This is a genomic window from Bacillus sp. FJAT-29790, assembly GCF_019039215.1.
Taxonomy (GTDB): domain Bacteria; phylum Bacillota; class Bacilli; order Bacillales; family Cytobacillaceae; genus Cytobacillus.
The window spans coordinates 1,464,450-1,522,120 of record NZ_JAHNZZ010000001.1; the positions used below are offsets into that span (position 1 = coordinate 1,464,450).

General features: G+C 39.1%; 52 protein-coding genes and 1 pseudogene. 12 read left to right on the top strand and 41 right to left on the bottom strand.

The window, feature by feature from the left end; all coding sequences use genetic code 11:
• Nucleotides 1-51: 51 nt before the first annotated feature.
• The 11 genes from BGM26_RS06830 to ltaS all read right to left on the bottom strand — a co-directional run bounded on the left by BGM26_RS06830 (nt 52) and on the right by ltaS (nt 12,661).
• Entirely contained in the window at nt 52-1,374 is a 1,323-nt protein-coding gene (locus tag BGM26_RS06830) for an MFS transporter (RefSeq protein WP_217038977.1), read from the bottom strand.
• Between the two features lie 16 nt (nt 1,375-1,390).
• On the bottom strand, nt 1,391-2,341 hold the full coding sequence (locus BGM26_RS06835) for a hydroxymethylglutaryl-CoA lyase (RefSeq protein ID WP_217038978.1): 951 nt from the start codon (nt 2,339-2,341) through the stop codon (nt 1,391-1,393).
• On the bottom strand, nt 2,342-3,544 hold the full coding sequence (locus BGM26_RS06840; protein WP_217038979.1) for a CaiB/BaiF CoA transferase family protein: 1,203 nt from the start codon (nt 3,542-3,544) through the stop codon (nt 2,342-2,344).
• 47 nt (nt 3,545-3,591) lie between these two features.
• Nucleotides 3,592-4,584 carry a zinc-dependent alcohol dehydrogenase gene (locus BGM26_RS06845; protein ID WP_217038980.1) on the bottom strand — a complete coding sequence of 331 codons (993 nt, stop codon included), beginning with the start codon at nt 4,582-4,584 and terminating at the stop codon, nt 3,592-3,594.
• 244 nt (nt 4,585-4,828) lie between these two features.
• Complete coding sequence (locus BGM26_RS06850; protein WP_217038982.1) at nt 4,829-5,842, bottom strand: LacI family DNA-binding transcriptional regulator; 1,014 nt, start codon at nt 5,840-5,842, stop codon at nt 4,829-4,831.
• A gap of 576 nt (nt 5,843-6,418) precedes the next feature.
• Nucleotides 6,419-7,297: an L-serine ammonia-lyase, iron-sulfur-dependent, subunit alpha gene (gene sdaAA / locus BGM26_RS06855; protein ID WP_217040685.1), complete on the bottom strand. Its 879-nt coding sequence runs from the start codon at nt 7,295-7,297 to the stop codon at nt 6,419-6,421.
• A gap of 93 nt (nt 7,298-7,390) precedes the next feature.
• The gene (gene sdaAB, locus BGM26_RS06860; protein WP_217038983.1) at nt 7,391-8,053 is read right to left on the bottom strand and encodes an L-serine ammonia-lyase, iron-sulfur-dependent subunit beta; all 663 of its coding nucleotides are present in this window, start codon (nt 8,051-8,053) and stop codon (nt 7,391-7,393) included.
• A gap of 199 nt (nt 8,054-8,252) precedes the next feature.
• Nucleotides 8,253-8,927, bottom strand: a complete 675-nt coding sequence (locus BGM26_RS06865; protein WP_254119098.1) for a helix-turn-helix transcriptional regulator — start codon at nt 8,925-8,927, stop codon at nt 8,253-8,255.
• Between the two features lie 274 nt (nt 8,928-9,201).
• Nucleotides 9,202-9,435 (bottom strand): group-specific protein, encoded by a 234-nt coding sequence (locus BGM26_RS06870; protein WP_217038984.1) that lies wholly within the window; start codon nt 9,433-9,435, stop codon nt 9,202-9,204.
• A gap of 252 nt (nt 9,436-9,687) precedes the next feature.
• A complete protein-coding gene (locus BGM26_RS06875; protein WP_217038985.1) occupies nt 9,688-10,542 on the bottom strand; it encodes a DUF2935 domain-containing protein in 855 nt (284 codons plus the stop codon).
• Between the two features lie 151 nt (nt 10,543-10,693).
• Nucleotides 10,694-12,661: a lipoteichoic acid synthase gene (gene ltaS / locus BGM26_RS06880; protein ID WP_217038986.1), complete on the bottom strand. Its 1,968-nt coding sequence runs from the start codon at nt 12,659-12,661 to the stop codon at nt 10,694-10,696.
• Nucleotides 12,662-12,960: 299 nt separating this feature from the next.
• Here ltaS and BGM26_RS06885 point away from each other — a divergent pair, with 299 nt between their 5' ends.
• Together BGM26_RS06885 and BGM26_RS06890 are read left to right on the top strand one after the other, a co-directional pair.
• Nucleotides 12,961-13,146, top strand: a complete 186-nt coding sequence (locus BGM26_RS06885; RefSeq protein WP_217038987.1) for a hypothetical protein — start codon at nt 12,961-12,963, stop codon at nt 13,144-13,146.
• A 193-nt stretch (nt 13,147-13,339) separates the two neighbouring features.
• Complete coding sequence (locus BGM26_RS06890; protein ID WP_217038989.1) at nt 13,340-13,963, top strand: hypothetical protein; 624 nt, start codon at nt 13,340-13,342, stop codon at nt 13,961-13,963.
• 56 nt (nt 13,964-14,019) lie between these two features.
• Here BGM26_RS06890 and selB read toward each other — a convergent pair whose 3' ends face one another.
• The 8 genes from selB to BGM26_RS06930 form a co-directional block, all read right to left on the bottom strand.
• Nucleotides 14,020-15,900, bottom strand: a complete 1,881-nt coding sequence (selB, locus tag BGM26_RS06895) for a selenocysteine-specific translation elongation factor (RefSeq protein WP_217038991.1) — start codon at nt 15,898-15,900, stop codon at nt 14,020-14,022.
• Between the two features lie 259 nt (nt 15,901-16,159).
• Nucleotides 16,160-16,843: a Dph6-related ATP pyrophosphatase gene (locus BGM26_RS06900; protein ID WP_217038992.1), complete on the bottom strand. Its 684-nt coding sequence runs from the start codon at nt 16,841-16,843 to the stop codon at nt 16,160-16,162.
• 157 nt (nt 16,844-17,000) lie between these two features.
• Nucleotides 17,001-20,135, bottom strand: coding sequence for an AAA family ATPase (locus tag BGM26_RS06905; protein WP_217038993.1), 3,135 nt, complete (start codon nt 20,133-20,135; stop codon nt 17,001-17,003).
• Nucleotides 20,132-21,277, bottom strand: a complete 1,146-nt coding sequence (locus BGM26_RS06910; protein ID WP_217038994.1) for an exonuclease SbcCD subunit D — start codon at nt 21,275-21,277, stop codon at nt 20,132-20,134. The genes BGM26_RS06905 and BGM26_RS06910 overlap by 4 nt, the downstream gene beginning before the upstream one ends.
• 257 nt (nt 21,278-21,534) lie before the next feature.
• The gene (locus tag BGM26_RS06915; protein ID WP_217038996.1) at nt 21,535-21,735 is read right to left on the bottom strand and encodes a cold-shock protein; all 201 of its coding nucleotides are present in this window, start codon (nt 21,733-21,735) and stop codon (nt 21,535-21,537) included.
• A gap of 192 nt (nt 21,736-21,927) precedes the next feature.
• Nucleotides 21,928-22,071 carry a YvrJ family protein gene (locus BGM26_RS06920; protein ID WP_217038997.1) on the bottom strand — a complete coding sequence of 48 codons (144 nt, stop codon included), beginning with the start codon at nt 22,069-22,071 and terminating at the stop codon, nt 21,928-21,930.
• Nucleotides 22,072-22,185: 114 nt separating this feature from the next.
• Nucleotides 22,186-22,404 (bottom strand): DUF2922 domain-containing protein, encoded by a 219-nt coding sequence (locus tag BGM26_RS06925; protein ID WP_217038998.1) that lies wholly within the window; start codon nt 22,402-22,404, stop codon nt 22,186-22,188.
• A 105-nt stretch (nt 22,405-22,509) separates the two neighbouring features.
• Complete coding sequence (locus BGM26_RS06930) at nt 22,510-22,728, bottom strand: DUF1659 domain-containing protein (RefSeq protein WP_217038999.1); 219 nt, start codon at nt 22,726-22,728, stop codon at nt 22,510-22,512.
• Between the two features lie 188 nt (nt 22,729-22,916).
• Here BGM26_RS06930 and BGM26_RS06935 point away from each other — a divergent pair, with 188 nt between their 5' ends.
• On the top strand, nt 22,917-23,195 hold the full coding sequence (locus BGM26_RS06935) for a phage holin family protein (RefSeq protein ID WP_217039000.1): 279 nt from the start codon (nt 22,917-22,919) through the stop codon (nt 23,193-23,195).
• Between the two features lie 52 nt (nt 23,196-23,247).
• On the opposite strand, the gene BGM26_RS21905 is transcribed toward BGM26_RS06935, so the two are convergent.
• The gene (locus tag BGM26_RS21905) at nt 23,248-24,195 is read right to left on the bottom strand and encodes a methyl-accepting chemotaxis protein (protein ID WP_483297797.1); all 948 of its coding nucleotides are present in this window, start codon (nt 24,193-24,195) and stop codon (nt 23,248-23,250) included.
• Nucleotides 24,190-24,939, bottom strand: a pseudogene (locus BGM26_RS21910) (CHASE3 domain-containing protein); the annotation flags it as partial. The pseudogene BGM26_RS21910 and the gene BGM26_RS21905, both read right to left, overlap by 6 nt.
• A 669-nt stretch (nt 24,940-25,608) precedes the next feature.
• On the opposite strand from BGM26_RS21910, the gene BGM26_RS06945 reads away from it, so the two are divergent.
• The 3 genes from BGM26_RS06945 to BGM26_RS06955 all read left to right on the top strand — a co-directional run bounded on the left by BGM26_RS06945 (nt 25,609) and on the right by BGM26_RS06955 (nt 29,637).
• The gene (locus tag BGM26_RS06945) at nt 25,609-26,739 is read left to right on the top strand and encodes a CdaR family transcriptional regulator (protein ID WP_217039003.1); all 1,131 of its coding nucleotides are present in this window, start codon (nt 25,609-25,611) and stop codon (nt 26,737-26,739) included.
• 163 nt (nt 26,740-26,902) lie between these two features.
• Complete coding sequence (glcD, locus tag BGM26_RS06950) at nt 26,903-28,315, top strand: glycolate oxidase subunit GlcD (protein ID WP_217039004.1); 1,413 nt, start codon at nt 26,903-26,905, stop codon at nt 28,313-28,315.
• A complete protein-coding gene (locus BGM26_RS06955; RefSeq protein WP_217039006.1) occupies nt 28,312-29,637 on the top strand; it encodes a (Fe-S)-binding protein in 1,326 nt (441 codons plus the stop codon). Before glcD ends, BGM26_RS06955 begins: the two co-directional genes overlap by 4 nt.
• A 240-nt stretch (nt 29,638-29,877) precedes the next feature.
• On the opposite strand, the gene BGM26_RS06960 is transcribed toward BGM26_RS06955, so the two are convergent.
• The 8 genes from BGM26_RS06960 to BGM26_RS06995 form a co-directional block, all read right to left on the bottom strand.
• Nucleotides 29,878-30,204 carry a Zn-ribbon domain-containing OB-fold protein gene (locus BGM26_RS06960; RefSeq protein ID WP_217039007.1) on the bottom strand — a complete coding sequence of 109 codons (327 nt, stop codon included), beginning with the start codon at nt 30,202-30,204 and terminating at the stop codon, nt 29,878-29,880.
• A complete protein-coding gene (locus BGM26_RS06965; RefSeq protein ID WP_217039009.1) occupies nt 30,204-31,343 on the bottom strand; it encodes a thiolase C-terminal domain-containing protein in 1,140 nt (379 codons plus the stop codon). The genes BGM26_RS06960 and BGM26_RS06965 overlap by 1 nt, the downstream gene beginning before the upstream one ends.
• Nucleotides 31,340-32,821, bottom strand: coding sequence for a class I adenylate-forming enzyme family protein (locus BGM26_RS06970; RefSeq protein ID WP_217039011.1), 1,482 nt, complete (start codon nt 32,819-32,821; stop codon nt 31,340-31,342). Before BGM26_RS06970 ends, BGM26_RS06965 begins: the two co-directional genes overlap by 4 nt.
• 2 nt (nt 32,822-32,823) lie before the next feature.
• Nucleotides 32,824-33,300 (bottom strand): PPC domain-containing DNA-binding protein, encoded by a 477-nt coding sequence (locus BGM26_RS06975; protein ID WP_217039013.1) that lies wholly within the window; start codon nt 33,298-33,300, stop codon nt 32,824-32,826.
• A gap of 94 nt (nt 33,301-33,394) precedes the next feature.
• Nucleotides 33,395-34,861: a MocR-like pyridoxine biosynthesis transcription factor PdxR gene (gene pdxR, locus BGM26_RS06980; RefSeq protein ID WP_217039014.1), complete on the bottom strand. Its 1,467-nt coding sequence runs from the start codon at nt 34,859-34,861 to the stop codon at nt 33,395-33,397.
• An 11-nt stretch (nt 34,862-34,872) separates the two neighbouring features.
• The gene (locus tag BGM26_RS06985) at nt 34,873-36,159 is read right to left on the bottom strand and encodes a TRAP transporter large permease (RefSeq protein ID WP_217039015.1); all 1,287 of its coding nucleotides are present in this window, start codon (nt 36,157-36,159) and stop codon (nt 34,873-34,875) included.
• The gene (locus tag BGM26_RS06990) at nt 36,156-36,635 is read right to left on the bottom strand and encodes a TRAP transporter small permease (protein ID WP_217039016.1); all 480 of its coding nucleotides are present in this window, start codon (nt 36,633-36,635) and stop codon (nt 36,156-36,158) included. The genes BGM26_RS06985 and BGM26_RS06990 overlap by 4 nt, the downstream gene beginning before the upstream one ends.
• Before the next feature lie 86 nt (nt 36,636-36,721).
• Nucleotides 36,722-37,765, bottom strand: coding sequence for a DctP family TRAP transporter solute-binding subunit (locus BGM26_RS06995; protein ID WP_217039017.1), 1,044 nt, complete (start codon nt 37,763-37,765; stop codon nt 36,722-36,724).
• 545 nt (nt 37,766-38,310) lie between these two features.
• Between BGM26_RS06995 and BGM26_RS07000 the strand changes: the two genes are divergently transcribed.
• Both BGM26_RS07000 and BGM26_RS07005 read left to right on the top strand, forming a co-directional pair.
• Nucleotides 38,311-39,072, top strand: a complete 762-nt coding sequence (locus BGM26_RS07000) for an SDR family NAD(P)-dependent oxidoreductase (protein ID WP_217039018.1) — start codon at nt 38,311-38,313, stop codon at nt 39,070-39,072.
• A 259-nt stretch (nt 39,073-39,331) separates the two neighbouring features.
• Complete coding sequence (locus BGM26_RS07005) at nt 39,332-40,291, top strand: bile acid:sodium symporter family protein (RefSeq protein ID WP_217039019.1); 960 nt, start codon at nt 39,332-39,334, stop codon at nt 40,289-40,291.
• Nucleotides 40,292-40,500: 209 nt separating this feature from the next.
• Here the strand turns inward: BGM26_RS07005 and BGM26_RS07010 are convergent, their stop codons facing one another.
• Together BGM26_RS07010 and BGM26_RS07015 are read right to left on the bottom strand one after the other, a co-directional pair.
• On the bottom strand, nt 40,501-41,106 hold the full coding sequence (locus BGM26_RS07010; RefSeq protein WP_217039020.1) for a hypothetical protein: 606 nt from the start codon (nt 41,104-41,106) through the stop codon (nt 40,501-40,503).
• A 296-nt stretch (nt 41,107-41,402) separates the two neighbouring features.
• Complete coding sequence (locus tag BGM26_RS07015) at nt 41,403-43,070, bottom strand: multicopper oxidase family protein (protein ID WP_367949275.1); 1,668 nt, start codon at nt 43,068-43,070, stop codon at nt 41,403-41,405.
• Between the two features lie 211 nt (nt 43,071-43,281).
• Between BGM26_RS07015 and BGM26_RS07020 the strand changes: the two genes are divergently transcribed.
• Nucleotides 43,282-44,340 (top strand): DUF3900 domain-containing protein, encoded by a 1,059-nt coding sequence (locus BGM26_RS07020; protein WP_217039021.1) that lies wholly within the window; start codon nt 43,282-43,284, stop codon nt 44,338-44,340.
• 212 nt (nt 44,341-44,552) lie between these two features.
• Here BGM26_RS07020 and BGM26_RS07025 read toward each other — a convergent pair whose 3' ends face one another.
• Complete coding sequence (locus BGM26_RS07025) at nt 44,553-44,765, bottom strand: cold-shock protein (RefSeq protein WP_217039022.1); 213 nt, start codon at nt 44,763-44,765, stop codon at nt 44,553-44,555.
• A 575-nt stretch (nt 44,766-45,340) separates the two neighbouring features.
• Between BGM26_RS07025 and BGM26_RS07030 the strand changes: the two genes are divergently transcribed.
• Nucleotides 45,341-45,652 (top strand): DUF6509 family protein, encoded by a 312-nt coding sequence (locus BGM26_RS07030; RefSeq protein ID WP_217039023.1) that lies wholly within the window; start codon nt 45,341-45,343, stop codon nt 45,650-45,652.
• A 10-nt stretch (nt 45,653-45,662) separates the two neighbouring features.
• On the opposite strand, the gene BGM26_RS07035 is transcribed toward BGM26_RS07030, so the two are convergent.
• The 4 genes from BGM26_RS07035 to BGM26_RS07050 form a co-directional block, all read right to left on the bottom strand.
• Nucleotides 45,663-46,070 carry a cytosolic protein gene (locus tag BGM26_RS07035; protein ID WP_217039024.1) on the bottom strand — a complete coding sequence of 136 codons (408 nt, stop codon included), beginning with the start codon at nt 46,068-46,070 and terminating at the stop codon, nt 45,663-45,665.
• Nucleotides 46,071-46,336: 266 nt separating this feature from the next.
• A complete protein-coding gene (locus tag BGM26_RS07040) occupies nt 46,337-46,537 on the bottom strand; it encodes a cold-shock protein (protein WP_217039025.1) in 201 nt (66 codons plus the stop codon).
• A 168-nt stretch (nt 46,538-46,705) separates the two neighbouring features.
• Nucleotides 46,706-48,157 (bottom strand): degradosome RNA helicase CshA, encoded by a 1,452-nt coding sequence (gene cshA / locus BGM26_RS07045; RefSeq protein WP_217039026.1) that lies wholly within the window; start codon nt 48,155-48,157, stop codon nt 46,706-46,708.
• 310 nt (nt 48,158-48,467) lie between these two features.
• Nucleotides 48,468-48,668, bottom strand: a complete 201-nt coding sequence (locus BGM26_RS07050; protein ID WP_217039027.1) for a cold-shock protein — start codon at nt 48,666-48,668, stop codon at nt 48,468-48,470.
• Between the two features lie 977 nt (nt 48,669-49,645).
• Here BGM26_RS07050 and BGM26_RS07055 point away from each other — a divergent pair.
• Nucleotides 49,646-50,032 carry a DUF2500 domain-containing protein gene (locus tag BGM26_RS07055; protein ID WP_217039028.1) on the top strand — a complete coding sequence of 129 codons (387 nt, stop codon included), beginning with the start codon at nt 49,646-49,648 and terminating at the stop codon, nt 50,030-50,032.
• A gap of 78 nt (nt 50,033-50,110) precedes the next feature.
• Nucleotides 50,111-50,905: a nucleotidyltransferase domain-containing protein gene (locus BGM26_RS07060; RefSeq protein WP_217039029.1), complete on the top strand. Its 795-nt coding sequence runs from the start codon at nt 50,111-50,113 to the stop codon at nt 50,903-50,905.
• A 95-nt stretch (nt 50,906-51,000) separates the two neighbouring features.
• Here BGM26_RS07060 and BGM26_RS07065 read toward each other — a convergent pair whose 3' ends face one another.
• From BGM26_RS07065 to ku, 5 genes are all read right to left on the bottom strand, one after another.
• Nucleotides 51,001-52,665 (bottom strand): glycerol-3-phosphate dehydrogenase/oxidase, encoded by a 1,665-nt coding sequence (locus tag BGM26_RS07065; protein WP_217040688.1) that lies wholly within the window; start codon nt 52,663-52,665, stop codon nt 51,001-51,003.
• Between the two features lie 201 nt (nt 52,666-52,866).
• Entirely contained in the window at nt 52,867-54,357 is a 1,491-nt protein-coding gene (gene glpK, locus BGM26_RS07070) for a glycerol kinase GlpK (protein WP_217039030.1), read from the bottom strand.
• 155 nt (nt 54,358-54,512) lie between these two features.
• Nucleotides 54,513-55,337 carry an MIP/aquaporin family protein gene (locus BGM26_RS07075; protein ID WP_217039031.1) on the bottom strand — a complete coding sequence of 275 codons (825 nt, stop codon included), beginning with the start codon at nt 55,335-55,337 and terminating at the stop codon, nt 54,513-54,515.
• A gap of 207 nt (nt 55,338-55,544) precedes the next feature.
• Nucleotides 55,545-56,093 carry a glycerol-3-phosphate responsive antiterminator gene (locus BGM26_RS07080; RefSeq protein ID WP_217039034.1) on the bottom strand — a complete coding sequence of 183 codons (549 nt, stop codon included), beginning with the start codon at nt 56,091-56,093 and terminating at the stop codon, nt 55,545-55,547.
• Between the two features lie 386 nt (nt 56,094-56,479).
• On the bottom strand, nt 56,480-57,316 hold the full coding sequence (gene ku / locus BGM26_RS07085) for a non-homologous end joining protein Ku (RefSeq protein ID WP_217039036.1): 837 nt from the start codon (nt 57,314-57,316) through the stop codon (nt 56,480-56,482).
• Between the last annotated feature and the right edge of the window lie 355 nt (nt 57,317-57,671).

Sequence of the window (57,671 nt, forward strand, 5' to 3'; positions counted from 1 at the left end):
ATAAAATCACAATAATAAGGCACAATGTTTACGAAAACAGCCTACCAAAAATCAGAATTTTAATTCGATACGTTTTATTTTTCCAACAATGAAGATATAAGATAATGCGCCCATTAATGCAACCACTCCGACATATAAGATCCCTCCTGTATAGGAACCGGTAGCGGTAACAATAAAACCGATGATCATCGGTGTAAGAATGCCAGCAACATTGCCAAAGAAACTAAATACTCCGCCTGCTACTCCCATTAATTCACGTGGTGCAACCTCAGCTAGCATTGCCCACGATGTATTCGACATCCCTTGTGCAAAAAAAGCAATCGACATAATCGCAATCACTAATGTTGCAGACGAAGTATAATTAGCTAGAACAATGCTGCTCGTAAGGAATAAACCGATAATAACAGGCATCTTCCGTGCTATATTGATGGATACTCCACGCCTAAGTAACCAGTCAGACCAAATTCCGCCAAAAAGCACACCGAAAAACGCTGCCATATAGGGGATTGAAGCAACAATTCCAACCTTCAGAAACGGCATACTTTTTTCTTCTGCCAAATAAGTAGGAAACCAGGTAAGGAAAAAGAACAGCGTAGATGCAATCGAAAACTGACCAATACAAAGACCTAACAACTGTCTGTATTTTAATAATTCCAAAAAGTTGGACCATGTAATTTTCTTGCCTTCACTTACATGATCGGCTAGACCTCCACCTTCACGAATATAATCAAGCTCTTCTTGATTCATTTTTTTATTATCTTTAGGATCTTGATAGATTTTAAACCAAGCTATCGAGAATACTAAACCGATTAACCCTGCAACGATAAATACGGAGCGCCAGCCAAAAGTCGTCATTAACCAAAAAAGCACCGGCGTTGCAAATGCTAATCCCATATACTGACCAGCTGAAAAAACACTTGATGCAAAGGCGCGTTCCCTCTGTGGAAACCAAGTTGCAGCAATTCGATTATTTGCCGGAAAAGCTGGGGACTCCGTAATCCCGAGAAGCAAACGAGAACCGAAAAGAAAGGCGAAGCCGTTCGCAAATGCCTGAAGTCCTGTAGCAATTGACCATGCGATCAAAGAGATTCCATATGTCAGCCTTGACCCAAATTTATCGACAATTAAACCTCCAGGAATTTGCATGGCCGCATATGTCCAGCTAAAGGCAGAAAAAATTAATCCAAGCAAGGCCGGACTTAAATCAAAATAAGATTGAATGGCTGGAGCAACAATCGAAATGCTTGCCCGATCCATATAATTAATAGCTGTAATGATAAATAATAGGAATAAAATTGTATAGCGAACACGAGTTGGTTTTCTTGGCTGTTTTACTTGTTCAATGATCGCCAGTTGCTCTAGTTGTGCTCCCATTCTTATCCTCCCTTGGCTAGCTCTCTAATTTCACCTGAGACTTAGGCTTCATATGTAGCTGTGAGCATGGACCGGCTTGAAGCATATAGCTCCCTCCATCATGGCCAATGGTCTGCTTAACATCCTTTGCCACGTGAATAATCGATTCGAGGTCGATCCCTGTCTCAATCCCCATCTCAAATAATGCATGAACGAGATCCTCGGTTGCAATATTACCTGAAGCTCCCGGTGCATAAGGACACCCGCCTAATCCAGCTATGGAACTATCGAAATGAACGACTCCTTGTTGGAGTGCCGCCACAACGTTTGCTAATGCCATTCCCCGTGTATTATGAAGATGCATCGAAAAGGTCATATTTGGAAAGCGTTCTTTTAAATCACCTAACAAGCGGTAAACTTGTTTCGGATTGCCCATCCCAGTTGTATCTGCTAATGACACTTCATTAATGCCCATCTGTGTGTAACGATCTAATATTAATTCGATTCGGCTTAACGGCACATCCCCTTCGTAAGGGCAGCCGAATGCGACTGAAATCGAGCCCCCGACTTTCACGCCTTTTATTTCGGCCAGCTCTGTAATCGATTCCAATTTATTTAGTGCGTCTTCTACGGTACTATTTGCATTTGAAAGACTATGAGAGTCAGTTGCCGAAAGCATTAGCTTTAATTTTTTTATGCCAGCATCAATTGCCCGCTCTGCTCCCTTTACATTTGGCACTAAAGCTCGAAAATACATTCCAGTTAAATCTTGAGATTTTCTCACTACCTCTTCTGCATCTTTTAACTGGGGAATGGCCCTTGGATGAACAAAGGATGTGATCTCCATCGACTTTACGCCTGTTTTGGCAAGCTCTCTAATTATACGCAGCTTTTGTTCGGTAGGAATCCACTCCGGTTCAGCCTGAAATCCATCACGAGGAGCAACCTCGCAAATCGTTACTTTTGAAGGCAATAATAGTTCTGTCATTTAGATGACTCCCCTCTCTTTTAGCGAAGCCAATTCTTCCGCTGATATGCCTAACCCGCCCAAAACTTCTTCATTATGTTCGCCTAATTCAGGCGCCCGGTGACGGATCGCCCCAGGTGTTTTCGAAAATTTCGGCACAACGCCTGGCACTTTGATTGTGCCTAACCTTGGATGTTCCACTTCAACAATGTTTTCTCTTGCTTTATATTGTGGATCATTAAAAATATCTTCAATTGTGTAGATCGGGCTTACAGGAACGCCAAATGAGTCCAACTTTTCTGTTAATTCTTTTTGAGTATAACCTTTTATCCAATTCGAGACAATAACCTGTACGTCTTGGTCATGTTTTAACCGTTCAGCATTCGTGTAATAGCGAGGATCTTCCAACATATCCGTACGCTGCATCGCTTCAGCTAATCGATTGAAGGTAGAATCTGTACTGCATACTAAAACAACAAACTTGCCATCCTTTGTTTCATATGTACCAGCGGGACTCGAATGACCTGCTAGTCCTGGACTTCTTTCCCTTACGACCCCATTTTGATCATACTCAGCTACTAAAAACTCGAGCATACGGAAAATAGATTCATATAGGCCCATCTCTACCTCTTGTCCTTCTTCGTCAGTCGTTTCACGGTGATATAATGCGCTTACAGTCGCAAAGGCAACATAAACACCGGTAATATAGTCGAGTAACGAATAAGACGGACTGACTGGTGGACGATCGGCAAAACCTTGGATTGCTGTATGCCCGCTAAATGCGGTACCTGGTGTGCCAAAGCCAGCTTTTTCTTTATATGGACCTGTTTGTCCATAACCTGAAACTCTAGTCATGATTAACTGCGGATTGATTTTCTTTAATTCTTCATATCCTAAACCCCATTTTTCCAGCGTACCCGGTCGGAAGTTCTCTATTAATATATCGACATTTTTGATTAATTTTAAAAAAATTGCTTTCCCTTCTGTTGTTCGAATATCGAGCGTGACGGATTTCTTGTTACGCGCGAGACCTGGCCATCTTAAAGCTTCTTTCCCTTTCCATGGTCCAACTGTACGCAAAGTATCGCCTTTTCCAGGCAATTCGATCTTCGTCACTTCAGCACCTAAATCCGCAAGTAGGGTTGCGCCAAAAGGAGCTGCAATCATTGTTGAAATGTCTAATATTTTTACCCCTGTTAGTGGTCCGAAGTTTAGCTTGGACATACGTTCACCACTCCTTTGAATGTTTTTTCACGCAATTATTTCTTAAATTAAGCTCCCTTAAAATTTAATACAATTTTTCCATATCTCCCTGAGCAGGCATCCTCGTACGCCTGCGCGTAATCACGATAATGGAAGATTTTTGAAATAATTGGTTCGACATTAAAATCCTGTTTGGATAAATAATCAATACTCTTTAAAAAATCGCCAGGCATGTTATAGATGATGGATCCGTAAATAGATATTTCTTTTCTGACCACTTGGCTGACCGGGATCGAAGCTTCCCGCGCTAAACCGATAAGGAGCATTGTCCCGCCTGGCTTCACCAATTTAACTCCTTGCTCAAAAGAGGCCCGAACACCAGCAGCTTCGATGACAACATCGTACATTCCCTCATTAACCTCTTCCGAATTAGCTACTTGAATATTTCGATAATTCTCCTTAACCTTGTCAAGTTTCTCTTGATTAATATCGATTCCTGTTATTTGTGCTCCTAGGTAATTTGCTAGCGCGATTGCTAACAAGCCTTCTGTCCCACATCCAATGACAGCAATAGATGTCTCACTAGTAATGTTTACTTTTTCTAGCGCGTGGACAATCACCGATAAAGGTTCGATTAGAATGGCCTTTTCGTTCGCAAGGACATCTGGAACAGGTATAACATATTTGGAAGAGATTATAAATTCTTCAGCAAATCCGCCATTCGCATTCACACCTAATGACTCTTTATTGGAACAAATATTCGTTTTCCCTTTTTGGCAAAACTCGCATTCTCCACAAAAAGAATTTGGCATGATCACAACCCTTAAACCTACTTCATATTGCACTTTTTCACCCGCTGCAACGATCGTTCCGATCAATTCATGGCCGGGCTGAACCGGGTAAATGGCATGTGGTAAATCGCCTCTATACACACTTAAGTCCGAACCGCAAATTCCTCCATAGATTAATTTAATTTTTACCTCGTCCTCTTTAAGTGGCATGGCCGACGAAATTTCTCTTAATTCTAATTCACCTGGTTTCTTCAAATATAACCCCAACATCCTATTTCCTCCATGATGTACTTACGTTTTCTATTTTAATTAGATCGGTCAAAAACTATTAGATCGATCTAAGTAACCGCTGTCATAAGTACGTAAAATTGCAAAGCTATTCGATTTACATTAGAGAGAGGCCTCCACGTAAAAATGTCCATTTACACCATTTCTGGGCCACTCTCTAGTCTATTTGGGTAATCATTTCCTTGTTTCGTAGTTTATTAGAATAATATTACGAATACTTAAGGAGTTAAGTGCTTTTTCGAACAACAAGTTCAGGCTGTAAAATAATCCGACGCTGTTCGCGGTCATTATCGACGATTCGTTCATGCAGGAGCTTGGCTGCCTGTTTACCAATTTCTTCTGGAAATGAAGAAACCGTTGTTAATGGCGGTGTATAGATCGCTGATTCCTCCACATTATCAAAACCGACGATCGCCATATCTTGACCTGGTTCTAATCCGGCATCTCTTAAGCCCTGCAACACACCTTTAGCCACGAAATCGTTAAAACAATAAGCAGCTGTTGGCGGGTTCGGATGACGCAGTACTTCATGGATTGCCCGAATTCCGCCTTCGCGGGATACGGCGGCTTCAATCACTAGTGACTCATCAACCTCTAACCTCGCTTTTTGAAGAGCCGTACAATATCCTTGTTTACGCTCCCTCCAAGCGGATGATTCAGAAGAACCGCCCAAAAATGCAATTCTACGATGCCCTTTTTCTATTAAATGGTCAACAGCTAATTGAGAACCCCCGATATAATCGATCCCCACATAGTCCAAGTTTAGTTCCTCTATTTCTCTAACAGCTAACACAATTGGAATATTTAAATTTTCGATTCGCTCAATCGTTTCTTTTGAACTGCCGGACACGGGACATAATATGACTCCCCCAACCCGATGCTCCAACATAGTTGAAAGAAGTTGATCTTGCTTCCGATCTAAATCAAAAGTTGTCCCTAAGAAAACGGTATATCCTTGCTCTTCTAGAGCATAATGGACACCTGTAAGCAAATCAGAGTAAAAATGGTTTGCTATGTCAGTAATAATTAATCCGACAGTAGATGATTTCTGTGAGCGCAAGTTGGCGGCAACGCGATCATACACATAGCCTAACTCTTTCATAGATTGTAAAACTTTGTTTCGAGTTTTTTCGGAAATACTCGGACTATTCCGCACGATCAGTGAAGCTGTAGCACGCGAAACGCCTGCATGCTTCGCGACATCTTGTAACGTAACACGAGTACTTTTATTTTGCTTCATCTCAAAATCCCCCACCATTTTAAAGCTGATATGATATTTTTTAATGTATTTGTTTATCCGTAGCTTTATTATGGTAGCTTTATATACTGATGTCAAATACCATTCCCATTAATAGGGAAATTTTAAAAAAGAATATGACAATGCAGAATTGAGATTGGATAAGTTTTATTAGATCGATCTAACTCTTAAAATTAGTCTACTTTATTTCCTTTGAATTATCAATCTATTTTTAATATTATTTTTATCACTTGTTTTAGCTTTTGGCGTATTAATCGCAATACTATCTCAAGGCAAAAAGAAATAGACCTCCCTTGAGACCTAACTAGCCTTAAAGATGGTCTATCGCAAACCTTTCGAGCCAATCATTGTAAAGTGGACGACAATTGCACGTGACCGTGGATGTTACCAGCAGTCACGGTCCCTTATTATTATAAATTTTTACACCATTCTTTCTAAAATTAAGCGATTCGTAGATTTCTTATCCAATCATGAATTCTGCACTCGCTTAACGTAATTGATCTTTCTAAATAGAAAAAAACAAACCCCTAAATCCACTAATGAATCCGGGGTTTTTAGTTATTTATTTGTTTTTCCAAAAATCTCCGCTTCAAGTCTTCTTCCTGTAGGTGTAGCAGCCAGACCGCCTTCTGCTGTTTCTCGTAAAGCTGACGGCATGGATTGGCCGATTAAAAACATCGCATTGATTACTTCATCGCATGGAATCCGGCTCTTTATTCCAGCGAGGGCCATATCGGCCGCTGTCATCGCGTTGGACGCACCCATTGCATTCCGTTTTACACATGGAACTTCAACTAACCCAGCAACAGGATCACAAACAAGTCCGAGCATATTTTTCAATGTAATAGCCATCGCTTCCGCTGCTTGACTTGGTGTTCCGCCTGCAAGCTCAACAATTGATGCTGCTGCCATTCCGCTCGCGGACCCAACCTCTGCTTGACATCCGCCCGCAGCGCCAGAAATCGAAGCATTGTTCGCAACAACAAACCCAAAGGCTGCTGATGTGAACAAGAACTCGATCATTTCCATCCGCGTTGGGTTTAATACTTCCTTAACAGCAAATAATGTGCCAGGTACAACGCCTGCAGATCCTGCAGTTGGCGTTGCACAAATCGTACCCATCGCTGCGTTTACTTCATTTGTTGCTACTGCTTTACTAACTGCATCAAGCAGGATGTTTCCTGATAATGATTTACCGCTTTTAATATATTTTTGAAGTAGGACTGCATCCCCGCCCGTTAAGCCGGAGACGGAAGTCACGCCGTTTAGCCCGCGTTCCACAGCTTGTTCCATGATTGTTAAATTAAAATCCATTTTAGCTATTATCTCGTCTCTAGATAAACCTGTCACTTCGATTTCTTGCTGAATCATTATTTCTGCTATTTTCACTTGCTTGCTTTCTGCAAGTGCCACAAGTTCAGCTACATTTCTAAACAACAATTTAATCCCTCCTGGTGCTAAGCTTCTTTTATGATAAGATATGCCAGAATAATTTATTTGAGTAAGTGAGATGTCTATCCAACACTTTACTTATTCGACCATTCGAATAATCTGAGTGACATTTGGAAGCTTTTCAATCTCGGCAATCACATTTTGGTCGATTTTCTGATCAACTTCAATGACCATCAATGCCATTTGACCTTTTTCTTTTCGCGAAACTTCCATATGGCCAATATTGATTTCATATTTGGCAAAAATATTTGTAACGGCAGAAATCACTCCGAACTGGTCATTATGCACAACCAAGATTGCCGGGTGCTCGCCTGATAATTTTAATTTAAACGAATTAAGCTCCGTAATTTCAATCGTACCGCCGCCAATCGAAATCCCGACAACTTCTAATTCCTTTTTATCATCGTAAATGTTAATTCTAACCGTATTTGGATGGTCAGTGACCGTATTTTCGATTGTAAATATAATTTCCATTCCTGCATCTTCTGCCAACTTGAGTGAAGATGGGATGCGCTCATCATACGTATCAAAATCCAAAAGGCCTCCAACAATCGCGACATCCGTTCCATGGCCTTTATACGTCTTAGCAAACGAGCCATATAAGGAGATAACTGCTTTTTTAGGCTGACTTCCAAATAGAGTTCTGGCAACCCGGCCAATCCGAGCAGCACCTGCCGTATGGGAACTAGAAGGTCCAATCATCACTGGACCGATAATATCAAATGCAGATCTATATTTCATGTTATTAACCCCTTTAATATTTTCATAAACACCTTGATAATATGGGAAAAACAATAAAAAATGAGTGCTTTTTAGAAAATAACTATAGTAAAAATATTTTCGGCACACGAGATTCAGAAAGGAAATGGATCCACATTCGCACGTATTTTTATCAAAAACATTAAACTGAGACACTTAATATTTATAGTGCTTTTTATGACTATTTCCGTTCAACCAGTTCTTCTGTCTGAAACTCGTTGATTGTGCGGATTTTTTGCAAATAATTGTATATGGTAAACTTAGAGACACCTAGCACAGAAGCAACATAATCAGTCGCTCCTTTTATGAGAAAAGTTCCTTTTTCCTCAAGCTGGCGAACACATTCGACCTTTTCTTCCAGACTCATTATGGATGGTGCTTTCTTAAAGCCATTCAATACTTGGTCGACCATTTCCTGCGTTATATCTTGTACAGATGTAAAAAAGCTTTCTGATTTTGTTCCTTGATCATCGAAGTTAATAAACTCTTCAATCTCCCCGCCAAATTGCATTAATAGACTTATATCATAATTTATGCATAATGCACCAATCGCGTTGCCTTTATCGTCTCGAATAAAAATATTTGCCGCTTTGATGATGTTCCCTTTTTTGGACTGCGTCTTATAAATTGGAATATCTTCAATATGCTTCTTCTTTTTCGCCAATTCATTGAGCACTAGGTCCGTAATCGGTGAACCGATTTCTCTTCCTGTCACACTTCCGGCAATATGGATAAGTGATTTCTTCAAGTCTGCGAAATCGTGCACAGCTACTTCACACCTGGACCCGAACATTTTGACGAGCATATCGGCCGTGCGAATCGCTAAGTCAAATATCGGCTGATGAAGACTCTTCAAATCGGATACACCCCTCAACCATGTAATCGCTTACTTCTATTATTAATTATTTTATTCTATAAACCCATCATATCACAAAATTTAAATAGTTAAAATAATTTTTTAACAACTACAAAATTATTGTAATCTCATTTGAATTAAGGACGTTTTCCGTAAGCTTTAATATTATTTAACAGCGCCTAAGTAATAAATAACTTGAGGGAAAACCACTTAGAAATGAGCCAAAATTAAAAAAAGATACCAAAGCTTGTGAATAGCTTGGTATCTTCCCTGCTTAAAGATTGTTTAGGACCAAATACAATCTGTTCGCTCGTTCTGCTTTCTCTTCCTCTGAAGAAAGGTCGTATTTTTTTAACAGGTGAAATACTTCATTTAATATATCCTGCGTATGCTCTTTCTTAAAAAAAGACTGAAATAGTGGAGCCATATCACCTGGTAAAAATTCACGCTGTTGCTCAAATTTTTGCTTAACATCTTCGTGTGAATGATCTAGTTTACATTCGCTCATTTCGTTTTCCTCCTAATTTTATGTAATGTATTCATTTTACTATTTTGGAAAGCAATAATCTAACTTTCCTATGCAAATATTGAATTCGTATCTTTTTCATGCATTTCAAGCATTAGAGGTAGAATTTCTTTGTCAAATTCTATAAATAGGTCGCAAATCTCAATTAATACAAAAGAGAACTGAATGTGTAAATCCAGTTCTCTTTTCATCTAAAAATGTATGAAGCGTATGAAATCTACTCATTTTTATCAATTATGCGTTTCTTGGCTGAGCCTTTCCCCCTGTGAGATGCGCTTCAAACATATCAATGATTGCAAGAAATCTTTCGGCTTCTCGGAAAACATGGTCTGCTAATAGAGGGTGGATAATGCTTTTAATTTTGCATTCCTCGATCAAATCTCGTGCTGTTTTCTTAAAGTCTTTAAGGGAAGCGACAGACACCCGATTCTGATCAAGGAATTGATCTAGCATTGGAACTGTTTGAGACTGTGGTTTCATCGATTCTAGATCTCTAGCTTGAAAAACTAATTGATCAAAATCATTGCTGAAATTTTGAGCCATATCCACGAGTTTTCTTTCTGATGGATCAAGAAGATGTCCGATAAATTGGGCATGATCGGCCATGATCCTTAAGAAGAAGACATTCTCTTTAATAATTGCATCAGGAAGTGCTTTCAATTTCCCTTCATTTAATTCGATTAATCGTTTTCTAAAATAATTAGCTTCCCTGCTTGTATGATCCACTAGGAGCGGAAAATTGTTTGCGCCTGGCATTTTGCAAGTAAGTATTAATCCTAACACTTTCCGCTTGAAGGCAAAAATATTCGTTGCAGCATGTTGAACTTCTGTATTAAACCGCCTTATTTGTTCAGGATCAGTTTGAGCTGTAAATGCATGAGCTCGTTGCTCAATTTTTTCAAACGTATGATAAAATTGATTTGCCTCTGCAATTAATTGTGTATCGTCACATCTAAACCCTAATCGAAGGAATAACGAATGTTCCTTCATGATCCTCGACCAAAAACGAATTTCATCTAAAGAACGTGTAACAAACATTACTGGTGTTATTCGAATATTAGAATCTATTGTATTTTCATTCCAATTCATCCTTATCACCCTTTCATATTAAAGTTCACCTATAAGAGGGTATTACCATGGCTTCAAGTATATACATTGTCCATCAAATTAAATTGTACGGGGTCGCTTGGATTTAAAGGCACAAAAAAGAGTGAAGAATCTCTTCTCCACTCACTCATTATCATTTTTGTATGCCTGGTTTGATGCCTTCTTTCTTAATCGGTACCTCAGACTTTATATACTGATAATCATCACGATTAATCGGTTCATAGCCCTCAGGTTGATAGAAACGCAATAAATCTTTGTAGACAATGTGGTCAGACATTTGTAACTTCTGTTTCACTTGTTCAGCTAAAGGCAAACAGCCATCTCCTTCGATTAATTCACCAGTCGAAGTTGAATAACACTTCTCTTCAAGCTGGGTAAATTCAGGAGAAATGAAATCACCATTCCGGAACGGTACGATTTCACTGTGGTCTTTAGATAATAAGTCAGAGCCAACCTCTAGATAATCTTTCGTATCAATACCTAAAAGATGCAACACCGTTGGACGGACATCGACCTGGCCGCCGAATTGGTGTACGGCCCCGCCTTCAACCCCAGGAACATGAATAAATACCGGAACTCTTTGGAGCTGCGCATATTCAAATGGTGTAATTTCTTTCCCCATGATTTCCGACATTGCTTCATTATGATTCTCAGAAATTCCGTAGTGATCACCATATAAAACAACGACAGTATTATCGTATAATCCCGATTTTTTAAGATCATTAAAGAATTGTTCTAATGCCTGGTCCATATAATTAGCTGATTGAAAATATTGATTAACGACATTATCTTTCGTTTCTGCAGCTGGAAAATCGGTATCCCCTTCATCCATTTTAAATGGAAAATGGTTGGATAAGGAAATGAACTTTGAATAGAACGGCTGTGGCAAGCTTTCTAACAAAGGCATCGATTCTTTAAAAAATGGTTTATCCTTCATGCCATAATTTTTCGTATTTTCTTCACTCATATTATAATATTCAGCGTCGAAAAACTTATCGTATCCTAGCGAGCGATACATCTCGTTACGGTTCCAGAAAGTTTTATAATTCCCATGAAAAGCAGCGGAAGTATAGCCGTGTGTTTTAAGAATTGCGGGTGACGCCTGATACGTATTCTGTGCTTTCGTTACATATACAGACCCCTGTGCCATTGGAAATAACGAATTATCCATAATAAATTCAGCATCCGATGTTTTACCCTGCCCAGTTTGGTTAATAATATTATCAAAATAAAATGTTTTTCCATCATGTGCTAATGAATTTAAAAACGGTGTTACCTCTTGTCCGTTTAGCTTGTAATCAATAATAAAGGTTTGCAGTGATTCCATTGATACATAAATCACATTCATGCCTTTTGCCTTCCCGAAGTAAATCGGATTGGGAGAGGCGTAGTTTGCTTTAATATAGTTCTCAACTTCGGTAATATCATTGGAATCTGCTAGCGCTCTTTGGCTAGCTGATCTGGCATTTTGAATCGCATCATAAACAGAGAAATTGTAAGCTCCAAGATATTTGACGAGGTAGTTTCGGTCAAATGAACGAGTTAGAAGCTGTGGGCGATCAATTTCTGCAAGCCCCAGGTTAATCAAAAAAGTCAACACAGCTGCGGCAATGACGTATTTAGCAGGCTTCCGGCTAAATGCTGTATTAGGCTGATACCACTTTTTCACAATAAAGAAAATGAGCAGAATCGTGTCAGTAAAGTAAAAAATATCAAAAGGCGACATTAATGAAAGAGCACTGTCTCCCAACTGCCCTGCATTTGTTTTCGTCTGCATGATAACCGGAACTGTAATAAAATCATTGAAAAACCGGTAATAAACAATGTTTGCATACAATAAAAACGACAATAAAAAATTCATCGCAATTAATACGACAGATTGGATCCGACCTTTAAAAATTAGCGCAAGTCCTAAAACGAGCAAGGCTGTGCTAAGCGGGTTTATAAATAGCAGGAATTGTTGCATTTTGTTATCAATTCCTAAATTAAATTCTATTTGATAAGCAGTATATGTTTTAAGCCAAAAAAGAATAATTGCAATCAAGAAAAACGTAGGATTCTCTTTTACCAATTCTTTCGATGAGATAAAAAGTTTTTTCATATTTCACACCTCTTACAGATAAAATTAGAAAAACTTAGCAATCGCTAAGTTTATGTACATTATATTTTACACCATACAGAATATTTCTCGGCAGATGAACGATGTAAATTAATATATCATAGTTGAAACCGAAATAAAACAAAAAACCACTACATATATTTCGTATTATTTCCTCAAAATCCAACATTATTTGAGGAAGGCATTGTAATGCTTTTAACATTTTTATTTTAAATTATTAGACAATTGAGCAAGCAAACCCCACCCTCGTTTCATAAATTATATGGAAGGAGGGATTCAATATGTACCAATTAGCATTACTATATTTGGCTTGTATTATAGCTGGCTTTGGGTTGACTCATATCCCAACATCAGTTGTCATTACTAGCGGTATTGCTTCTTTTTTTGGTATCATCGGCGGATTAGTGATGATCATCTTTGCTGTAGCTCTTCTATATCTCGGCTTCAAAGCAATGTTCGGGAAGTAGTTGGCAAATTGAGACCGTTTGACGGTCTCTTTTCTATTTTCCTTATTCTTTTCGTCCTACATTTCCGCATAATATTTCCACTTTAGACAAAAACTTTTAGCAACTTCTGCTTTTTTACAAGAATCAATTTTGCTTTTGCAACTTCAAACATTCGTTTTCGTCTAAATTATAAACAAGTAAAGGAGTCAAATAAATGAAGAAATGGTTCCTTCTCATCATCAGTTCCTTATGGCTGGCAGGATGCATGACTAAAGAACCTCAAACTCCACAAAAACCAATGCAGCTGCAGCCACAAGCTGAAACAGCAAAAATAAAAGATTACTTCCCCCTTGAAAATAAAAATTATTTCTTCAAAGGCGAAGGGAACGAGTTTGCCGTGTATAATGAAATGTTTTATCAAAAAGAGGGAGATTATCTTCCTTCCATTGTCGAGAATGGCGGAACACGTATATTTAAAGTATATCAGTTAACAGATGATGAAATATTCGTTGTATACGAAGAGCCCGAATTTTATGATGAAATGATTCCAGCGCTTGACTCTGTTAAAAGTAAATTTGTGCCTATTTCACAACTGAAACAACCATTTGAAGTCGGGAACTCTTTTGGAGATTGGAAGATCGTTGATGTCCATGCGAAGCTTTCCTTACCTATCGGCGAGCTAGAAGATGTGATAATAACTGAGAAAAAAAATGAGGATAATAGCTTAGTTAGAAATTACTGGGTGCCTGGTTATGGCAAAGTTAAGGAAGAATTTCTCATGACAGATAAAAATGGGCAAGAATTCACAATTACTTCTTTACTAGAAAAGATCAAATAGCACACATAAGGTGAAAGCTAGCTAAGTAGTAAGCTTTCACCTTTTCCTGTCAGGAACTACTGCCAAACTCTTTTATTATCCACCCTTATCGTTTCACCTGATGCGTCAAGACGTTCCAAAAACGGAATCATATATTTACGGGAAAGATCGAGAATCTCCTTCGCTTCTCCGACCTCAAACTCAGCATCAGTGCCATTCCTTAATCTTTCCACTGCATCCCTAAAGTGCTCGCCATGCCAGAAATATTGGTCATCAAGGGGCATGATCTCGCCTTGATCAACCAATAACCTTTTTAGATCTAGCACAAGATCGTTCGGTATCCCCGCTTTTGTCAAATAATCACTTAAATACTTGACTTTTAATCCATCACTTTTCAATTCGTGCAGCATGCTTTCAGTCCTTTTTTCCCAACTTTTTGGAACTTGCGGATGAAAATCACCATGATGAATAAATTGCTCCTTCTTGCCAAATACAAAGGTTTGCATTCCCTGTTCCAGCACGTATTCAAGGAGCCGCTTCGGATATACGGCTTGCATTGTCTGTAAGAGCTCGGCCTTATTCATCCCTAACTTCATCGGGTTCGCATGATGAAAGACTTTTAAACGATCATACATTTCCTCTTCGATCAATTCTTTTAATGATAAAAGAGTGTATTCTTTCCTATTATAAAGGAGGAACGCCTCGTTCTTTAGGATGGATTGCAATTCATTTTCTTCTAGGGAAGTTCTTGTCACTAATTCGGAGATCGTCAAACTTTTTTCCTCCAAAAGCGCCGCTGCTACTCGTTCTTTCGGTGTGCCTTCTTTTTTCCTTTCCAATTCTTCCACTGTTTGATGACCAAACCGGTATTTTTCACCGCGCGGATCAATAACCCATCCCCCGCCAATCGTTTCCTGGGGACTTGGACGTCTTAAAATAAAGCGATCACCACGCTTCGTAACAACCGCCTCTTCCAGCCGAATTTGACAAAGAATCTCATCGCTTTCATCCTTTAATTCATTTCGATCAAAAAACACGATACGACCCATGACTTCTGCCGTTCCGAGATGACATTTGATCGGCATCCGCTGTTTCACCATATAGTCCAAATCTCCCGCAATTCTTAAGGCAACATCAATCGTGCTTGTTACAATAAAATGCTCGGAAGAAACAAGCACATCCCCGCGTTCTACATCATCTTTCGTTATCCCTGATAAGTTAATCGCTGTCCGCTGTCCGGCGAATGCCCTCGTGGCCGGTTTATGGTGTACTTGCAGCTGTCGGGCGCGGGTTTCCAATCCTTTTGGCATAATGAATAATGATTGTCCCTCTTCCACCGAACCTTCGTAAACCGTTCCCCTAACAACCGTACCCTGACCCTTGATTGTAAAAACCTGATCGATTGGAAGCCGAAAAGCACCTTTTACATCCCTTGTTTGCTGCTCCTTAAGTGTAACTGTAATCAATTTTTTTAGATCATCAATTCCTTTAAGCGACAAACTATCCGCTAACACAAAGGGAGAATGTTCAAAAACCGTGCCTTTTAATTCTTCTAAAATGTCATCTTTCACAAGTTCGATAAATTCTTCATCTACCCGATCAATTTTTGTAATCGCCACGATCCCGGTGCGAATACCTAAAAGACCTAAGATATGAAGGTGCTCCCTTGTCTGAGGCATAACGCCTTCATCGGCTGCCACAACGAGGACGACTAAATCAATCCCAGCTACTCCCGCAATCATTTGTCTAATAAAACGTTCATGCCCAGGAACATCCACAACGGAGATTTGAATCTCATCGTCCTCATATAAAGGGGCAAAGCCAAGTTCAATCGAAATTTGCCGTTCATTTTCTTCCTTGAGCCTATCCGTATCAACATTTGTCAATGCCTTCGTAAGCGTTGTTTTCCCATGATCAATATGGCCAGCCATTCCAATCGTAAAATATCTTTTATTCAACGTTGCCACCTACTCCTGTCACGCTTTCATTCCTACTTTATCCGGAAAGCAAATATAATTCAATAATCTAAAGATGTTTGCTATAACCTAACTTTCTCCTTCATTAATGAGGAATATGAAAAGTGCTTTGATTAAGGCTGTTTTTATTTAATTAATAAGATGATTTCATACAGGCTACGAGGCCTCAATCTAATTAATAATGAAGTAATAGATCGGGATTTCGAATGAAAAGCAATAAAATTTCGAAAAAGAGCCTTGATTAAACGTCCTTTACGATGAGCTGAGATTGCTTAAACTCCAGCTTTTTGGTTGTTTCAAGCTCTATTATTTCCGGTTGTTGGAGAAGGATTTTTTGTTTAAATAAGGGCCCGTCATACACAAAAGTATGGTACTCACCTGATTCACCCATTGGACATATATCCTTCTCCTTAACATCTTGTAGAAATGTTGAATCGAGCTGCCGGCCGAGCCATGTTTCATCCAAGACATCTTCACGCACTCGGATCACTGTCGCTTTATAACCAGATCCAATAAATGTTTCTAATGCAGAAAAGGAATTTTCCTTTTTTGTCCAAAGTGGATAAATGGCTTCGAGATCCGCATCCACTGCAAGCTTCTCTCCCCATTCCCGATGGCCCTCTAAATACAAATCGCCGAATGCGACCCCATCAAGAAGATATTTTTCTTTATATATTTTTAAGGCATTCATAAAGCTTTCGGTATAATCCTTAAACGTGCATGAGATCAATTCAACAGGAATTCCTAGAGCCTCCCCTTGCATCTTCACCATTTCCGTCTTTTCCCCGTGCCCAAATGTTCTCCCTAGCTCGCTCGGAATCGTTGTAACTAGGCAGACTACGTCGACCCCTTGTTTTGTCAAAACATCTAGGGCAAGACAACCATCTTTTCCACCGCTCCACGATAATGCCACTCTCTTCTTCATTTTAACCATCCTCTATTTTCACTTATTTCCATATCATCGTTTATATCAATGTTCTTGTAAAAGAAGGATCGATTCTTGCATTCGATCCTTTCCATCTTTACCCTTAATGCTATATTTGGTAGACTCATTTTCTTAAAAAGAAGAATTTCGTCTATAATTATGTTAAAAACTGAAATTCTGTCATGCTCCCGGTTTGCGTAGCAATTACTTCAAGACGGGCATCGATTCTTTCTTTTAGCTCAGGGACATGCGAGATAATCCCGACTAATCTGCCGCTGCTTTGGATATCAATCAATGCTTCGATTGCCTGATCTAATGATTCCGGATCGAGCGTTCCAAACCCTTCGTCGATAAACATCGTTTCTAGGGAAACGCCCCCGGCATATTGCTGTACAACATCAGCAAGTCCTAATGCAAGTGCAAGAGCCGCTTTAAAGCTTTCTCCGCCAGACAATGTTTTGACATGCCTTTCCTGGCCAGTATATTGGTCAAAAACTAGCAGCTCCAATCCGCTTTGGGCATTACCCTTAGAACGGTCAGTTTTCCGGAGCAATTCATATCGTCCACCTGTCATTTTACTGAGCCTGCCGTTAGCTTCCCTTAAAATATCATCTAGAAAAGCAGCGAGGACAAACCGTTCAAACGTAATTCGATACGTATTTTGCCCCTTGGCAATTTCGTATAAATCCCCAATTACTTTGTATCGTTCTTCAAGGGCTTTGATCTCTTTATTAATGTTTGTGATATTTTTGGCTGTTTCTTCATTATCCCTTTTCTTAATAAATAGATTTGTATACTCTGTCTGAAGGAGACTAATTTGTCCTTCCACTTCTTTAAAGGAGTGACTAAGCTTGTCCAAATCCGGCTCATCTATGTCTTTTAACAACTGAGAAAGTTCCTCAAAACGATCACTGACAGAACGGATTTCTTCACGGTAGTCCCTTAAAGATTTTTCTTTTAAGCGGACTTCTTGCTCCGTCTTTTTTGCTTCATTATATTCGCCATATGTTTCAAAGCCTTGTTTCTTCATTCTTAGTACAAAGGCTTCCCTTTCACTTGAAAGCTGCTCACTTAATTTTTCAGCTTGTTTCTCGATCGTTTCACATTTGGCTGTTTCTGTTAAATATTTCCCTTTCGTATGTTGATAGCTTTGCTGGGCTGCTTCCAATCTTTTCAGAAGTTCTTCCTGTTTATTCACAGCATGCTGAAGGCGTTTTTCGAATATATCCACTGCCCGAATTTCTTCGGGAATATGTTCCATCATTCTTGTTAAGTTCGTTTTCTGTTCCGTATAAAGAATCGTTGCTTCATTGATTTGCTTAACAATTCCCTTAAGATGGACAGAATGATTCTCTTTGTCTTTTTCAGCGCTTTCTAGTTCCTTCAAACATACGCCGTGCCTCTTCTTCCTGTTCTCCAGCTCACCTTGTATGTTTGCCAGTTCATTACGTTCGGATAATATCGTCCTTTTGATTATTGGAAGATTTTCAGGTGTCAAATCTGGACGGTGCTGCTGAATTTCTTGGATAAGTTCCTCAACTGCTTCGCTCAAATGTAGGACCGTTGATTGCGCTTCATAAAAAGCCGATTCCGCTGCAGCCTTTTCCTTCTCAATTGCGGCCATTTGCTGTTTAGCTGCCTTTAAGTCCTTTTCATCAGGAATGGCATCCATTGAAATAGCTGGCATTGGATGATGCTCAGATCCACAGACCGGACAGGCATCGCCGTCCTTAAGTTTATTCGCCAAAATGCTAGCTTGTCCATGCAACCAATTCTGTTCTAATTGCTCGACAGTTATTTTTGCATCTGCTAGCCTAGCAATTGAATTCTCAAAATATCCTTTTCTCTCATCGAGATGGATCCTTGCTTTATCATAACGAGAACTCTGTTCTTCGTACTTATTCAACCGCTCTATTTCTTTATCTATTTTCTCCAGCTTGTGGGCATTTTCAACAAAAATCAGCTGATCCCTTTCAATCCTTTGTTTCTCATCTAATAAGGATTGAATGTTTTGTTCTGTTTTTTCTAGCGATTCTTCGATTTGATTTTTCTGTATATTCTTTGATTGAAGCTCTCTTTCTTTCGTGAGAACCTCCTTCTCAACCATTGCGAAAGAGTAAATATCCTCCTTCATATTCTGTAAGCGACTAATTTGTTCTCCGGTTGCTTTTCTTTCATTCTCCCGGTTTTTTTCATTTTCCCATGCCGTTTCCTGCTCTTTTAGCCGATCGGCAAGTGTGGCGCTGTTTGCCCGTAGCGACCCAAGGGCATGATTAGCTGAATCCAATTCTTTCTTCAAATGATGGCATAGCTCTTCTTGCTGGGCAAGGAGAGCCGCTTTTTGAGAAAGATCGATTTGCTTTTCTATTTGTACGAATTGTTCTTTCTTCCCTTCAAGCTCCGCTTTCCGCAGACTTAAATCATCCTTCGCTTTAAGCTGCTTCACGATCGCCTCAGCTTCATATAGCTTCTGTTGAAGCCCATCTCTTTGCTCCTGTTTTTCCTTTAATTTGTTCGTTACCTTTTCAAGTTCCGCAATCATCAAGCTAATTTCAGTTTGTAAAAGAGGCATGATGATGGTGTCATTTACACCTTCGGACTCCAAATACCCTTTTAATTCCTCATTAAAAACAGGATGAATTTGCTGAATCGCCTGGTTTCGGCTTGCAAGCTGTTTTTCTACCGTCCTCTTTAGCTCTGCAGCGTCTTCCTTAAGCTTTTCTTCAATTCGTTTATACAATTGCGTATGAAATAGGCGTTGCAAAATGACTTCCTTGTCTTTACTTTCTGATGTAAGAAGCTTCCGGAACTCCCCTTGGGGAATCATTAAGATTTGTCTAAATTGATTACTATCAATAATCATTATTTCCTTTATTTTTTCATCCACATCGCGCACATTGGCAGCAAGTAGCTGTTTATTCCCATTTTCATCAAAAACATATAATTCAGCTTTCGCTCCTACCGTTGTATATCCACCGCCCCGCTCCTTTTTCTTTTCTTGCTGAGGGGACCTAGAAATGAAATACGTTTTGTTTCTTAATGTAAATTCAAGTGAAACCTCTGTCAAATTTTCATCTTTAGCGAATTGGCTTCTAAGGTCGGGTCCGTTTCGATCCTCGCCACTCGCTTTTCCATAAATCGCAAAACTTATTCCATCAAAGATTGTCGTTTTCCCTGCACCTGTTTTTCCCGAAATGACAAACATCGTTCTACTTCCAAGCATTGTAAAATCAATTCGCTCCGTTCCGGCATAGGGACCAAATGCCTGCATAGTTAATTTTAATGGCCTCATTTCTGAACCTCCTCTTTTAAGGCTTTTTCAATGACTTCGGCCATCACAGCACTTTTTTCATCCGTAAAGGCTGAAGTCGTCATTTCTTCGTAAAAATGCTGAAATAACTCGAGGTCGGATTTTTTTTCTTCTTTAATCGTTGTAAAAGAATGCTTTTTCTTCATATCAGCCATGGCTATTTTTCGTTCCAGATGGAGGACATTGGGGTAAATTTGCCGGAGTTTATTGATTGGATCAATTAAGGCTCCCTCATCATGAAGAATAATTTTTAAGTAGTCATGCTGAACTTGCTTTTCGTAAAAGCTGGGGTCCATTAATTCATCGAGATATCCTTCCAATTCTCGTAAATCCTTTTTTGGGGTAAGTGACCGGATTCGTAAATCAAATTGGCCCTTATCATTGATTTCAATGATCGAAACCGATTTCTCCTGCTTCGCTTCAGAGAAGGAATACTTTAGGAGTGAACCTGAATATCGGACTTTATCATGTTTAATCGCATCCGGGCTATGCAAATGACCGAGAGCTGTATAGGAGAATGGAGCAAACAACTCAGCACCAACACAGCCAGATCCACCAACAGATAATGTTCGTTCTGAATCGCTTGTTTTCCCGCCAAGAACAAAGGCATGTCCAACAAAAACATTTGGTTCATTCGGATTCAATGATTCTTCGATTTTGCCGATGACTGCTTTCATTGCATCCTGGTGTGAATGAATCGTATCATCACCTAACAAATGACGGACCATTCCCGGCTCAGCATACGGCACAAGGTAAAAATTCACTCCGTTTATATGTACGGGATGAAACCCAGCTTCCAGTTTCCCTGATAAAAAGAATTGACTTTGCTTATACCATGAGCTTCCGAACGAGAGCCTCTCCGCACTATCATGATTCCCTCCAATTGCAACGACAGGTGTTTTTAGTTCAACATTAATCTTGAAAAGAATTTCGTTCAGCAATTCAACGGCTTCTGTTGGCGGAACAGAACGGTCATATAAATCTCCCGCAATCACTACTGCATCCGGCTTTTCTTCTTCCACAAGATCAACAAATTGATTCAGAAAAAAGCGCTGATCCTCAGTCATATAGATCCCATGAACTAACTTCCCTAAATGCCAATCGGCTGTATGAATAAATTTCATTGCTCTCATCCTCATTTCTTCTATTATCCTATTATATAATGATTTAATTATAGCAAAATAAATAATCGAAAGTTGCCAGCATAATTGGCCTATAAAAGAAATTGCTCACTCTTTTTCCATTTAATTAGATAAAATAAACCAACTACAAACATTTGTTCTTATTCTATCAGAAAACTTTGGAAACTTCTATCTATTTTTTGCAAAAAATAAAAAACAGCTCTGCCATAGACAGAGCTGCTCGAATATTGGTATTTCTATTATTTTTTAGTTACGTTTGCTGCTTGTGGTCCACGAGCACCTTCAACAACTTCGAAAGATACTTCTTGACCTTCATCTAATGATTTGAAACCTTCAGTTTGGATGGCAGAGTAATGTACGAATACGTCGTTTCCGTCTTCAGCTTCAATGAATCCGAAACCCTTTTCAGCATTAAACCATTTAACTTTACCGTTTTTCATGTGAAAATATCCTCCTATTGGCCCTAACAAGCCATGTGTTAATTCACCATTTACAACGTTTATCGCATGACTCATCCAAACAATAGTATTCTCTGGAAAACGAGACTTGCAAAATAGAATACGATGCATAAGGCTAATTTAAATTTAACATTATTAGAAAAAAAAGTCAACAAATAGGCGTTGTAAACGCTTTTATTCCGATTCCTTTAATTTTTCTGGCAGACTCTGTATTGAATTGACCACTACATCAAGCTTCGCTTCTATTCTATGCAGCAAAAATAGCGTGACGACAATAGGAAAGCCAAGTTCACTGATTAGGGGGATTAATTCTTCCATCACCCGCACTCCTTTCAATTGGATTTGGAAAAGAGAGATGCCGAATTTTTTCGAAAAAATCATTCTTAAAGAACGAAATGAGCCGGATCTAAAAGCGAACCGGCTCATCGAACATTATGCTAATTCATATTCTGTTACATTGCGATCAATGACTCTAGCTCCTTTTGCTGCCGCAAAACTTCCATTATTGGTTTGAAAAACATTTGCAGCAACAATTTCTTCCATTGCCTGTTTAACGGCAGTTGGATTAATCGGTTCCTTCGGGTTTTCGATGGATAGCTGCGATAACTTCCCTGTTTCTGTTAAAAATGTCAACTCCAATGATTTCGCCAATCGATTCACCTCCAAAAAATATTCATTTTTTTAGCTAGCATGATTACTAGCTTCGGACCCGCTACACTTTCTTTGTCTAGCTTCGAGCGCCCTCCGCTTTTCTTATTACCCAAAAATATCAAAGCTATCATTGCGAACAACTGTTACAACTGGGTCGCTACAAAGGGTCGCAATCGCCTGTGCTACCTGAAACAGCTGATCTGCTGTTGCTGATCGCTTAATATTCCCAAATGTTTTCGTTTTGCAAACAGGTTGACCTTTTTCATTCACTCCCGTTTCAAAACTAAGGCGAAGCTTCGTATCAATCATCATAGCTTGTGCCATTTCGATCACCTCCTTTCAACCTCTATATATAAAGGAGTGTTAAAAGCGGACATGATCTTTTTGAAAATCCCTGCCGAATAATTTCTTCGCATTTGATGTGAATTTTATTTATTAATAGGAAATGGGACTATGCGAAATAAAGTCTTCATTCATAAAATGGAAGTAACTGTCATTCAGGAGGTGAAACCGTGAATTTATTGGATTATTTAAATCAAAATTATCTCATGCTTGTTCCTGCACTTTGGGTGCTTGGCTTTGCCTTGAAACAAACGCCAGCGGTTCCTAATTGGACTATTATTTGGGTACTCCTCCTTGTCTCTATAGCATTCGCCTGCTTAGCTTTCGGACTTTCGATCGAAGCATTAATAAATGGAATTATCGCTGCTGGGGTAGCTGTTCTAGGGCATCAAATGATAAAGCAAACATTGCTTGGAAATGGTTCAGGGAAAAAGCACAAGGGGGATTAAGTCCCTTATAGAAAATAGAAAAAAGTACTAGCCGGAACTAGTACTTTTTTTGTTATATTTTAAATCGCGAAACTACCATTTGCATCTCCTCAGATAGCATTGCAAGGGTTGTCGCAGACGATGAAACTTCTTCCATCGTGGCGAGTTGTTCTTCTGTGGCCGCGGAAGCCTCTTGTGTGGCAGCAACACTTTTTTCAGAAATAGCTGTTGTTTTCATAATCGCAGTAAATATTTGATCCCCGAGTGAAGTCAGCTTTTCTAATGATGATGACACATCCTCTACTTTCCCTGACACATCAATCATCGAGTGAGCGATTTGTGAAAAAGCCATACTTGCTTCTTTCGTATCCTCAAGCCCTTCTTTCACTTGCATGTTGCCATCTTCCATCGCTAGCACTGCATTCTTTGTCTCTTCTTGTATGAAGTGTACCATCTGCTGGATTTGATCTGCGGAACGCTTGGATTCTTCTGCCAGTTTTCGTACCTCATCAGCTACAACCGCAAATCCCTTTCCATGTTCTCCTGCCCTAGCTGCTTCAATTGCTGCATTTAAAGACAATAGATTGGTTTGGTCTGCAATATCCGTAATAATGCCAACGAAATTGCTAATTTCTTCCGAACGACTCTCAAGTGCGTTAATAAACTGTGATGCGTTCTCAACAGATCGGTTAATCTCATTCATCTGGTTCACAACATTATCAACGGATTGTGCACCTTGCTCTGTAAGTGTATTTGCTTCCAATGTGACTTCCCGCATTTTTTCACTGTTGTTTATGATTTGGAAAATACCTTCAGCCATTTCGCCAACAGAATCCGCCGCCTCTTGGAAACAAAGAAGCTGTTGTTCGATTCCTCCTGCATTTCGCTGGGATATATGGGCAACTTGTTCGGAAGCAAGTGTACTTTGCTCTGCACTAGCTGCGAGCTCCTCACTGCTATTAGCAACCTTTGTCGAAGTATCTCTAACTTGCCCCACGATTCCCCTTAGATCATTAACCATTTTATTTAATGATTGAATCAGTGATCCAATTTCATCGCGATTCTTGACTTTCATTTCCTTAAGGTCTAATTCCCCTTCAGCTACTCTATCTATCGCATAAGCCGCCATTGCGATCGGCTTGGTTATCATTCTACTTATGTAGTAAGCAACGGCCATTGCAATAATGAACGCAATAATACTAAATATTAAAACAAAAAACTTAGTTGAATTTACTGTTTGTGAAGTTGATTTCGTACCTACATTTAATTGGTTTTCCTGGAATTTTACGAGTTCCTCTGCTTTTTTATTAAATTCATGTCCAATTTCTTTTGAAGATGTTTTGACAAGCTCCATATAGGCTTTTTCATTTTCTTCTATTTTATATTTAATTTCTTTTTCAGCTATTTCCTCGAACTGGCTATGTAAATTAATTAGCTCTTCAATTAGTTTTTGCGAATGTTCATTTTCTGAATCTCCACCCAAATCTTCTAACTGATGGGCTAATCTTTTTCTAGCAACTTCATATTCACTAAGATAAACGGAATCCCCAGTTAGTAAATACCCATGAATTCCATTCGATTCGTTGACCAGATCTTCCTTTATACTTTTGACAAGTACAAGCTTTGTTACTCTATCATCTATAAGATTGGAATAACGCTTATTTACTTGATCCATTCCATAATTAGCGATTCCACTGACGATTGCAAATAACAATAATACGGATAAAAATCCGAAAAGCAACTTTTTACCTACACTGAATCTCATGCATTTTCCTCTTTTCACACTATAATTATGAGTTTATTAATATAATTTACCATATTTTCTCTAGAGAAGTTAGTTATATTTTACTATAATTTAACTATATAGATAAAATCCTCTAAATCCCCACTTAAGATTATTTAATCCAAATATAATTCAATAGGCCAAAACAAGAGATGTATTCATTCATGAAAAAAGTTAATTTTCTTACAAACAATTTTCCAGCTATCAAGGTCAACGAAGTTCCCATCCTTTTTACTTTATACATCTCGTTAAATCACCATACCTACTACAAAAAAAACCGTTAATCATAATTAAACGATTAACGGTAAATGGTAGATCAGAGATCTTAGGGAGGAGATCTTCCATATTATATTATGGTGCTTCAGCTAAGTGGCTTGGACATATTCCCTCCGCATTTTTACTATTTTTTATAAAATAGGCTTTGTTAAACAGTGTTGTTGATAGACACGCGGGTTCGATTTACCTTCCGAGAAGCGGTTAAAGACAATGCTCCTGCGCCAAAGCGTAATCGAGAAAGAATTGTTCAGCTCGTCGAAAGACAGCACGAAGTAAATCCATGAAGGTTGTTGTTTTTTAAATTCGTACCCCTCCCCCTTTTCACATCTTAAAAATGCTAGAATGAACATAATTGTACATTCGGGGGTCTTTACGATGCTTTTACCTTCACTTGCCAAAAAAATAATCCAAGAGGTTCGCAGACTGATTGATGAGGATGTTATTATTGTTGATATTTCAGGGACCATCATTTCTAGCACTGACGATAACCGGCTAGGGAGCTTTCATGAAGGCGCTCTTTTATCAAGCCGTGAACGCAGAAATATTGTTATTACAAAGGACATGGAAAAAACATTAAAAGGCGTAAAAGCAGGAATCAATTTACCTGTCTTTTTCCAGCATAAGGTGATTGGCGTAATTGGAATAACCGGGGAGCCATCAAAGGTTGCACATTATGGAGAAATTTTAAAAAAAATGACAGAGCTCCTCATACAGGAGAGCTATTATGCGGAACAAATCGAGTGGAATTCGAGGGCACTTGAAGCTTTTGTCTTTGATTGGTTACAGGCGAAAGATTGGTCGACTGAATTTTACGATCGTGCAGCAATCATCGGAATCGATCTTTCCGTTGATCGCCAAGTTGTACTAGGAAGTATAGAAAACTCGCCGAACATAGCTGAGAGAGAGATATGGAATCAATTACAACAAAGAAATCATAAAAGGAATAAGAATATTTATATAAGATGGGGTAACGACCGGTTTATGCTCTTATTAACTGGTCACACGATAAATACTATCCTCTATGAACTTCAGCAAATCAAAGCTCAATTAGAGGCTGATTTTTCCGTCCAAGTTTCTCTTGGGGTAGGAAAAAGAGCCGGCGCCAAGCAACTCCGAAAGTCATTTAATCAAGCGGAACGCGCTTTATTAGTGGCCAAACGGGAGAAAAAAATTATTTTTGATGATGATTTAAAAATGGAGATGCTTCTACAAGAGATTAATGAAGAAACAAGAAGTGAGTTTGTTAACAGAACCATTGCATTTCTTATATCTGACGGTGATTTATTGCACACTCTTCGTGTTTTTATCGAGGAGAACCAATCCATAAAAAATACGGCAAATGCACTGCATATTCATGTAAATACCCTCCATTATCGGCTGAAAAAAATCGAGGAAATGACAAATCTGAATCCACGCTCCTTCGAGGATCTGTCGACACTCCATATCGCCTTGCTTCTATTGGATGAACATCCAAAAAACAAAGAAATAAACGCTCCATCTTCATAGCTTTCACCATAGCGGAATCCTCCGCTTTTTTTTATGCTTATTTTAAGGAATTAATGAATTGAAATACATACCATTCCTTTATGTATATATTCGAAGGTTCATTAAATTGAAAACATGCATGTTGAAATGAAAAATGTAAGCGATTTTTTTAGGAGGCTGAAAAATGATAAATAATGAAATCCGGCAAAAATTAATTCACATCGTCGGTCCTGAGAATTTTGATGATTCGAAGGCAGGTCGACTCGTCTATTCTTATGATGCAACCCCACAATTCCAATCGATGCCAGACGCGGTTATCGCCCCTCGTAATACAGAAGAGATTTCTAAAGTTGTTAGATTATGTAACGAGTTTAAAATTCCGATTGTACCACGGGGCTCTGGAACAAATCTATGTGCTGGAACATGTCCGACTGAAGGAGGAATCGTTCTTCTATTTAAACACTTAAATAAAATTTTAGAGATTGATGAAGAAAATCTTACTATCACTGTGCAGCCTGGTGTCATCACGCTTGATATAACGAATGCCGCTGAAGCAAAAGGTTTATTCTACCCGCCAGATCCGGGTTCAATGAAAATCTCAACAATTGGCGGCAATATCAATGAAAATGCAGGCGGTCTGCGTGGATTAAAATACGGGGTAACAAGGGATTACGTCATTGCATTAGAAATCGTGTTATCGAATGGCGATATTATCCGTACAGGTGGAAAGCTTGCTAAGGACGTCGCTGGGTATGATTTGACACGTTTATTTGTTGGATCAGAGGGAACGATTGGAATCATAACAGAAGCGACACTTAAATTGATTCCAATGCCCGAGACGAAAAAAACAATTCTCGCACTCTATCAAGATCTTGAAGCTGCTGCAAGGACGGTCTCAAAAATCATCGCAAATAAAATCATCCCGACAACGTTAGAGTTTCTTGATCAGCCGACACTTGAAGCCGTTGAAGCGTTTGCGCAAATTGGCCTTCCAACTGATGCGAAAGCGATTCTACTCGTTGAACAAGATGGTCCATTAGACGTAGTGACGAAAGATATCGACAGCATCATCGAAATTTGCAAGTCGGAAAACGCTGTATCTGTTGAGGCAGCAAAATCAGAAGAAGAAGCTGAAGCACTTCGGACAGCACGACGCTCGGCGTTATCCGCCCTAGCCCGTCTAAAGCCAACGACCATTCTCGAGGATGCAACGGTTCCCCGATCAGAGATTGCTAAAATGGTCAAAGCGATCAATGAAATTGCTGAAAAATACAAGCTTTGGATTTGCACGTTCGGACATGCGGGTGACGGTAACTTACACCCTACTTGTTTAACCGATTCGCGAGATCATGAAGAAATTGAACGTGTTGAAAAAGCGTTCGAAGAGATTTTTGCAAAAGCGATTGAATTAGGCGGTACGATTACAGGTGAACATGGAGTTGGCGTCATGAAAGCACCATACTTAGAAATGAAGCTTGGTCATGCAGGAGTTGCTGCAATGAAAGCAATAAAAACAAGTCTTGATCCAAACAACATCATGAATCCTGGAAAAATATTTGCCAAAGATTCCCGAAAACGTGTGGTGGTTACAAAATGACAACATTAAAAGAACAGCAACAAATTCAGGCAGAATTCCAATCGCGTATGGATGAAGATGAACTCTTAAATTGCATGCGCTGTGGATTTTGTTTGCCAACCTGTCCGACATATATTGAATCTGGATTTCAAGAATCCCATTCCCCCCGCGGGCGAATCGCATTAATGAAGGCTGTCGTCGATGGCCTTATTGAACCAGATGAAGATGTGGAACGTTCTCTTAACATGTGCTTGGGATGCCGGGCATGTGAACCCGTTTGCCCTTCAGGTGTGAATTATGGCCACCTTCTTGAAGAAGCACGAGATATTATTAATCAAAATAAAAAGCATTCATTATCCGCAAGAGTTGTTCGGAAAACGGTTTTCAAAGGGTTGTTTCCCTACCAAAATCGGATGCGTACACTTACGAGCCTTTTAGGCATATACCAACGATCAGGGATGCAGAATATTGTTCACAAGAGCGGGATGATGAAGCTATTTCCAGAAAATTTAGCAACAATGGAAAAAGTTCTGCCACAAGTGCCTACCCGGAAAGAAATGTTAAATCGTCCAGAACATTTAAATGCAATTGGGACAAGACAGAAAAAGGTCGCGTTTTTCTCAGGCTGCTTAATGGATACGATGTTTATGAAAACGAATGATGCGACAATGAAGCTGCTGCAACTAGCAGGATGTGAAATTGTTATTCCAAAATCACAAGCGTGCTGTGGGGCGTTACATGGGCATAGTGGTGAAAAAGAAGACGCGAAAGCATTAGCAAAAAGAAACATTGTTGCCTTTGAGGAAGCTGAAGTAGATTTTATCATTACTAACGCTGGTGGCTGCGGTGCTTTCCTCGTTGATTATGATCATCTATTAAAAGATGACCCTCAATGGGCTACACGCGCAAAAGCATTTGCCATGAAACTAAAGGACATTTCTGCAATTTTAGTAGAACTCGATTTTCATAAAAAAGAGCTCTCTCTCCCTGCCCAGGTGATTACGTATCAAGATTCATGTCACCTGCGAAATGTCATGAAAACGGCTTCAGAGCCGCGAATGCTCCTTCAAGCCATTCAAGGGACAACCTATAGCGAAATGAAAAATGCTGATAGCTGCTGTGGCTCAGCAGGTATTTATAACATCGTTGAATCGGAAATGTCGATGAAAATTTTAGATTCGAAAATGGATACTGTAAAAGCAACCGAAGCAAAAACAATCGTCACCGCCAACCCTGGCTGCCTTTTGCAAATGAAACTAGGAATTGAACGTGAAGGATTATCTGATCAGATGCGGGCAGTTCATATTGTGGATTTGTTGTTGGAGGCAGTGGAAAAGAAATAGAGAAAACAAGGAAGAACCTTCGTTACATTTCCGAAGGTTCTTCCTTGTTTTTTTCGATTATTTCAGAGGGACAGAATGGATATTACCTATAATCGTCTTATAAACTAAAACTCCTTTTACCGCTTAAATCACCCTGTCTAGTTATTAATATAAGCTCACAAATAACCTGACCCTAGCTTCATCCATACGTTAAAGAGGCGAGGGTCATGCAACAAATGAGGAATTTATTTTTATTTCATTTTAAGAACTTGCCAAGGTCTTTTTCGCAAAAACATACGTATTCTCTTGTTTGGAAATACACGCTACTTCCTCATCTATATCAACCCGTTCTGTCACTCTTCCTGTCAGACGCAATCCTTCTTGTAACTCAATTAACGCAATCGTGTATGGCGTCAAGTGTGAAAACTCATTGGAGGAAACATGGATGGTCGTATGTGAGAAGACCTTGCCTTCGCCTTTTATTTTCTTAAGTTGAAATTCGGTATGCTGGCAGTTTGGACAGATCCATTTACGCTGGACAAACTTTTTTTCACATTGAGCACATTCATAGACTTGTATTTCTGTCATCATGGATTCACCCCTTCGAAAATGTGAACCGTCGAATATGCACCTGTTCCACCTAAGTTTTGCGCTAATCCGATTTTGGCACCTTCAACCTGATTGCAGCTCGTTCCACGAAGCTGAGAAACAATTTGATAGATTTGCGCGATTCCAGTTGCCCCGATCGGATGCCCTTTTGATAGGAGACCTCCGCTTGTGTTTACGGGTATTTTTCCGCCATGTTTCGTTAACCCCTTCTCGATGGCTTCCCATCCAGAACCTTTCCCGAAAAAACCGAGCTCTTCAATCGCAAGAATTTCCGTCATCGAAAAACAGTCATGCAGCTCAACGACATCAATATCATCCGGACCTAGTCCCGCTTTCTGGTATGCGCGATTGGCTGACTCTCTAATCGCCGGCAAGCTTAAGAGTTCCTCCGCTTCTTGCATTTGTGTTGTTCCGGAGCTTTGAGCGGATGCCCTGACGATCACTCCTTTTTCCCCCTTTGAGAGAACAATCGCAGCGGCGCCATCTGAAGTGGGGGAACAATCAAAAAGCCCTAAAGGTTCGGTAATCATTCGTGCAGACATAATTTCTTCAATGCTTGTCGGCTTTCTAAATTGTGCTTTTGGATTGTTCAGCGCATACTCCCGGTTTTTCATGGCAACCATTGCTAGATGCTTTTTAGAGGCACCCGTTTCATAAAAATAGCGATTGGCTACGGTTCCAAAAAAGCCTGGAAACGTTAAACCTGCATGCTTTTCATTCGAATCATTATCCATTGCAGCATTAATAGCTTTCGTCGTTTCTTCTGTTGCCCTGTGTCTCATTTTCTCTACACCAGCAATCAAGACATTCTCATACTCGCCACTTTGAATCATTAAAAAAGCCTGGCGAAAGGCAATCCCGCCTGATGCACACGCACCTTCTACTTTAACCGTCGGGACAGGTCCTAAACCTAGATCATTCGCAACAATTGCTCCCAATATTTCTTGATTTCCTAATGAACCCGACATGAAATTTCCGATATAAACGGCATCGATTCTCGGAAAGTTTGCCTCCCTTAATGCATCCACACACGCGTCCATTAGCAAAGTTTTTAATGAAGCGTTCTCATGTTTACCAAAGGCAGTCATTCCAATTCCTGCTACAGTGACTTTTTTCATTTTGCCACGCTCCCGTCAACCTGCTTCAGCTCACGTTTTAATATTTTTCCGTAACTGCTTTTCGGAAGTTCTTCAACAATATGAATCTCTTTTGGTTTTTTATAGCTTGCTAAATGGTTCATACAGAGCTCGACTAGTTCTTCTTTTTCGACCATTGTCCCATCATTCAGCACACAGTAAGCAATGACAGCTTCTCCCCACAATTCATGAGGCATTCCGATAACAGCTGTTTCTTTTATCCCGTCGTGCTTATTCAGTATTTCTTCAATTTCACGAGGATAAATATTTAAACCGCCGCTTATAATAACATCTTTTTTCCGGTCAACAAGGTGAAGATACCCGCACTCATCTGCCCAGCCTAAATCGCCCGTGTAAAGCCATCCATCACGAAGCGTATCTTCCGTTGCTTCTTTGTTCCTCCAATAGCCTTGCATGACGAGCGGACCTTTACAGATGACTTCACCGATTTCGCCTTGCTTTACTTCAATCCCTTGATCGTCTACTAGTTTCATTTCAACAAATGGGCCTACTCCGCCACAAGATTCAAGTCTTGTCAGAAGCTCATGCCTTGGCATAACGGTAATCGCCATTGGTGCTTCCACAAGTCCATATGTTTCAATAAATTTAGGACCTGCTTTTTCAATGGCCTGCTTCAGTTTACTTGCAGCGATCGGAGAACCAGCCATATTTATTGATTTAATGTTTGCTAATTTTTTAGCATCAAAGTCCTTGTCCTGGATCATTAAATTTACCATTGTCGGGACCATGAAAATAAACGAAACCTTATTTCTTTCAACATCATTCAGAAATTCGGACGGATTGAATTTATCAAACACGATTTGTGTCAGACCAAACAGCCAGGAAATATGAGATAAAAAGTTACTGCCATGTGTTAATGGAGCAACGTGACCGACAACATCGCCTGGGGTAATTTCACAAACGAGCGCCAAAGATAGAGCACTAGAAATAATATTTCGGTGTGATAGCATTACCCCTTTTGGCTTTCCTGTAGTGCCAGATGTATACATGATCGCAAAGAGGTCATCTTCATTTGCACAGATTTCTGGTTTCGTTCCTTCCTGTGACAACAGCCATTCCTCATAATCATTGCCAATTAGAATGGTTTTACCCTTTGTTTCGACAGGACGGATCCATTCTTCCTCCCCGATAAGAATTTTCACTTCGGCATGTTCCAAAATATATTCTACTTCTTTCGGATGAAGCCTATAGTTGATCGGTACTTTAATAAAACCGCCATAAGCGACAGCCAAATCTAATTCGATATGTTCCAAACGGTTAGACATGAGAATCCCAATACGATCGCCTTTTTCAAGACCAGCTTTTTTCAGCGCAGAATAAATTCGATAAACCCGTTTTTGCAGTTCCTTATATGTGAGGCTTCGCCTGCTGTCCTTAACAGCCATTTTTTCCGGATATTTTTTAAATACTTTATTTGCTAAGTGAGCGATGGTTTGCACGATTAAACCTCACTTTCGTTATAGAAATTGAAAAGGTGGTAGCCTAGTGGTTTATAAAACTCTCTAACAGGCTGAATTCCCTCTGAAACAAGGATCGTGAACTCCACTGTTATTGCAACGATGTTTTTTCCTTCTATGAAGTGACCTCCCGATAGATTCTTCCGATGATCGATAAACACACCGTGGAAGTGTATATCAAGATGCCCTTCCTCGTCTTTTCCAAGGATGCCATTCCCAGAAAGCAGCTCAACAAGTGAATTCCAAACAATCGGCTTCGAATAGGCTGGTTGATCATTTTCATATTCTGGTTGATAGACAGATACCGTAGATAAGGAGCCAATACACGAAACCGTTCCTGAGCTTACATTATGTTTTTGGCATGCTTTTTTTAATCCAGTGATTAAATCTTCACCTGGTCCAAGATACCCCATAATGATTCCTCTTTTTTCATCAAAAACCGAATGAGAATCCCGGTTCATTACCATCCCACCTTTGACCGTTTTTAAGCAAAATCACGTTGTAAGTGCTTACAACTAGTTTAAAAGTTTCTGTAATGAATTCCCATAACCAATATCATGGTTGGTATGAATAATATTCATTGATGGCCTGATCAATAATTTCAATGCCTTCTCTAAGCAGATCTGAAGAAGGGTGTGTAAAGGCTAACCGAATGTAATTCTCATACATTCCTACCCCGCTCATCCAGCTTCCCGGAACAAACGAAACACCCTTTTTAATCGCTATTTCAAGCAATCTTTCCGATGAGATGCCTTTTGGGATTTTACACCATAAAAATACGCCGCCGTCAGGAATCCTGCACTTAAGGTTAGGTTTCTCTTTTAATATGTCATTAATTATAGAGAGACGCCTATCGTAAGCCTGACGAAGCTTTTCAATATGCCTTGATAGCCTTCCTTCTTCTAAATATACTTGGACTGCCATTTGGGTTAAATTATTACTATGCAAATCGACTCTTTGCTTCACCTTTACGAGGTTGGAAATGATCCCTTCATGCGCAACTAAAACAGCCACACGAAGGGTCGGAAATAAATACTTCGAGAATGATTGTAGGTGGATAACCATATGATCCTTATCCAATGCCTTGAAGGAGGGAACAGGCTTTTTCCCATAATAAAGCATACTAAACGGATCGTCCTCCACGATTGGAACGCTATATTTTTTGGCTAATGCTAATAATTTCTTGCGTCTGGCCATTGAGATGGTGATGCCCGTCGGATTATGAAAGGTTGGATTGATATAGATGAATTTAACTGGAAACTGCATGAGCAAGTTCTCAAGGCTATCCGTTTTTATCCCTTCTTCATCTAGAGTAATTCGCAAAATTTTTGCCCCGGTAGCGGCAAAAGCATCTGAAGCTGCAAGAAAACCGGGATCCTCCATGATGACATAATCCTCAGGACCGAGAAATAAACGGCTAATTAAGTCAAGCCCCTGCATCGCACCCGATACGATCATGATTTCTTTTTCATCCGCATGAATGCCGCTTTCAGAGAGCCATGATTTAACTTCTAGAATTAAAGGCTCATACCCTTGAGTAGGTGCAGGCAGCTGCAGTAAGATCGGATTTTTCCGTAAATGCTCTGCAAAGCATTGACTAAAATCAATGCCTGGATGAACTTCAGGTGCTGTCCCTACACCTCCAAAGGGGATTAACCTGGAATCTCTGCCAAATCGCATGATTTCTTCCATACCATGATTGACATTTTCAGTTTGGTAAGCAAAATTCGTATGCCATGTTATTGCTTGTTCTGTCTTTTCCATTTTCGGTCCTCGCATGATAAAGGTTCCGCTCCCCTGTTGACTACGGACAATTCCACGTGTTTTCATCTCTTCATATGCCAAAGTAAGCGTCATTCGGCTAACTTTCAATAAAGCTGCCATCTTCCGCTCAGATGGAAGTCGCATGCCTGGTTTCAGCTTTCCTTCATGGACCATTTGTTCTATTTGCTGCGAAATTTGTTTATATAATGGCATTCCTTTATCTGAATCAATAACCATTTGATCCCATATTGACAGCACAAACTCACTCCCTACCTCATGTTCAGTACACCTGGCAGCCATAAACTAATGGCAGGAATATATGTTACTAAGAGTAACGCAATGATTGAAGCAATGATAAAAGGAATAACCCCCTTAGAAATTTCCTTTAATGAGAGCCCGGTTAAGCCGCAAGCTACATATAGGTCAAGACCAACTGGTGGGGTCACTAGACCAATTGCTAAATTCATCGTCATTAAGATTCCAAAATGGACTGGATCGATTCCCATCACACCTAGAATTGGAAGGAAGATTGGTAAGAAAATATAATAAGCAGAGATTGCATCAACAAACATACCAGCAATTAATAGAATAATCGTGATCATTAAAAGAATCGTATATTTTTCGGGTGCAATGCTCATAAGTGCATGTGCCATATCTTCGGCAATTCCTTCCACCGTAATTAACCATGCGAAGGAGGAGGCTGAAGCAACAATGAGCATGATCATTGCTGTTGTTTTTGCTGACTGGAGCAAAAGACTAGGAACTTCCTTTACTTTAATCTCTTTATAAATAAATAAACCGACAATCAATCCATAAAATACAGCTACAACGGCTGATTCAGTCGGTGTAAAAAAGCCGGAATAAATACCTCCTAGTATAATAACAGGTGCTAATAAACCCCAAGAAGCATCTTTAAAAGCAGCCCATATCTCTTTTCTATTTGCTTTTGGTAATGTCGGAATTCCTTCTTTCTTTGCAATAAAATAACTGGTTATTGCTAAAATTAGTCCCATTAAAAGCCCAGGTATAATCCCTGCAATAAACAATTCTCCGATCGAAACTTCCGCAACAACCCCGTAAACAATATAAGCAATACTTGGAGGGATAATAATACCAATTCCGCCCGCAGTTGCTAATAAGCCTGCAGACATATCCTTTCGATAGCCCTGCTTAACCATTGCTGGGATAATAATCGACCCTACAGCGGCCATCGTTGCAGGACCTGAACCAGAGATAGCAGCAAAGAAACATGCAGCCACAACAGAAACGATTGCAAGTCCGCCAGTGTAGTGCCCTGTAAGAGTTTGCGCAAGATAAATGAGCCTTCTAGATATACCAGCTCTTTCTAAAATCAAACCCGCTAAAAAGAAGAAAGGGATCGCTAAAAGCGTAAATTTTGTTAAAGAAGAATATAACGTTGATGGCAAAGATTGAATCGGCAGATCAAATAAAAGTAAAGTAGCTGCTGTCGATAACCCTAAAGCAACTGCAATTGGCATGTTTAAAAATAGCAATAGAAAAAAGATTCCGAATAAAAAAATCGCTGTTACACTCAATTAGTTTTCCCCTCCTTTTTATAGCTCTTTATCTCCATCACATAGCCTTCCCAAAATCGAATAATGCAAAGGAAAGCACCTAGAGGAACGGACAATCCCATTATCCACTCAGGCAGTCCCATAGCGGGTGTCCTTTGGCCGTACCCATACTGCTGCATAACCATTTCCAATCCATACCATAAAAGCACGACAAAGAATACCGAAGTTAAGCAGCCGACAATAAATGTAATGATTATTTTAAAACGGTTAGGCAACAGGTCTGTCAACAAACCAAATCCTAAATGCCCATTTTCTCTTGCAAGCAAAGCAGCACCAATAAAAATAATAAATGCAAAAATATTTGTTGTTAGCTCCTCTGTCATTGAAAACGAAGAATGTAACAGATGTCTAGAAAGTACATTTGCCATCGTCAATATACATATAATGGACATGAATATAATGAGAATCCATTCCTCTAACTTAACGAATATCCTCAATGCTTCTCCTCCTATTCCCGATAATAAATGCTTCATAAAGTAATTAGAAAAAAGGGGCAAATGACTCCCCTTTTTCCTCTGGTCAATTAATTTCTAAATGCATCTAGTAATTCTTTGCCTACAATGTCTTCATACTTATCAATAATCGGTTTTACTTCTTTTTGGAAAGCCTCGATTTGCTCTGGAGTCAGCTCAACAACTTCCATCCCATTCTCTTTAAGTTTTGCAAGTATTTCATCATTCTCTTTTCTATTTAACTCAATTTGATATTTTGCTGCCTCTTGTGCTGTTTCCTTTAGAATCTTTTGTGTTTCTTCATCTAAGCCATCATAAAGCTTTTTATTGATTCCAAAAACGAGTGGATCATAGATATAATTCCAAACCGTTATATATTTTTGAACTTCATATAATTTAGAATTCAAAATAATTGGCAGCGGATTCTCTTGACCGTCAATGACTCCCTGCTGCAATGAGGTAAACACTTCAGCAAAATTCATTACGGTTGGATCCCCGCCAAATTTCTTGAAAGTATCCACCATCATTTCCATCGATGGCGTTCTAATTTTTAATCCTTTTATATCTTCAGGTGTAACGATTGGATGCTTGCTATTCGTAATCTGACGATAACCGCTTTCCCCAAAAGCTAATGGCTCGATCCCTTTTGTTCTAACTAAATCCATTAATTGCTTTCCGCCCTCACCATTCATCGCTTTGTCAGCTTGTTCATAATCAGGGATTAGCCATGGAAGTGATGGTGTAGCAAATTTTTGGTCGAGCACGTTATAGATGATTGTCGAGTGAACAGAAATATCCGTGGAGCCATTTTGAAGTGCTTCTAAACCTTTAGGCTGATTACCGTTAGAAAGCGATTCATTCGGATACACCTTCATCGAAATGCGGCCGTCAGTTTTTTCTTCGACATCTTGTGCCCATTTCTTAACGGCTACCCCCCATGTATCCTGCTCTGAAACAGTAATACTTACTTTTAACTTCATCGCATCTTTTTTAGCTGATCCAGATCCACTGGACTTGCCTGATTCATCTGACCCGCTAGTCCCCTTACTGCATCCAACAAGGGCTAGAACTGCAATCATTAATATGGCAAGACCCATACTAAAAATTTTCTTCATCTTTCTTCCTCCTTAAAATTTGTCCATTCCCGTTATTTAGAATAATCGGAAAATTGATTGTGGAATATATCCAATTGCCTTATTGGACATATAATTCTCTGTCCACTTTACAAACTCCTTCAATTTTTGATAATTTTTTTAATATTTCGTCTTTATTGTTGAACAATGTTGTTTAATGCCTTTTAGGAGACGATTGGGTCTGGCCGACAAAAGCTCCAAGTCGTACAGCAGTGTCTTTACTAATGCCGAAGAGCGCCATTTGAGCGATTGTGAGAACTTCCACTCGAAAGGTAAATCGAACCTGCAAGCCTAACAACAATACGATTAAAAGCAGCAATATTTTTTTACAATTGTTTTGAAAAGCCCTTCTTTATTAAAACCAATTTATTAATTGGCACTAGACCAATTCGCTATTTATCGTAATACTATTAAGTAACTAAACGGGAGGTGAGATTTAATTACCATAAAATCCCAATAAAAATATAAAGAATGCAAGATAAAAAAATATAAATGATTCTTTTACACCATTTTAGAGGAGGAATAAGATGAACAAAGTAGCAATCATAACAGGTGGGGCTCAGGGGCTTGGGTACGCGATTTCTGAAGAATTAGCAGAAGCTAATTATCAAGTCATATTACTTGACCGAAATCAAGCTCAGCTGCAAATGGCTGTTAAACAACTCCAAGAAAAAGGTTATCAAGCAAATGGAATAGAAATTGATCTTTCAATTTCAGAAAATATTCAAGAGATAATATCACAAATCACGCATGAATTTGGCAAAATTAATGTGTTAGTAAATAATGCTGGGATCAATATTGTAAAACCTTTTGCACAGGTAACTTCTTCCGATTGGGACAAAGTGATGGATATTAACTTGAAAGCTTCTTTTTTTATGATCCAGCAAGTTTCACCTCATATGACCGAAGGGGGATCGATTGTCAATATCTCATCTGTAGCAGCTAACAGTCCCCGTCCTCTTTCAGTGGCATATGCAGCTTCTAAAGCAGGCATGATCAGTCTTACAAAAACAGCTTCAATCGTTCTAGCTCCACAGCGGATAAGAGTGAATGCCATCTGCCCAGGAGCAATGGAAACGGAACTACTTTCAAAAATGGCTCAAGACATGGGCGAATTATCAAGTACGAGCCCAGAGAAATCTTTAGAAAATTATATTGGAACCATACCTCTAGGGCGAATCAGTTCACCCGCTGATGTTGCACAAAGCGTAGCATTTCTTGTCTCGGATGCTGCTAATTACATAACAGGTCAATCATTAAATGTATGTGGTGGCTGGACGGTTTCTTAGCTTTTGATGAGGCTGGAAAGTGACTAGATTTTTCAAGAATGGCTTTAGCCACACTATTCAATTTTTGGGATATTTATATTTTATTTGGGCTCCCTGGTTCAATCGCAGTGACAAAATATTAAATACTATAAAAGCAGCATTTTTTATCCGAGGATATTGAAAAAAGGCCATGACTTTCAAGATCCTGGCCTTTTTCATTACATTCAATTGGTTTTATATTTTATTATTAGATTATTCATGGAGAAAGGAGTCGTAAAGCATGCAGATCGTGGCTGAATTTATTTCGAAGAGACTTCCGATACTGATTGTCTTAATGGCCATTAGTACATATCTTTCTCCTGTATATTGGAAAGTTTCTTCATGGGTGCCAAGCTTACTTTTAGGAGTTGTCATTTTTTTCGCTGGGATTTCGATGAATATTACCGCCATAAAGGGAATCAGAACAAAGAGAAGAGAGCTTTTACTAGCAGTTCTCTTAAAATGGACATTAACTGTTATGATATCTGTTGGATTAGCTCATATCTTTTTCTCTTCTCATTCAGAAATTGCAGCAGGAATCATTTTGTCAGGGACCGTTCCGAGTGCGACCGCAGCAACTTTATACACGTTTTTAGCCGGCGGAAATGCCTCACTTGTTATTGCAGCGTCTTTAGCCGATATAGTCATTAGCCCTATCGTCACCCCCTTTTCTATACTCGGGCTTTCAGGCAATCATGTATCGATATCGTTTTTAAACTTGCTACAATCGTTTATATTCATTGTGGTACTTCCATTAGGGGCAGGACTAGCTGTCCAGCGTGGTTTTCCTCAGTTCGCTAACCATTCTAAATCCATTACTAGGTTTGGTTCTTCCCTTTCCCTGCTGTTAATCATTCATACGATCGTAGGAAATGGAGCAGAATCCATCCGAATGGAGCTTGGTCTGCTGCCTCTTATCGTATTTGTAACTTTTGTTCAAGTAGTTTTTCCAATGCTTGCAGCTTATGTAATTGCCAAAAAACTTTCAATTGGAGAACAAGACGCCAGAGCCATTTTATTTCAAGTTGGATTATGTAATACAGCACTCGCAGCCATCTTAGCTTTTAAATTTATCGGCGAACTTGCGGCCATAGCACCGATTGTTAATATGATCATTAATTTATCTGTAGGTTCTCTTATTTCCAATCATTTCGCCAAATCAGACTTGATAAAGGCTGAGAAATATTCAAGTGGAGCTTAACTAGTTCCAATTAGGTGTCTAACCTCTGTTTAATCTAAACAATTTGAAATGTTGAGAACCTCATGAAAAAAATTATGAGGTTCTTTTTGGTTATTAAAGCGATACTGCTTACCGCCTATTTTTCCTCACTGCATTTATTCCATATTTACAGCGCCTGATCCCCTCTACATCAAACATAAATTGTCGGGGATCAGCCCATAATGAGTAATTCATCTTTCTTCTAACTCTTTTTTGTACTGAGCAGCGGTTAATAATTTTATACCCCTCAGCTTCTTCATTTGTTCGTCAAGCATCGCGAATGCCTCATCTTTTCTGCCCAATCGTACCATTTTCTCCATTTCTAGCCATGAAATATAGACTGGGTCTTTGAGACGGGATTTGAAATTCTCGTAGGTGTTTTCATCCTCTTCTTCAATCGCGATGGCGGCACTGTAGTACCATTTATATACACTATCTTTCAATTGGGGAATGAGTGCTTTCGCATCCGTGAACCTTTCCTGCTTTACTAACAGCATAATCCTATCGATAAGTTTTAACTGCTTCGAACGAATGCGGTCAATCGACTTTTCAGCAGCCTGCAAATCCCCATTGAACATATGGTAAATAAACTGGTAATGCGGTTGCTTCGACTTTCTTAAAAACTTCATGATCTTATTGAGATTTTTTTCGAATAGAATCGGATAGAATAAAATAAAAAGAATGGCAAATACGAACAGAATAAAAACGATATTAATAATCCATTGGGGAACATCGAATATTCCCATTACAAGAGCTGTAAAAAATAAGATGACATACAGCCAGATAATTTTAATCAAATGAAATCCTCCTAATCATCGCCGAAAATAAGTTATAGATAGTCATGCTTTCTTTACAGGACTCTCTTATTGTATATTGCTATACTACAATATTACAGCTTAATATAGTAATATATTTTTTGCAATTATTACCTATGATAAACACTTGTTGCTGAAGTACCTACTCCCAAACCTTCGCAAAAAAAAGTAACAAGTCCCAGTTATTTTAAAAGGGACTTGTCGCCTTAATACACATTCCTATTCGTCATACTTTGTCCGCCGTTTACCAGAAACACTTACCCAGTTGAAATCTCTTCCTATTTCCGAATAACCATATACGGTCTCATCATCTCATAATCCTCATGTTCCAAAATATGACAATGCCACACGTAAAGCCCACTATATGGACCAAATTTCATGATTAATCGCGTTATTTGGCTTGGATAAGCAATCACTGTATCCTTATACCCTCTTTCCTGTAGACTTGGCGGTATAACAGGACCCGTGTAATGAATTTCATCGTTTTTTTGATATTTTTCTAGATCGAAAGCTCGCCGGTCTACTATTTGGAAATCAATTAAATGGATATGAATCGGATGTGGTTCATCATCAATGTTGATAAGATTCCATATTTCAATTGCCCCTAATTTGGGATTTTCCGTAATCGGATCTCCCCAAACTTTCCCATCCAATAACATTCGGTCACGGCCGTATTGATCTTTTTTTGATGTTAATGTTAAATATCTTATGTTAGAAGCAGATTGTTCGCGTATTTCTGGAATCACGGCTAAGTGAGACGGAATCGTACTCGTATCAATACTTGATAGGGGGCGTGTCACCCTAAATTCCATCACTGTCCCGACTGTATTCCGGTCAACCGGTTCGCCGTTTGGAAAAGGATAGGCAGCTGTATTCATAACGATAATACTTTTACCCCCCAGGTTGGTAAAATCAATGATCACATCTGCTCTTTCCGCCGGTGCCAATATGATTTCGCTTACACCGATTGGATATGCTGTAAATCCGCTATCTGTCCCAATATGATAAAAAAGTTGCCCAGAATCTAGTTTGAGCCGATAAAATCGGGTATTAGATGCATTTAGAATCCTAAAGCGATATTTTCGAGGTTCTACTTTTAAATAAGGCCACACTTTGCCATTCACTACATTGGTCTCCCCTAAAAAAGTAGGAACAACAGATGTTTCTAATTCCGGGATCGGTTTTCTTGGCTGCCTTGGATAATAAAGAGACCCATCTTCATAGAAAGTTTTGTCTTGTATCATTAGCGGGATTTCGAATGGTCCAGACGGCAAATTTAATAAACGTTCCTGTGCATCTCTAATTAGATAGAATCCAGCCAAGCCGGCATATATATTAAGTCTTGTAATTCCGAGTGCGTGATCATGATACCAGAGAGTGCACGCCCGCATGTGATTATCATATTGATAAACTTTTTTTGTAAAATAAGGCCCTACATTTTCAAAGCCGTTCGTAAACCAAGCCTCAGGGTACCCATCACTCTGAGATTCAGCACTAGCCCCATGTAAATGGATGACAGTTCTCACTTCTGGTACATCCAAATGAGCACCGTGCACCGTGTGATCGATCGGCAAAAGATGCTTCGCTGGAAGGTCGTTGATCCATTTTACAAATACTTTTTCGCCGCTTTCCACCTCAATAGTAGGCCCTGGGTAGCTGCCTTCAAATCCCCAAACCGATGTCTCATTTAATTCGCTATGAAGGGATTGTTTAAACTCCGTCATTTTTAATTCGTAATAAGTATGAAAATTATTTTTTTGTAGAGGGTTTAAGGTTGGGATAATGGGAAGTTCATCAATGAATTTAGTAAGAGTTTTTTTGAGCGGTGTTTTCCCGCTATCGGATTGGATTCGATTTATATCAATATGAAGGTGATTACATTCGAATTTCGAAGTCGGATTGCAGTAAGCTTCCATATTGTTCGTAAAATCTTCCTTTCCACTCACTTTATCCCCCCCTTTTTATTTCCTTTATTGTATGAAAACTGTGCAAGTTAAGTTCGCAAACGTCGTTAACCATATATTCCTAAACATATTAGTGTTATTGTTTTGTAGACCTTAAAGACTCCCCTAAATTAAACACATTTTCTGATTGACGTACGTAGCCTGCTTTTCTATACTGAGTAAGGTGAAAATATCAGAAAACAAAGGTGAGTAAATGGACTTTGAGATCACGTTTTTATCTTTTTATGTCATCCAAATAGAAGGTAAAGGCGATAATACAAATAAATACTATCAGCATTTTCAAACACTTGATCATCATGATTATCAGGATAGTTCGTTAAAAGATTTTTTGGGTGGGGAGCTTGAAAAAATAGCGAAACGGAAGGTTGACCGCCATCCCAAATCTGAACAAGCACCTACGAAGATTGGACGATTTATCGTTGAAGAAGGGCATGACTTGAGTTCCAATCCCAATTACAATCTTTTCGAACGCGTACGCTCGTCTGAAACAAAAGATCAGTTTAAAGAAACCAGTGAGCCAATCGTCAATGCCTATCTTGATACGAGTGCTGTTCGCGGCGGCGTCGTCCTTGTCGCTTTGGCAAAACTAAGAAAATATTTTGATGAGCCGTTTCTTTTTATCATGAAGTGCGATTTCGAACCAAAGGTTGCATCCATTTCCGATGAAAAAACGTTAATTAGAAATGTTGAAATGGCCATTACGACTAAGAATATGAAATCGATTCAATATCCTTATATGCCCGAGGAAGGCATGGTCGAAGAAGGAGAGCTGAAAATCCACCAAGCATCACATGCCCGTTACTTTGAGGATTTTTTGAAATTTGTGGATTACGAGCTATCTATGCCTGAAATTATTAAAACACAAGTGGTTGGCATGGTTCAGGAGCATATTGAGGAAACTTACCAGCCTGAAAGTGAAGAACGTGAACAGATTGAGTCTGCGATGGAGATATGGGCAGCGAGCCCGAAAAGAGAATTACAAGAACGTTTTACAACAGAACAAGTAATCGAGGCCACAGCGCAAATTGTTGAACACGCTCCAGATGTCGAATTAAAATTGAAGCTGGACCATGTGACTGTAAATGGGATGCTTTCGGATTTCGGGGATACGATTCATATGGCAAAAGTGAACGGACGTTATGTCCTGTTAATTGAAGCTGATACGATAACATTTGAAAAAGGCTTTTCGCCCATTGAGTTTCTGAAGCCTGACGAGTTATCAAAAGTAATGGAACGAATTAGTAGGAAATAAAGCGGATTTTATTAGTACTGCTCGCTTATATTCTTCCCGATTTTAGTTTTCATGGATCCTCTATATAGACCTGTTTTTCTCTTTTTCGATTAGCTTGGTAAATGTTTTAACCATGTTATTATTTGTGTGATGGGGCTGCGATTAAACCGACGATCCGACAAGTATTCGGCAAAAATAAAGAGGGCGATTCAATCGCCCCCTTATTTTCTATATTAATTATTCGAATAAATGCTATTGTTATTTACTACCTGCAGCTCTTTTGTTGTTTCTGCCATGTCACTTTTGCAGATCGGACATGAAGGCGTCTGACTGCTTTTGAAATTATCTCTGATCCAACAATTACATGTTTCTGAAGTACATTCCCAAATCTTAACCTCTTCTGTCTTGATCTCTTCTGTATTTTTTCTCCCAAACCCCATTGCCATATAAAGGCACCTCCTAAAGAGTAGAACCCTATTTTTTCAAAAAATAAAAAACACTTGTTAAATAAGGGGAACAAGAATTCCAAATAACAAGTGAATGATGGGCAACTAATTTTCGATAAACACTATTAATAATAGTATAACATATATTCCCTACTCTGTCAAAAAGCATTGTCAATTACATCAAGGTGCTACATAAATGATTAACATCTCTTATCAGTGAGATAATACGATTACATCCTGATAAGGAAAGGTGTATAATGTTTTAGTTAGGCTCTTTTTTAAACTATGTTTACAACTTATTGCTGTGAAAAGATGTTTTCGTCGACTTTGTTGGTTTTTTAGTGTGATTTTATATAAGAATCTGAGTTGATTGGAGCGGAGGGCACTTGACTCCTGCGGGAAATAAAGGGAACGGGAGACCCCACAGGCGGTAACGACGAGGAGGCTCCCGTCCCTCCCCGTGGAAAGCAAGTGCCCGCAGCGGAAATCAACGGGCAAACTTTGTAAACTAAAACAACAATATATGCAAAAAGAGCCCTATGAAAAGATTCTTTGACTAAGAAAGGGTGAAACTTATGAAGATAACTGGCTTTTCGGTTGAACAATTAATCGACCCCACAGGCATCTTAACAGGAGAGCGTTTTGAATTCTTTTTGGATATTGAAGTGGATGAGGACGATGAATTATATTCGGAAAATGGCGTGCAGCTTCGGGTTCTATACTATAATGACGAAGAACAGAGCAAAATATTAAATTATCATTTCCTTGTAAATGTTTCAAATGAAATTTTGAATTTTGAGTTAGACGATGACGAAGAACGAATAGTCACACATTTTTGCAAGGAGCATCTATCTGATGCGGAAGAAAAGAATGAAGAGCAGGCTTAGCCTGCTCTCTTTACTCTACTTCGATTTCCTTTCCCTCATCCACAATATGGTACATCAAGTGGGCTAAATGATGGATGGGGCTCAATTCTTCCTCGTCCGCTTCTTCTTCCATATTCTCTTCATTAAATTCAAGATCATTCAATTGAAGCGCCGCAAATTGATAGAAATCCTTCAACTCAAACGCATAACAGGCACTTGGATCTTCGTTCTCCTCTTCATATTGAAGGACCATATAAGATTCCTTCCCTTCGCTGTCAATCGCATCGAAATAAACAAAGAAGCCGATATTCGTATCTAATTCGAACAAATGTCTTGTGCCGCCTGCAGTAAAACGCTCAAAATCATTTTCACTTAATTTTTGCACCTTCATTTTTTCCACTAGGTCTTCTTTGTGAAAATGAACTGTAAATTCTTTCATGACTTTTCCCCCTTTTTTTAACTAACGCCAAACGCTTGACATATATATTATTACCCATTTTATAGTCAAACTCCAATTAATTTTTCAATACTCTTTTACTGTATGATGAATTTAGTCCATTTATTAAATTTATGTAGTTAATACGATTGATTTGCCCAGTTAACGAATTCCGTTTTAAGTTGATTGTGGCTCGTATTATTGAATCGATTCAAGATTTCAGAAAAAACAAAAGAGCCTTCTACTAAGAGGCTCTTTCGTTTCGGACATTATATCTTTGTTACATTGACTGCTTGGGGTCCACGCTGCCCTTGTTCAATGTCAAAATTCACTTCTTGACCTTCATCAAGAGATTTAAAGCCTTCGCCTTGAATGGCTGAAAAGTGAACAAATACATCCTCTCCGCCTTCAACCTCGATAAATCCAAAGCCTTTTTCCGCGTTAAACCATTTTACTTTACCTGTTGCCATTTTAAATCCTCCTAAATTTCGATCACTGACAGATTGGATAAATTAATCTGCATCTATTAATATGGGAAAAAAATCAGGATTTTATTCCACATGTACGAATTGTAAAACAAAAGAAAATTTTCGCCATATTAGTGTAAATTTCATATTGTATTAGGCTTTATGAAATTCTTATTTGCTTTGCGTTCTGCTTCTTCTGCGATCTCTGCCGTCTCTTCCGCCAGGTCTGCCGCTTCCTGTATTTCTTCCACGATCATTATAACGTTTTCTATTATCACCGCCGCGATCGCCTCTAGGTTTTCTCACCCGAATTGGTTCGACAGCTGTTAATTTAACTGGGGTTACATCAGGATCTTTTGTCAGTAATTTTAAAGCAGCAGCAAGCAATGTCACTGAATCTGTGTCTTCAAGCAGATTTTCAGCTGCTCTTTTATAGTCATTATGATCATTTTTTTCGATAATAGCCATTAAACGATTAATCGTTGCCTGCTGATTGCCTGCAAGGACATCTTTAAATGATGGAACTGGCTTTTTCATCATTTTACTTTTTGTGACATTTTCAATGATTTTCAAATGGTCGATTTCTCTTGGTGAAACAAAAGTAACCGCTAATCCTTTGTTCCCAGCACGTCCTGTTCTTCCGATACGGTGCACATAGCTTTCTGGATCTTGTGGGATATCAAAGTTATACACATGAGATACACCGCTAATATCAAGGCCCCTAGCTGCTACATCCGTTGCAACCATGATATCGATTGTCGATTCTTTAAAGCGGCGGATAACTTGGTCACGCTTAGCCTGTGGAATATCCCCATGGATCCCTTCAGCCGAATATCCGCGTTTAATCAAGCCCTCTACTACTTCGTCAACACGCTTTTTCGTCCGTCCGAAAACGATCGCAAGCTCTGGTGACTGGATGTCTAAAAGACTGCAGAGCACATCAAATTTTTGTTTCTCATGAACTTCCATATAATGTTGCTCAATATTTTTTACTGTCATTTCTTTTGCTTGAATTTTTACTAATTCTGGATCTTTCATGAATTTTTCTGCAAGAGATTGAATTCTTCTTGGCATTGTTGCAGAGAAAAGCATGGTTTGGCGTTCGCCTTTAACTTCACTTAGGATTCTTTCAATATCCTCGATAAAGCCCATGTTTAGCATTTCATCCGCTTCATCTAGGACAACCATTTTGATGTTGCTTAGGCGAATCGTTTTTCTTTCAATATGGTCGATCAATCTACCTGGTGTCGCAGCAATAATTTGCGGGCGATTTTTCAAGCTGCGAATTTGGCGGTTAATGTCCTGACCACCGTAAATCGGTAATGTTTTAACACCTTTCATTTGACCGATACGGTTCAATTCTTCTGCTACTTGAACAGCAAGTTCACGAGTAGGGGCAAGTACAAGTCCTTGGATGCCTTCAGTTATGTCAATTTGTTCTAATAAAGGTACGCCAAATGCAGTTGTTTTTCCTGTACCTGTTTGCGCCTGTCCGATCATGTCTTTTCCTTGCAAACCAATTGGAATCGCTTGTGCCTGAATTGGTGTTGGTTCCTCGAACCCCATATTTGATAGTGCTTTTACTAATTCATTACTTAGACCGAAATCTGAAAAAGTTGTCAAAGTATTTGTTCCTCCTTATTTTAAGCCTTTACAAGGTCATCTATTTCTATTTATCTGTTCGTACGTTACTAGGTTTTCCAGTTTGCATCTCTTTTTTACTTCCAAATGGAGAATTTATTTTTCCATTTGGAAATTATTCATTAGAGCATTTTTCCTAATTGCTACTCAAAGAAAAATGAAATTATTATTCCAAAAAAGCAAACATATGGATGGATTCTCTTTTGGGGAATGAATGAAGTATACAAAGTGGAGAAAAAATAACGTGAAAAAGTGATGCATGACTGACATGCATCACCACATTATCGCATTATTATGCTTTTTCTACGTTAGCAGCTTGTGGTCCACGGTTACCTTCAACGATTTCGAAAGTTACAGCTTGGCCTTCTTCTAAAGTTTTGAAACCTTCAGATTGGATAGCTGAGAAGTGTACGAATACATCTTGGCCTTCTGAAGATTCGATAAATCCAAATCCTTTTTCTGCATTAAACCATTTTACTTTACCTGAGTTCATGTTCTTACCTCCAAAAATATGTTCACTATAAGTCTTTATTATATAAACTTAAACATAAAAAGATCGTACGACAATAAAATGGGGAGTAAAATCGCCTACATTTCATTGCAGCTACGACCACTTATCCAAACAATATAAATATCGAACATTACAGCGTTAATTTAAATATAAACGAATATACCTAAAAAGTCAATTCTTTTTAGGAAGTATTCGTTTTTAGTGAAGGACAACCAATCCGGTTTGGTTGTCCTTCTGACATATTCGAGATTTCATTTTTATATCTAGCTTCTGCGCACACCGACGTTCAGGACGTACTATGTGTCGACAATGCGAAAGAACACAGCTGTTTGTCGGCCAATATGTGATCAGTAAGGAGAGCTCCTTAATAAAAACATACCAGGAACAATCTGCCCTTTGATTGTTGCGCTTTGCTTTTTTTCTTGCACCTAAAACAATGAAAGCCCTGCCTCTCTTCCATCCTTACGGCTCCTTGGCCGTGCCAGCGGGAATCAGGTATGACGAAAATCAATATCGGAAAATAATACTCTTTGAAATGTTTCACACATGTAGATTAAAAACTTATGAAGTGTTAAAGCGAAGTCGTTTCTGGTTCTTAGATAACGATTTAAGAAGAAATTCAACATGATTTTGTTGTCCACAAATTATTTCTTAATTTAATTGCTTTACTTATTAATCTAAAGAGCATCACGATATGGAAAGCACTAAAGTGACTGCTTAAAACACCTTTAGAGCTAAACATACAAAATAAAAAAGCCTGAACCTGTAAATTGAAGGATGTTAACGCTCCGACATTTCATACGGATTCACGACTTAACTACTTGATCTCAAACACATCGCTTATCATAATATCAAACAACCACTTAGAATGTCAAGGAACTTATCGAATCTCTTTTTCTGAAACTAATCATTATGTTCATTCGTATTATATGATAATCTTTTGGCAGGAGGTGCTACTTATGGAATTTGGTCCAGGATTTGGTTTTGATATGTTTTCAATTATTGATGCTATTTTTCCGATTTTCTTTATTTTGATTTTTGGCTTTATTGTTTTTGCGATTATTAACGGGATTAAACAGTGGAATCATAATAATAAGCAGCCGATATTGAATGTTTCTGCAAAGCTGGTTACAAAACGCACTGAGGTGAGCAGAAGCCTTCATAATCATGATGAACATACTCACCATCATACATCAACAAGCTATTATGCTACTTTCGAAGTAGAAAGCGGGGACAGAATGGAGTTTCTGATGAGTGGTTCCGAGTATGGTCAATTGGCTGAAGGTGATTATGGAAAACTGAAATTTCAAGGCACGCGGTACCTTGGGTTCGAGCGATGGCAGTGAAAGCTCATTCATAATGAGCTTTCCTCCTATCTGGTTAGGTTGTCATACACTTCTTCCCAATAATAAGGAGGATTTCTTTTGAGAGAGCATATTATTGAAGTGATTAAACAAATTGAGATCGATTATGAGGTGAAAGTTCTTTATGCTTGTGAATCTGGCAGCCGTGCTTGGGGATTCCCTTCTAAGGATAGTGACTATGATGTTCGATTTATTTACATACATAAAAAGGACTGGTACCTATCCATTGATCAGAAACGGGATGTAATTGAAATTCCTAAGCATGATTCCCTTTCCATTCCTGTTGATGAGCTATTAGATGTGAGCGGCTGGGAAATAACAAAGGCCCTCAAGCTATTCAGGAAATCGAACCCGCCTCTTTTGGAGTGGATGCACTCGAGTATTGTGTATTACCAAGCATTTTCCACGATTGATAAAATGAAGACTTTAGCCGAAAATATCTTTGCACCTCCATCATGCTTGTACCACTACCTCAATATGGCGAAAGGGAATTATCGCGATTACCTGCAAGGCGAAGAGATAAAGATTAAGAAGTATTTCTATGTACTGCGACCCATCCTTGCTGCAAAATGGATTAAAAAATACAATTCGATCCCGCCGATCTTGTTTCAACGTTTGCTTGAGGATATTCTGCCTGCGGGTGAACTAAAAAATGAAATCGAAACATTATTGAAGCGAAAAATGGCTGGTGAGGAGCTCGATTTAGAACCAAGAATTACACTTATCAACCAGTTCCTAAATGAAGAAATTGAACATTTGGAAGCATATGCAAAGAGTTTAGATATTTACATACAAGACCCAACAAAACAGTTCGATCAACTATTCAGAGAGACATTAGCGGAGGTTTGGAATTAAGAAATGCAATTGATGGTGGACCCAATATAATTAGAAGGAACCTTCTTTTTCTCATTAAAAGACAAACAAAAGAAAAACTCTCATAGTTAGAGAGTTTAGGATTGATCAAATGGGATCGATGCATCTTTTAATTCATTTTCCAATTCAAATTGGAATGTTAATTTCTTGTCTTGATCCCATTTAAAAAAATCAGCCATATAGTTGATCACCTGATTTTGATATTTCCTAACAGAATCAATATCGAACAGCAAGACACCTGTCCTGCGATGAAAGAAGTCTACCGGGGTTGCGGTCATTTCATGTTCTAAAGCATATTTCAGTTTAAGCCACAACTTCACTGGCATATTATAATTATCTGATTCATTTTCGCCAAACTTTTCAATCATATTGAATATTATCGAGACATTCGATCCATACATAGAAGCGAGATGTTGAGCATCTTCCTTTTTTAAGCCTAGCTCCTCCCCTTTTTGAGACTGCATCGCAACAAACTCCCTAAAATTACTTGAACCGCCCACATCCCCGCCGGATATTGGCAATTCCTTCGTCATACAACCTGGAAATTGTTGATTTTTTTCCTCTTTAAATTTTTCCGCAAGTAAATCAACAATCGTTTCAGCCATTTTCCGATATCCTGTTAATTTACCGCCGGCAATTGTAATCAGCCCCGATTGGGATTCCCATATTTCATCCTTACGAGAAATTTCTGAGGGATCTTTTCCCTCTTCCAAAATTAGCGGGCGGACGCCTGCCCAGCTGGATTCAATATCTTTTTCTGAAATTTTTACGTCAGGAAACATATAATTGATCGCATGAATAATGTAGCTTCTATCATCAGCAGTCATTTTGGGACTTACAGGATCTTCACCGTAAAATGTATCAGTTGTTCCTACATACGCTTTTCCATCTCTCGGAATGGCAAAAACCATTCTTTTATCAGGTGTATCAAAATAGACGGCCTGCTTTAATGGGAACCTCGTTTGATCTATGACTAGGTGAACGCCTTTCGTAAGCCGCAATGCCTTCCCTTTTTTAGAGCCATCCTTTTCGCGGATTGAATCCACCCAGGGGCCAGCCGCATTAACAATCTTTTCTGCCATGATTTCATATTTTTCTCCGGATAACTGATCGACAACGGAAACACCGCTCACCTTTTCATTTGTGTATAAAAGATTTTCAACCTTAGTGTAGTTAAGTGCGGTAGCACCCTCTCGTGCCCCTCTTTTCATTACTTCAATAGTTAATCGTGCATCATCCGTCCGGTATTCAACATAATAACCTCCACCTTTTAAACCATCTTTCTTAATAAGTGGCTCTCTATTAATCGTCTCTTGCACACTCAGCATTTTTCTCCTTTCAGATTTTTTAACTCCTGCTAAAAAATCGTACATACGAAGCCCGACAGAAGTGCTGAATTTCCCAAATGTTCCTCCCTCATGCATGGGTAGAAGCATAAATTCAGGGGTTGTTACATGCGGGCCGTTTTCATATACAATGGCGCGTTCTTTTCCTACCTCCGCCACCATTTTTACTTCAAACTGTTTTAAATAGCGGAGCCCGCCATGGACTAATTTTGTTGACCGGCTCGAAGTACCAGCGGCAAAATCCTGCATCTCGACTAAAGCTGTTTTCATCCCCCGTGTTGCAGCATCCAGAGCAATGCCAGCACCAGTAATCCCGCCGCCGATGACCAAAACATCAAATGTTTCCGATTTCAGTTTATTTGTGATTTCATTTCGAAATTGGTTGGAAAATTTCATCATTGTGTCCTCCTTTATTTGAAAGGGTAACTACTCTAAGTTATTCCCTTTAGTGACAGGGGGCAATAAAAAAAGACCACAAAATACATTATCGGGTTAACGATAATGATTTTGTGGTCTCTCCAGTTCTCCTGCCGAGCTATTAACTTAAATTCATTTTATCATATTCATTCTATTTTGGAAACGATATGATCAATCTTTTTATTTAAATGCCATTGCTGCATGAACTGCCTTTTTCCAGCCGTCATAAAGATGATTGCGGACAGCAGATTCCATACTTGGTTCAAATGATTGATCCATCGCCCATTGCGTCGCAATTTCTTCTATGCCATCCCAGTATCCTACAGCAAGCCCGGCAAGATAGGCAGCACCCAGTGCAGTCGTTTCATTTACTGTTGGTCTTTCTACAGGGACATTTAAGATATCACTTTGAAACTCCATTAGGAAATTATTCTTAACAGCTCCTCCATCAACACGCAGGGTTTTTAACTCGATGCCTGAATCTGCCTCCATTGCTGAAAGAACATCCTTCGTTTGGTAGGCAAGAGATTCTAATGTTGCCCGAATAAAATGCTCTTTTGAAGTACCTCTTGTTAAGCCAAAAACAGCGCCACGAACATCGCTGTCCCAGTACGGGGTTCCGAGCCCTACAAATGCAGGAACTACGTATACACCATCCGTCGAAACTACTTTTTTGGCATACCCCTCGCTGTCTCTTGCATCTTTCAACATTCTCATCCCATCACGAAGCCATTGAATAGCTGATCCTGCAACAAAGATACTCCCTTCAAGGGCATATTCCACTTTCCCGTTTAATCCCCACGCTATTGTGGTTAAAAGTCCATGATCGGAGCGAACAGCCTTTTCACCGGTATTCATTAACATAAAACAACCAGTTCCATAAGTGTTTTTCGCCATTCCTTTTTCAAAGCATGCCTGGCCGAATAGGGCCGCCTGCTGATCTCCAGCAACACCAGCAATCGGTATTTCTTTTCCAAAAAAGTGATAGTCAACCGTATGAGCATAAACTTCAGATGATGGTCTTACTTCCGGGAGCATGGATGCTGGAACATCTAAGATTTTGAGAATATCCTCATCCCATTTCAAGTCATAAATATTAAACATCAGAGTACGTGATGCATTGGAATAATCCGTCACATGCGCTTTCCCGCCAGATAGCTTCCAAATTAACCAAGTATCAATCGTTCCGAATAGCAATTTCCCTTGCTCAGCCTTTTCACGGGCACCTTCGACATGATCTAAAATCCACTTAACCTTTGTGCCTGAGAAATAAGCATCGATTAATAGACCTGTTTTTTCACGGAATAAATCATCGTATCCACTTTCTTTCAATTCATCACATATTTTACTAGTCTGTCTTGATTGCCATACGATCGCATTATATACGGGCTGTCCTGTTTCTTTATCCCACACGACAGTCGTTTCACGCTGATTCGTAATTCCAATTCCGGCTATCTGTTCAGGTTTTACGCCTGATTCAGAAAGAACACCAGCAATAACAGACAGAATGGAACCCCAGATTTCGTTCGCATTATGTTCAACCCAGCCCGGCTCTGGGAAATGCTGTGTAAATTCTTTTTGTGCTACATGGACGATTTCTCCTTTTTTATTAAAAAGAATTGCCCGTGAACTTGTTGTCCCCTGATCTAAAGATAAAATATATTTCTCCATTATTTCTCCCCCGATTCATTTTTTATTTTGGCTTTTTTCGCATATATTGTTGATTTTTGAGGAGTCAAGCACCCTCTGCTCCAATGAACTCAGATAATTAAATTTACACTTATAAAGCAACAAACTTTACGAATGCAGTATATATTTTTTCTATTTTAAGCGGCAGTATTTGATGTTTCCATAGGTCCAGGCTGCTTCTTTCCAAAAAGATGAGCGAGTAATAATACTACTATATTAACAACTAGTACAACCCATAACATATTTGTCACTTTCCCTGTAAACATGAGCTGATAGAATACAGTACCAAGTGATCCCCCCATAATCGGCCCAACTACCGGGATCCAAGCATAACCCCAATTTGATTTTCCTTTCCCTGGGATCGGCAAAAGAAAATGGGCGATCCTTGGACCAAGATCACGGGCAGGATTTATTGCATACCCTGTTGTTCCTCCGAGTGACATGCCGATTACAACAATCAACAATCCAACAGCGATCGGATTCAAGCCTTCAGAAAATTGGTTCACACCGATGAACAGTAAACCTAATACGAGAATAAAAGTGCCAAAGACTTCACTTAATAAATTTGAAAAAGTATGCGGAATGGCTGGACTTGTTGAAAAAACAGCCAACTTTGCCCCTTGATCCTCCGTCACTTTCCAATGCGGCAGATAATGTAGGAAAACAAGAACGCCCCCTAAAAATCCGCCGATTAATTGCGCAATAATATATTCCGGTACGTCTGCCCATAAAAAATCCCCGTTCAGTGCTAAACCAATGGTTACAGCAGGATTTAAATGCGCTCCACTGATGGAGCCAACAGCAAAGACCGCCATCGTTACAGCTAAACCCCATGCAATCGTGATCACAACCCAGCCGCCGCTAAACGAATATGTTTTCTTTAAGTTCGCCCCTGCTACAACACCTCCTCCAAATATGATCAGAATCATTGTCCCAATTACTTCCCCCATAAAAGCCGACATTTTTCAATCCCCTTTCAAATAATTTTTTTAGCTCTTTGGTGTATGTATCGAAAAAAAAAGGAGATCCACAACAGATTAAACCTTAATAAAAGGTTAAAACTGTGTGTATCTCCTAGTCTCCGACACAACTAATTAACTTGTTAAAATGAAGTATACAAGTATATGGAAACGCCGTCAATCATTTTTTTAATATTTTAAAAATTCTTTTCATTCTATGAATGTTTCCCACAATTCCATTTTCGATGTCGTAATCGCTGAAGCACCAGCCTTCAGAGCATTTTTCACTTCTTCCTCCGTACGGATTAAGCCCCCCGCAAAAATAGGGGTATTTAATCGCTCATACACTTCTTTGATCATCCAAGGCATGGCACCTGGCAAAACCTCTATGTAGTCCGGCTTTGTCTTTTCAATCAGCTTATAGCTTTTTTCAAGTGCATGGGAATCAATCAGAAATATTCTTTGGATCGCATAAACTCCTTTTTGCTTTGCTTTCAAGATGACACTTGATTTAGTTGATATTAATCCGTACGGTTTATATTCCTGACAAATAAATTCGGTGGCATAGTCGTCATTCTTAATTCCATGAATCATATCAACATGATAGATCATATTTTTATTTTCTTCTTTTGCCATCTGATATACATATTTTAATTGTGAAATATGCATGTCTAGAAAAACACCAATTTTATAAGGGCTTTTTAAAAAACGTTCAAACTCTTTCATATTTGAAGAAGCAGGCAAAATTTTTTGATCCATTTTTTCAACTCCAACTTTTGGTTATGCTTACTATCTTATGAATAAATGGAAATTTTCTCAATAGATTTTAACCATTTAGATAGAAAAGGCAGTTATGCTATTTAACCAAATGGAGGTCTAGTTGATTTCCGCTTCAGGAGCTCGCTTTCCGCAGGGCGGGCGATGAGCCTCCTCGGAGCCTTGCGCCTGTGGGGTCTCACCTGTCCCGCTACTCCCGCTGGACACTGAATCTACATCATTGAATCTGCCTACAAACGAAGGAAATACGATAGCATTTCCGAGGAGTCTCGGACCTTCCGCTCCAAACAACTACATATAATATCTACTTAAAAACAACAATCATTTAGAAAACAGCCTAGCCAAAAGGCTATATTAACCATTAATGATTAAGCTTCTTTTTTCTCTCTCGCCTTTGCAGGGGCACGTTTCTTTTTAGCTGCAGGTTTTTTCGGTTTTGTTTTATCAATGGACGCTTGAAGAGCTGCCATAAGGTCCGTTACATTGGAAACTGGTTCTTTTTCGACAGGTGTGACGATTTCTTTACCTGTACGTTTGGACTCAATAAGTTCCAGGAGCGCTGCCCGGTATTCATCTGTATATTTTTCAGGTTCGAAGTCTGATGTTAATTGATCAATTAAGAGAATGGCTGTGTCAATTTCTTTTTTCGTTACCTTATCTTCTGCAGGCACGTTTGGCACGTCGCCAGATTTACGAACCTCGTCCGGATAATGTATGGTTTCCATGACAAGGGTGTTCTCGAATACGCGAAGAACGGCAAGGTGTTCTTTTGAGCGAATGATTATTTTTGCGAGTCCGACTTTTTCGGAATCCTCTAATGCCTTTCGTAGTAATGAATAAGCTTTGCTGCCGCCATCGCCTGGTGACATATAATAGGTTCGATCATAGTAGATCGGATCGATTTGCTCCATTTTGACAAAATCGATAATTTCTACTGCCTTGTCTTCGTTTTCCTTTTTTAATTTTTCTAAATCCTCCTCATCAAGAACAACAAATTTGCCCTTTGTGTACTCATATGCTTTTACGATGTCTTCGGTTTTAATTTCAGAATCGCAAACAGGGCAAACTTTTTCATATTTAATCGGAGAATGGCACTCTTTATGAAGATTTCTAAGCTTAACATCCTTATCTTCTGTGGCCGCATGAAGCTTAATTGGGATATTAACGAGCCCGAAGCTAATGCTGCCTTTCCAAATGGTATGCATAGTGAAAACCCCAATCTTTTGTGTAGGCTCTATTCGCATATATTGTTGTTTTTAGTCTTGAAAGTTTGCCCGTTGATTTCCGCTGCGGACACTTGCTTTCCGCGGGGAGGGACGGGAGCCTCCTCGGCGTTACCGCCTGTGGGGTCTCCCGTTCCCTCTATTCACCGCTGGAGTCAAGTGTCCTCCGCTCCAATCAACTCAGATAATTGAATAAAGTCACACTTAAAAAGCAACAAAGTTTACGAAAACAGCCTTCGTTTTATTTATAATTTGCGTTAATCATGAAGTTACATTCATTAAACTTTTGGTAAATGAGTAGTTTGAATTGAATAGGGAAAATCTATAGTGGATATAA

Coding starts and splice junctions, on each gene's coding strand:
- BGM26_RS06830 (WP_217038977.1), bottom strand. CDS start 1,374: ATGGGAGCACAACTAGAGCAACTGGCGATCATTGAACAAGTAAAACAG.
- BGM26_RS06835 (WP_217038978.1), bottom strand. CDS start 2,341: ATGACAGAACTATTATTGCCTTCAAAAGTAACGATTTGCGAGGTTGCT.
- BGM26_RS06840 (WP_217038979.1), bottom strand. CDS start 3,544: ATGTCCAAGCTAAACTTCGGACCACTAACAGGGGTAAAAATATTAGAC.
- BGM26_RS06845 (WP_217038980.1), bottom strand. CDS start 4,584: ATGTTGGGGTTATATTTGAAGAAACCAGGTGAATTAGAATTAAGAGAA.
- BGM26_RS06850 (WP_217038982.1), bottom strand. CDS start 5,842: ATGAAGCAAAATAAAAGTACTCGTGTTACGTTACAAGATGTCGCGAAG.
- sdaAB (WP_217038983.1), bottom strand. CDS start 8,053: ATGAAATATAGATCTGCATTTGATATTATCGGTCCAGTGATGATTGGA.
- BGM26_RS06870 (WP_217038984.1), bottom strand. CDS start 9,435: ATGAGCGAATGTAAACTAGATCATTCACACGAAGATGTTAAGCAAAAA.
- BGM26_RS06875 (WP_217038985.1), bottom strand. CDS start 10,542: ATGAATTGGAATGAAAATACAATAGATTCTAATATTCGAATAACACCA.
- ltaS (WP_217038986.1), bottom strand. CDS start 12,661: ATGAAAAAACTTTTTATCTCATCGAAAGAATTGGTAAAAGAGAATCCT.
- BGM26_RS06885 (WP_217038987.1), top strand. CDS start 12,961: ATGTACCAATTAGCATTACTATATTTGGCTTGTATTATAGCTGGCTTT.
- BGM26_RS06890 (WP_217038989.1), top strand. CDS start 13,340: ATGAAGAAATGGTTCCTTCTCATCATCAGTTCCTTATGGCTGGCAGGA.
- BGM26_RS06900 (WP_217038992.1), bottom strand. CDS start 16,843: ATGAAGAAGAGAGTGGCATTATCGTGGAGCGGTGGAAAAGATGGTTGT.
- BGM26_RS06905 (WP_217038993.1), bottom strand. CDS start 20,135: ATGAGGCCATTAAAATTAACTATGCAGGCATTTGGTCCCTATGCCGGA.
- BGM26_RS06910 (WP_217038994.1), bottom strand. CDS start 21,277: ATGAAATTTATTCATACAGCCGATTGGCATTTAGGGAAGTTAGTTCAT.
- BGM26_RS06915 (WP_217038996.1), bottom strand. CDS start 21,735: ATGAAAAACGGTAAAGTTAAATGGTTTAATGCTGAAAAGGGTTTCGGA.
- BGM26_RS06920 (WP_217038997.1), bottom strand. CDS start 22,071: ATGGAAGAATTAATCCCCCTAATCAGTGAACTTGGCTTTCCTATTGTC.
- BGM26_RS06930 (WP_217038999.1), bottom strand. CDS start 22,728: ATGGCACAAGCTATGATGATTGATACGAAGCTTCGCCTTAGTTTTGAA.
- BGM26_RS21905 (WP_483297797.1), bottom strand. CDS start 24,195: ATGGTTAATGATCTAAGGGGAATCGTGGGGCAAGTTAGAGATACTTCG.
- BGM26_RS06945 (WP_217039003.1), top strand. CDS start 25,609: ATGCTTTTACCTTCACTTGCCAAAAAAATAATCCAAGAGGTTCGCAGA.
- glcD (WP_217039004.1), top strand. CDS start 26,903: ATGATAAATAATGAAATCCGGCAAAAATTAATTCACATCGTCGGTCCT.
- BGM26_RS06955 (WP_217039006.1), top strand. CDS start 28,312: ATGACAACATTAAAAGAACAGCAACAAATTCAGGCAGAATTCCAATCG.
- BGM26_RS06960 (WP_217039007.1), bottom strand. CDS start 30,204: ATGACAGAAATACAAGTCTATGAATGTGCTCAATGTGAAAAAAAGTTT.
- BGM26_RS06965 (WP_217039009.1), bottom strand. CDS start 31,343: ATGAAAAAAGTCACTGTAGCAGGAATTGGAATGACTGCCTTTGGTAAA.
- BGM26_RS06975 (WP_217039013.1), bottom strand. CDS start 33,300: ATGAACCGGGATTCTCATTCGGTTTTTGATGAAAAAAGAGGAATCATT.
- BGM26_RS06995 (WP_217039017.1), bottom strand. CDS start 37,765: ATGAAGAAAATTTTTAGTATGGGTCTTGCCATATTAATGATTGCAGTT.
- BGM26_RS07000 (WP_217039018.1), top strand. CDS start 38,311: ATGAACAAAGTAGCAATCATAACAGGTGGGGCTCAGGGGCTTGGGTAC.
- BGM26_RS07005 (WP_217039019.1), top strand. CDS start 39,332: ATGCAGATCGTGGCTGAATTTATTTCGAAGAGACTTCCGATACTGATT.
- BGM26_RS07020 (WP_217039021.1), top strand. CDS start 43,282: ATGGACTTTGAGATCACGTTTTTATCTTTTTATGTCATCCAAATAGAA.
- BGM26_RS07025 (WP_217039022.1), bottom strand. CDS start 44,765: ATGGCAATGGGGTTTGGGAGAAAAAATACAGAAGAGATCAAGACAGAA.
- BGM26_RS07030 (WP_217039023.1), top strand. CDS start 45,341: ATGAAGATAACTGGCTTTTCGGTTGAACAATTAATCGACCCCACAGGC.
- BGM26_RS07035 (WP_217039024.1), bottom strand. CDS start 46,070: ATGAAAGAATTTACAGTTCATTTTCACAAAGAAGACCTAGTGGAAAAA.
- BGM26_RS07040 (WP_217039025.1), bottom strand. CDS start 46,537: ATGGCAACAGGTAAAGTAAAATGGTTTAACGCGGAAAAAGGCTTTGGA.
- BGM26_RS07050 (WP_217039027.1), bottom strand. CDS start 48,668: ATGAACTCAGGTAAAGTAAAATGGTTTAATGCAGAAAAAGGATTTGGA.
- BGM26_RS07055 (WP_217039028.1), top strand. CDS start 49,646: ATGGAATTTGGTCCAGGATTTGGTTTTGATATGTTTTCAATTATTGAT.
- BGM26_RS07065 (WP_217040688.1), bottom strand. CDS start 52,665: ATGAAATTTTCCAACCAATTTCGAAATGAAATCACAAATAAACTGAAA.
- glpK (WP_217039030.1), bottom strand. CDS start 54,357: ATGGAGAAATATATTTTATCTTTAGATCAGGGGACAACAAGTTCACGG.
- BGM26_RS07075 (WP_217039031.1), bottom strand. CDS start 55,337: ATGTCGGCTTTTATGGGGGAAGTAATTGGGACAATGATTCTGATCATA.
- BGM26_RS07080 (WP_217039034.1), bottom strand. CDS start 56,093: ATGGATCAAAAAATTTTGCCTGCTTCTTCAAATATGAAAGAGTTTGAA.
- ku (WP_217039036.1), bottom strand. CDS start 57,316: ATGCATACCATTTGGAAAGGCAGCATTAGCTTCGGGCTCGTTAATATC.